This window comes from Patescibacteria group bacterium (genome assembly GCA_034659915.1).
Lineage (GTDB): Bacteria > Patescibacteriota > WWE3 > JAUXAW01 > JAYEID01 > JAYEID01.
Genome location: JAYEID010000002.1, coordinates 1 through 57,671 on the forward strand (window position 1 = coordinate 1; position 57,671 = coordinate 57,671).

Below are 57,671 nucleotides of genomic sequence, written 5' to 3' on the forward strand. Positions count from 1 at the left end.
ATACACAATACACAATACACAATACACAATACACAATACACAATACACAATATACAATATATAGTATATAGTATATAGTATATAGTATATAGTATATAATACATGGTATACAGTAAACAGTGCATTGTGTACTGTGCATTGTATGGTGGTTTATATTTATTTTTGAAGTGGTTTGATAGGTGTGATTTCTGTTTCTAGTTGTATTTTTGTTTCTAGTTGTTTTCTTGTTTTTAGTTGTATTATTTTTCTAGTTGTCTTGTTTTTCAGTACTTGGTTAAGTGGCTATTAGGGGGTCAAATAGGGAGTCAAAGGAGGTGAGTATTGATTAGAGTAAAAACAAAGTTACCAGAAAATCCTAATCCAGAGTACCCTTGGGTGAATAAGGAAATGGAGCAGTGGTTTAAGGATATGGAGAGCTTAGAAGGTTATGAGGAGATTTTGAAGTATTTTTCCGACTTGCTAACAGATAACGAACTGCGGATGTTGGCGCAAAGGTGGCATATTGCTCGGGAATTAATTTCTACTGAGGATTCTAATATAGAAATAGCAGAACGGGTTGAAGCATCTCCCAGTACAGTGGGAACAGTTGCAAAAAGGGTTTATTATGGTATGGGCGGCTTGTTGGGTCTTTTGGGGAAAGTTCTAGCTAGTGCAGAGGAGAAGAAAAGATTGAAAGAAATAAAAAAGGCAATGAAAAAAAAGAAGCGGGATGGTAGCTATAGTTACGCTAAGGGGTACTTTAGATAACTCGCGCTAGGAGTAAATGCCGGATTTCTTCTCTTTGAGGAAAGCACTCCAGCTTTCAACTAGTTCAATGAAAGCTAGAAAAGGCATGTCAACTAGTGCAGTGAAGAACACACTCACCACATTATACTCCTTCCACTTATCGGAAAGCCACTTACCAAATTTAGCTACAGGTAGTGATAGAGTATCAAAGATAAAGTTGAAAAAGTTGGTTTTTTCTTCGCCTACTTTTAGGTCATCTGCTCTCTGCCGAATTTCAATGCCAACAAAAGTAACAACAGCTACATTAATAGTATCTAATACAACAGAAGGAATAGGAACTTGTGCAAAGTAAAAGATAGCAACAATTGCTGATAAAGAAATACCCCAAACTAGGAAGTAGAAGAGGGTAATTAGGAAATTGGCAATGAAGCCGTGTTTGCGCGGCTTGTCAATTTGATAAATTCCCCACTTTCCTTCTTGATATATTGTTTTCTCTAGTCCCTCAATAACATTTTCTAAGTTTTCCTTTTCTGGTTTGCGTGCTGTTCCTACCAAGATAAACATAAGGGCAGTAGGAACTAAAAGGTCAATAGCTAGAGCCATGGGGCTAAATCTTCCGGCAAAAAGCCGCGCTAGAGGGACTTCTACGAGGAAAAGAGAGAAAATACCGCCCACAAAAATGGAAAGAGTTGAGTAGATAGCTATCCTGTTAAGTCGAGAACGCAAAGTTTCGCTTCGTTCGTTGAAAGCTGCTTTAGCAAGCGGTTTCCACTTTTTTGGGTTTTTAAGTTCCTCTTTTACATTTAGAGGTTCAACTTTTTGGTCTGACTTTTTCTCTTTCTTTTGCTGATGCTTTTCCAACATATCCAAAACGTCGCTAAGAATTAGGTAGAAGGTGTTATAACGTTCGCAATATTTGTAAAATTTTGGATAGAGGGGATGTTCTAAAAGCTTTTCAAACTCAGTTCGGGTGGCAGGTAGTTCTCTAGCAATCTCTTTTAGGCGGGTTTCATCTGTTGTTTTCCAATCAGAATATTTTTTTCTAAGTAGATGATAATGAATTAGAGGAGAGTCTAGGCGGAATAAAGCGCGGTGCACTGCAATATAAGTAAGAGTCCACTTTTCTCGATCCTGAATTCTAAGCTCAGGATCCAACCTTAGGCGCTTAGAAAGTTGGTTGGTCATGTAAGTTAGTAGCGCTTTTTGCTTTATTGGGGGTTCTAAAGCTTCTTCAATTTCACAAGCACCCATTTCCAAAACCCAATGGTAAAAATTAACTCTTTCTTTGGTATTTTGTCGAGGCTTTTCCGAATTTTCTAGAATAATAATATATTTTTTTATTATCTCTGCTAGGTCAGAAATTCTTTTCTTTGGTATTGTGTTATTGGGGAAATGTCCAGCACGGATTAATTCTATAAGAAGATCTTCAGCAATTTGGTGTGGATCTAACTTGGCGTTGAATCGGAAACCTAGTTCGGAAAGGAACCTTCTTTTTAAATTGCGTTCAATTGCTGTTCTCCGGATAAGATGCTCATCTTTCCAATCAATAATAATACGTAGCCTTTCGTAAAAAGCAGCAACTTTAGAAGCTATAGTATCCACATGGATAGTTTGGAGAGATTCCTCTTCCTTTTTTTCATCTAGCTTTTGCTGATACTCTTCTATAAATTGAAGAGTGTTTTGAGAAAAGCTCCTATCTTTCTGGTTATTTTTTGCCATAGTAGTGTAGATTATACAGCAAAAATTAAGGTTAGTCTAACCCAGATTAAAAATCCTGTAGTATTATAGACTTAAATTTGGCTGGAAAAAAGAAAAAAGCACCCCAATGGGATAGAGAAATCTATTCCCGCTTAGGGTGCTTGGTGATGTGCAGTTATAGTGCCAGCACAATCAGTGGTGCTAGTGCATAGATGCTGAGTGTGAGCACTGTGAAACCTGAGATTAATAGGAACTTTCCCAAGTTCCACGCTTTGCGCTGTTTCCAGAGCTCGGTGAGTATCCTTATGGTAAGTGCAAAGTAAGCCCCGGCTACTACTAGGTACGTTAGTCCTAGAGATAACCCTAAGGGAACAATGACTATTTCTGGATTTATTCCGAGTTCAAACATCGAGCCCCTCCTAGACTTCTACAGGCTTTAACCGAAGTGATGCTGGAACCATTCCTGTGATTTTTTGCAAGGTGCTTGGTTTTGGGTCAGTGTATAGAGTGGGCGAGGGACACGTGGCGGGTTTTTCCCATCCTTTTAGTAGAGAACTTCTCTTGCAGTTACGGTGGCTACAACTAGCATAATTACAAACATGCGCTGATTGCTAGCTAACAGACCGTAAATAATAGCTGCTAAGTTCTCCTTGGCTTCTTTGGTAGGTTTCTTTGCTTGGCTTGCCAAGCAAGGTAGATAGCTAAACCCGTAAGCATAATTATTAGTACAACTACTTCATACAGGGGTGAAAAACCGTAAGGGACTTTTGTAACGTCTTCCAAACTTTTGCCTGCGAGAAATCTAAGCTCCTTGTTGAGCATATGCTTGAAACTCCTTTCTAAAAAGCTACTGTTTCCAAGAGTTTTCTCACTTTTCGGAGTGATTTTCCCAACTCTTTTGGCTTTAACATAACTCTTGGTTCCCACAGAGTAGGCGGAATTTCAATAACCAAATCCCCTTCGAAACTCTCTAGGTAGCTAAGCATTCGCCACAGCTCTGTCTGATAGCCATCTAGGGTTCTTGTGAGTTCTTCTCTGCTCAAAGGTTGGATGTGTACTGCTTGGGAAATAGGGAACAGGGTTTCCCAAAATACTTCCCAAGGTTGAAGTGGGCTAGGTATCCCCTCTCGGTGCTCCCGCCGCATGTGTTTGGTGTCTAGAACATAGGGCTTATCTGTTTCCAGACAAGATGCAGCTGCAAGATTTAAGTTTCCCGGAGGCATATCCAGCTCGGGGTGAATTTCCGTCAAGTAATTCCAAGACTTGTAACTTGCACTGGGGATTTCGTGCTTGATTAGCACTGCTTCGGGGAATGTTAACAGAAATTCCGAAGTCCGCAGAGTTGAAATTCGCGGATGTGGGAAAAGCAGAATGTCTTGCCACATGCTGGGCGTTCCCGCGTTTCCTTCTTCTCCGCGGAGGTGACGCCAGAGCGTGGTTCCGTTCCAGGCAAGCTCTGCGTAGCGTACAGGAATTTCTGCTTTTTCTAGAGCTGCTGCCGTTACGCCTTTGAATGGCAATACTTGCCAGAAGCTCGCACCAATTTCCTTGGTCATGGCCGCTGCAATGGGTATGGCGAAGGATCTTGCCAAAAAATCCCACAGCGGAAAAGCGCACCAAGGCAATAAACTTCCCAACGAAATTCCAATCTTTTCCTGCACTTTCTACCTACTATTTTCTTTGTGCTGCTTTTTAACGTGCTTCTGGTCTCTCTAAATGTAATTTTTATTATACCAGAGAAGAACTACAAATTAAACCTTATAAAATCCGGATAACCGTTCCTCCTTTTTTTTTCTCCTCTAGTGATTTTTAGTGTGCAACATATAGCATATAATACATAATATGTAATATACAGTGTACAGTGTATAGTATACAGTATACAGTATACAGTATACAGTGCACTGTATATTGTACATTGGAGTTTGGGGTGTGCGTTGTTTTAGTGGTTTATGCTTTTATAATCTCATATAATCTCACGCTTCTGAGCGTAATTTCTCCTAATTTTAGCCGTAGGCTAAATTCTCTCTGCTATTTGTTATTTGTAATTTGGTATTTGTTGTTTATTATTTCTTATCTCTTGTGTATCCACTGTGTTTCCTTTCTCTTTTCTTCAATTTCACGGGTCTGCCCGTAATTTTTAATTTCATGCCTCTGGGCTAATTTCTCTCCGCAATCCGCTCTCCGCTTTTGTAATTTGATATTTGTCATTTGTAATTTATTATCTCTTATCTCCTATCCCTTATCCCATATTCACTATTTCTTATTCCATATCCCGTATCCAATATCTATTATTTCTTATTCACTTCCTAGTGTTGTGCTAAAATACGTCTGCAATGAAAGTAGCAATTGGCTACCCTCCTTTTGACAATCCCAAAGGTCGTGCGTTTTTGGCACAAAACAGGCAGTTTCAGTGGGGTACATCTCCTTGGACTGCTTACCCCGTTGTTCCCGCGTATGCCGCGTCTTTCCTGCAAGAGAAGGGTTATGAAGTATATTGGCTGGACGGGATTTGGGGTATGCAAACATACGCCGAATGGGAAAAAGATCTTTTGGAAATTAATCCCGATGTTTTGATGTTGGAGACCAAAACCCCGGTTATCAAACGCCATTGGGAGATTATTGATAGGTTGAAGGACATAACTTGCCCGCATTCCCTAGCCCCTGGGGCTGCGGCCAAAGAAGCCCCAGGGGCTTCTCCTGCGGGCAGTGGTCTAAGTATTGTTCTTGTTGGTGACCATGTGACTGCTTTGCCGGAGGAATCAATGCAAAACAGCAAGGTGGATTATATCCTTACCGGTGGGGATTACGACTTTTTGCTTCTTAATCTTTGCAATCATCTTTCTAAAGGGGAAGATCTTGAACCCGGAATTTGGTATAGAAAGCCCGCTGCAGGGAAAGCCCCAGGGGCTGGACCTGCCTTGCCGGCAGGCAGGTCTGCAGAAGCCCCTGGGGCTGAGGAATGCAGCGGATCATCTCCTTCGGCCGACTATTCCTCCACCGGCCATTTTGTCCTCAACCACGACCTTAACGAACTCCCTTTTATTGACCGCGACCTTACCCAGTGGGAGCTTTACGCCTACCAAAATTCCAACTACGCGCGCACTCCCGGAACTTATACCATGTTTGGCCGTGACTGTTGGTGGGGTAAGTGCACATTTTGCAGCTGGACGACTTTGTATCCCGGAGAGCACTTTAGGGTAATGAGTGTTGAAAGGGCTTTGGACGAGGTAGGCCACATCCTTGAAAATTACCCAGTTCGTGAAATTATGGATGATTCGGGTACTTTTCCAGTAGGCGAGTGGCTCACCGATTTTTGCCGCGGCATGATTGAGCGCGGGTATAATGAAAAAGTGCGGATTAGTTGTAATATGCGTTTTAATGCCGGATTGGACAAGGAGGATTACGAGCTGATGCGGGAGGCGGGTTTTCGCTTTTTGCTTTACGGTTTGGAATCTTACAACCAAGAAACTTTGGATAGAATTCAGAAAAACCTTAAAGTGGAGCAAATTGAGCCCCAACTCAAGTGGGCAAAAGAGGCGGGCTTAAACCCCCACCCTACGGCAATGGTTGGCTACCCTTGGGAAAGTAAAGAGGAGGCAAAGCGCACCCTGAACTTTGCCCGGGAAATGTTTAAAAAAGGCTATAGCGATACTTTGCAAGCAACCATTGTTACTCCCTACCCCGGTACACCGCTGTTCCGCGAGGCGGAGGAAAAAGGCTGGCTCAAAACTAAAGATTGGGATCGTTATGACATGCGCGAACCAATTTTAAAAACAGAAATGAGTGACGAAGAAATAAAAGGCTTGGTGCAAGGCTTGTATAAATCTGTACTTACGCCGAAATTTATTGCGCGCAAAGCATGGGAAGCTCTAACTGACTGGGAAACTTTTAAATACTACTTCCGCATGATGCGAAAGTTTTTTAGCAAACTGGTGGACTTCCGCTGAAACTAGGAAAATTCAAACGAAGTGAAGAGTTTTCCTTCAGTTGAAGCGGCCCCGTACCGTATCCCGACTTGTCGGGATTCTGGTTCGGGGTCAATGGGGAGTAGCGACGTTTACGCTGCACTCCACAATCCGCGGGAATCCAGTACAAATCAGCGAAAATCCGTAACAACTGCGGAATGCGGAAAGCTGTGTGCGGATAACCGAAACCACAATAGTTAACTAGTACAATTATGAACAACAGAAAGAAAATTTTAATAACCGGAGTGACCGGGTTTATTGGGACTAATTTGGTTAAAGAATTACTTTCCCGCGGGCATAAGGTTGTCGGTATAGACAATTTTTACGCTAGCTCGCGGGAGCGCTTGCAGCTTTTTGCGGATGAAGAAAATTTCCGCTTTCTGGAAGCGGATATCCGCAATCCGTTGGAAATAGAAGGGGAAATTGACCAAATTTATAACCTCGCCTGCCCAGCTTCCCCACCTGTTTACCAAAAAGAGCCCCTTTACACTCTAGAAACAAATATTATGGGGATGAAAAATGTGTTGGAACTGGCAGAGGAAAAGGGGGCAAAAGTTTTGCAAGCTAGCACATCCGAAGTTTACGGCGACCCAAAAAAACACCCGCAAAAAGAGACTTACTGGGGAAATGTAAACCCGGTGGGACCGCGCAGCTGTTATGATGAGGGCAAGCGGGCAGCAGAGACTTTTTGCCTTGAATATTTTAACCGCGGGGTGGATGTGCGCGTCGCGCGCATTTTTAATACTTACGGGCCGTATATGAGTCCGGACGACGGGCGAGTGGTAACCAATTTTATTACTCAGGCGTTAAATGATGAGGATTTAACAATTTACGGTGACGGGGAGCAAACGCGGAGCTTTTGTTTTGTAGATGATTTGGTGCGCGGTTTGGTTAAATTTATGAATTATGAGGGGGAGCTTTTTGGACCCTTGAATTTGGGTAATCCGGTGGAATACACCATTTTGGAACTGGCGGACAAGGTGCTTGCGCTCCTGCCGGAAAGCTCCAGTGAACTTACCTACGAACCTTTGCCGGAGGACGACCCGCAAAAACGCCGCCCGGATATCTCCCGCGCAAAACAAAAACTCTCCTGGCAGCCGGAGGTTGGGTTGGAGGAAGGTTTGAAAAAGACGCTTCAGTATATAAAATATAAATGTTCGGAATAGGTTGTACCCATACCTATAAGAAGACCAACTAATTTTTATCATGATTGCAGATCTTTTGAAGAAAAATTATTTTGATAAAGTTCTCAAATATGCTTTCTTAGTACTTCTTTCTTTTACTTCTCTTTATCCTTTCTTGTCAAAGTATCTTTTTGACTTTTCTCTCAGCAATCGTCTCAAAATATGTTTAATTGCAGTAACAAGTCTGCTCGGCATCGGCTTGTTTTGGAGAGATAGAAAGGAAATAGTAAAGAAAGTACATTCAGAAAAGGAACAAGAAAAAAGAGCAGAAGAAAAGAGAAAAGAAGAATTCAAAAACAAATATCCCAAAATAAATAATATTCCAATTGTTAAAAATATTTTTGGATGGATGTATAAAGAGGGTTGGGTTTTTTCTTTGGGGTTAGGTTTGATTATTTTAACAGGTTGCCTTGTTTACACTCACAATATCAATTATGAATTTAGGGAAGATGAGTACCAAGTTATTGGTTCTGCTGCAGGTTATTACTACACTTCAGAGTTTTATGTTTGGGACTGGCTAAAAGGGGCGCAAGGTAGTAGACATTACGACCGGGCGTGGCCCCATACATGGTTTGTTGCCCAGTCGTACAGAATTTTTGGTATTTCTGAATTTTCTTCGCGCATAGTTTCCGTTTTATTTGGGTTGATATTTTTAGTTAGTGTTTATTTTGTGACTAAATATTTTTGGGAGAGTAAAAAATTAGCTCTTCTTACTACAGTGTCATTTGTATTTTATTCGCGGTTTATAGATATTTTTAGATACACACGGATGTATGCCGTTTTAATTCCTATTTTCTTACTCCTGTTTTACTTTATTTATAGGAGTATTACCGAGAGCAGGAAAGTAAATATAAAATTAAAGCCCCTGGGAAGATTTATAGAAAACAATCTAGATTTTAATTGGAAGGCTTCGTTCCTTGCTTTGCTCTTTCTGATTCTAAATTATTTTATCCACATTAATTCACTCGTACTGTTACCAGTATTATTGTTGTTTATTATTTACTTAGCAATAGTGAAAAAAGAGCGCAAGTATATTTTTGTAGGTTTCTTGGGGCTTGTCATTACCTTTTCTGTATTTTTACTTTATTATTTCGGTTTTACGGAACGATTTTTGCATCATATTTCTTTTTTCGGAAGAAATAATCGTATTTACTTAAAATATCTAACCAGTTTCCCTTTTATTAAGGAAGCCGGAATTACACTTCTTTTAGTAGGATTAATATATCCCTTAATTTTTAGCAAGGAAAAAAGATCGAAGTTGGTATATTCCTATCTAACTGTATCTCTATCCTTAGTTTTCTTTATATGGATCGCTGATCGGTATTCCCATTTTTATTACATTTCTCACATTGTGCCAATCTCGATTATTCTGATTCTTTTTTCTTATTATCTCGTTATCAAACTCTTTGATTTAAAAGTAATAAAAATATTCTTGTATTGTCTTCCTGGTTTTTTAATCCTTTTTAATTTTTATAATAGTTTAGAAACTCTTTATGCTGATGAACACAGTTACGGACGGTTTCGCGAGGCGTATAGAGTGATTGTTGAAAATTACAACCCCGAGGAAGATGTTTTGTTTGGGCAATACCTTAGAACATATTATTTAAGAGAACTTGGGGATGATCTTACAGCTATAAGTATGCGCAACAAGCGTAAGTACGATTTTTTTGAGTTTTTGGAGGATCTAGGTAAATGTAAGTCTGGTTGGGTAACTTGGGAAACTAGGAAGGGTTATCACATTCAGGAGGATATTATAGATTATATTGAAGAAAACTTTGAGAAATATCACGGTCAGGGAGTGGATAATACTAATGTCGAAGTTTATTATTTTAATCAGGACATGGTTAAAGAGTTTAGGAGTATGGCTTCTTACAGTGGAAAAGAGCTAGTGGAAGAGGCGTCGGATACAAAAGGGGTTATTTACAATAATGACTATGATTTTGTCCAACCTGCTGAATACAATCAGCCAGGGTACTTGGAGTATGAGATTGACATACTGGAGCCTGTGGCCAATCTTAGTATATGGTGGAATGCTTTTGTTCTTTACGAGGGTAATTATATAAAACTGTGGTATTCTAACGATGCAAAAAATTACGAATTGCTAGAACGTCTTGAAGGGTCGAAGAAAGGTTTGCGGAGAAAAGGCTTTTTGGATATTCCTTGGGATGAGGAGTACCCAGCTCTTTACTTAAGGGTGGAGTTGTTTGCAAACCAAGAAACAAGTGCGGTTAAATTTGATTCTCGTATTACGGAGTTTAAGGTCTATTCTACCTTTTGAGTTAGCCCCGGTTTAACTACGGGTCAGAAGGTGATATTGAGCTATAGTAACTTTTTAACTTCTCTCCAATTCAAAAATACATAGGGAATGTAGGAGGCAGAGGTTGCAACAGCCGCACCTCCGGCCCCGTAGCTAGGAATTAACAGAAGATTAAGAGCTAAATTGAGAACAGCTGCTATGCTGAGGTTCGCTGCTCTCTTGTTTGCTAATCCTTGGTAGTCTAAAAGAGATGATAAAAATACCGAATAAGAACTTAGTAACATATAAGGTGTAAGTAAAATTAGGATGGTTGTTGATTTGCTGTAATCCGCTCCGAAAATCAAGGGAATGAAATACCAACCCAGCGTTAAAATTCCCAGTGTTATTACCCCAAATATAGCAGTATTGTATTTAAGTAATTTATAAAAAGTTTTTCTCAACTTTCTCCTGTTACTATTGTTTAATTTTGCAAATATAGGCATTGTGCCGGTGGCGATTGCCAAAGAAATATGCGGTAAGTTTGTAACAACTTGTTTGGCAACTGAAAACACCCCGACCTCCGTGTCTGTGCTAAGAAAACCCAACATTGTTGTGTCTAATTCTGTCATTACTATAAATCCTAAGTTGATGAGGAACAAGGGAAAACTATATTTCAAAATTTTCTTTTCAAATTTCTTTTTTGATGGTTGTCTCCGTTTGTAAAATTTAAGAAATAAAAGTACTAATCCAATTACAGAAGTTAGTAAAAAAGCGAGATTAAAAGAATAAATGACATTTAAAACATTAGCCGAATAAATAAATAGTAAAAATACAAAGAGAAGTTTTAAACCATATTCTAAAAAGTTGATCATAAAATGATATTTTAAACGGTGTAACCCTTGGAAAACACTTTTTAAATATTCTGTTAAGCCTTTAAGTATAAATAAAGGGGAAGCAAGTAAAAATAAAGTTTTCAAATCAGGACGATTTAGGAATACTGCAATTTGTTTGTGAGCAATAAAAAAAGAAACAGCAATTATAATACTAAACAAAAACCTAAGTTTTAAGGAGGCTTTCAATACATTCCCTAATAAATCTGTCTTATTAAATCGAGCAAGGAAAACCCTGATAGAAGGATTAATACCAAGATACGAAAATACTAATAGTATTGAAATTATGGAATAAAAATAAGACCAGGTTCCAAAAGCTTTTACTCCCAATCGGCGGGCAAGAAGTATATTTAAAGCAAAGTAAAATACAAACCCAACACCTTGGGCCATAAAACTCCAAATTGTCTCTTTAAACAGTTTTTTTTTTGAGAATAAATCTTTTTAATTTTTTTAACATTTCCAGTGTGATAAGTCTTTATTTAATAATTTCTCTAGATTTTCAATATCTTCTTGATAAAAATTTTTTAAATAATTTTCTGTTTGTGTATCGATCTTTTGATGTTTTCTTCTTTTAGTAATGAATTGCATAATAAATTTTTTGATTCCAATGTTTTTCAATAACCTTATTAGCCAAGAAAGATTGAGACTGATTAATAACTCAGAGAATATACCCATTAGTCTGGGTATACTTGTGGTTTTTACTGATTTAGAAGCATTTGTTCGTTTTTCCAACCCTTCCGGTTCAAAAGAGCCATCTACTTCTAAGAATTGATATACGTCTTTTATGGTTTTGTCGGGTTCATTTTTAATTTTCTTGAACAAGATTATATGCATTTGAGACTTATTAAAATATTTTAAATATCTCGTTAGTTGTTTATAATAAAGTCCTCTTTCTCTATATTCTTCTTCTACTCTTACAACTTTTTCAAAAGATCTTTCTTCGACTTTATAGTATTTATTGTATACTCGATACTGAGAATATGCCCTATTTATAGGATTTCTTAAGCATATTATTATTTTAATGTTGGGAAAGTGTTTATAAATATTTCTTGGGGCGTATTTATCAAATAAGTAGATTGTGGAAAATTCACCTTGTTTTTGATTTGTTTTACAATGAGCAAAACGTTTTCGATACCAATTAAATGATTTTTTGTAATTTTCATTCATTGAGTTATGAATATAGCTTCTTTTCTTATTAAAATAACAAATTTCCTTAGGTACTGAAATACAAATTTTTGGATGCTGATCTAGTTTTTCTGCTAACCAAGTTGTTCCAGACCTTTGAGCACCAATTCCTATGAAATTCAATTTTATTTTGTTATTTAATTTTGATTTCATTATTTTTTTATTCCTATTACTATGCACGAGGCATGTGCCAGATTTTTTATTTTATAAGATTTATTTTTAAAAATTAGTTTTGTTATGTTCAATTTATAAAGCAATTCTGATATTAAATCAATAAATTTTGTAGGAAAAGTTCCTTTAAAGCATAAAGCTCGAATATTTGTATATTTAATTTTAAAGTCAAAATCGACAAAGATTTGTTTCAGACTATATAAAGATAAAGGGAAATCATGAGTATAATCACATCCAAAAAAATCTTCCTTAAAATATCTTATGTCTGGAACTGCAATGAACAAAAGACCTTGGTTATTTAGATGCTCTTTACACTCTTCGATTAATTTTAAAGCCTGGTCTCTGTTTTCCATATGTTCAAAAACTTGGTCCATGAAAATGATGTCAAAGGTTCCCTTCAAATTTAAAGGTGGCACCATTTTATTATATACTTTGATGCCTTTTTCTTTTAACTTTTTACACATAAAATCATTACCTTCGATTGCGGTATAGTTTATATTTTGTTTAACGCATTCTTGGGCAAAATAACCCTTACCAGGTCCTATTTCTAATATTTTTAAATTTTCCTTATCTTTCTTTGCGAATTTTAGTATTAGTTCAAGATAAAATTTATTCTTGTTATTAACTAAAAATTTTCCGAATCTTGTTATTTTATCCCGTTGGTAATAATTATCGTAAAAGCTCATTTTAAATATTGTAAATAATCCTGAAAGAAATCACCATTCTTCAAAGAATTTAAACTTTCCTTCCCCATTTCACTAAAAATATTTTTGAAAAAATTATAATTTAATATTTTCTTGAACATAAATTTAATTAGAGCCTTTTTATCATTTGAATGATCAAAATAACTCCAGATTTCATTAAATGTTAATTTTTCATTCCATAAATAGGATAAATTTCTTTTATCAGTTCTGACGCGACTTAAATATAGCGGTTCTTGGATATTATAAAGTAATGGTTTTTTTTTGCATAAAATATATTTCATAAAATAGGTGTCAGTTTTGTATTTCACTTTAGTATTATATTTTAATCCTTGTTTATTTCTAAAAACCAAAGAGGGATGAGCAGCAAAAGTTCCTTGTTTTTTGATTTTTACATATTTAAATGTACTGTCCTTTTCGAAATATTTACATAAATTCGTACCGCAGCCAACAAACTTTTTGTTTTGGGATAGAAAATCCACTTGCTTGCTAATTTTTTGGGGATGATAAATATCATCGTGGTCAGTTATTGAAATGTATTTACCTTTTGCTTTATTTAGTAAAAAATTTAAGCCTCTGTAGGGTCCTAAATTTTTATCTCCCAAAAAGGTTTTAATATTACTGAATTTTTTTTCATATTCTTTTAGTATTTTCGAGGTTTTGTCTTGAGAATTATTATCTAAAATTAAAATTTCGGTATTACTATACTCCTGGTTAATTAAAGAATCAAACGTGGGTTTTATAAACTTTTCAGCATTATATGTGACATTTAAAATCGACACCAATGGTTGATTAATACTCTTATTCATAGATTTCTTTAACCTTAAATTTATTTAATTTTGGGTAGAATTTATTATTTTCAAAATTCACACTCAATAAAGCCGATTGTCTATTTTGTTTTAGCCGGTTATCCTGGGAATGAAATATAAAATCACCCAAAACATAAATATTGTTCTTTTCATATTTTGTTTTAACATAAACATGTGGATGATGGATAACAGTTAAATCAGCATTTAGTTGGTTTATTTTTTCTAAGTCTAATCCAAGCTGGGATTCATTTTCAGCTAGTTCTTTCCCCCCATGAATAATCAAAATAACTTTTTTATCTTTGTCTTTATACCTTTTTATCTTTTGAGATAGCTTATTATAAGTTTTATAATTTGCGCCAAAACCATTATTTGTTGCAGAATATAGATGAAAGGGGACACCAAGTTTTTTTACACCAACTAAATTTATATTTATAAAGACAATACTATTAACTTCAAAATCCTTACATTCCTGTAAATTACTCCCTACTCCGATGTAATCAATATTGTTATTTCCTAATACTTTTAAGGTGTTTTTAAATGCATTTTTACCATAATCTTTGATATGATTGTTAGCTAAGGTAACTAACGTATTTTTATTTAGTTTTAATAAAGGAATAATTTTTTCAGTTGAATATACGTATCTTTGCTTTTTATTAAATATTTTAGAACTTAAGGTATTTAGAGAAGTAATTAAAAAGTTTTGGAACTTATTTTCACGGAATTGTAAATTCTTTTGGTATTGTCTAGGATTAATAATCGGCCCTTCAAGGTTGTAAATAACTAAATCCTGTTGCTTTATTAAGTTTAAGTATTTAGGATCAACCTTTTCAACTGAAAAATTTTCTATATTCCGATTGGAAATGTCTCCAGTAATTAATATTTTCATTTAACTTTACTTATCGTATATAAATATTTCCCGCTTTTGGTTGGGGGAATTTTATCCACAAATTCCCACTTAATTTCAAACTCATTGCCCAAAAAATCAAATAATAATTTATCAATCTCCTTCATTTCTTCTTTGTTTTCTTTTCCAACAATTTTAATCAAAATTTTATTATAATTTTGCTGGATTAATTGAAACTGCTTTATCCAATCTCTAAAAAACAACTGCTGAACAATAAAATGTGTATGTTTCAAAGAACCGTCTCTTAACTTGAAAAAACCTAAAGTTCTCCCAACCACATTTCCAATCGTTAAGTAGCTTTTAGTTTTTCCTATGGAGTAACTTTCACCTAAGGCGGCAACATCTCCTATGTCATATCTAATAAGAGGCATAGAATAATTATCAAGCGATGTTAAGATAATCTTCTTTTCTTTTGACTTGCCTTTTAATTCAAGGAACTGTCTCCAAAAGCAAACATCTAGTTCTGACTTATTTTCAAAAGCAATCCAGCCAACTTCTCTTGAGCCGTACTGATTATAAACAGAACAACTAAAAGCTTTTTCTATCTTTTTTCTTGCTTTTTCATACAATGGCCCGATGGTAGTAACTATAATTTTGGGAGAGTACACAGAAATATTATTTTCTAATATATAGTCGGCAAATTCTTCCATTGCATCAACATAGGCCCAATATGCAGTTGGCTGAAAGCAATTGTGCAGTTCAATTAGTTCATCGAATTTCCCTTTATCCAAATCGTAGGTATTGAAAAATCTTCGATTATATAAGAAGTTTATTATTTTGTCTTTTAAGGTAAGTGTTCCTTCAATAATATCTCTATCCGATCCCCAGAATTTTATTTCTGGCTTCCCTATGTCTTTTCCAAATTTCTTAAATAGATAGATTTTTGTTGCCTTATTTATTTCGTCATAGGTTTTATCCTGAATAAACCTAACCGGCTCTCCGGTGCTGCCACCGGATGTATTCTCGTAAAATCCTCTTTGTTTATAATCTTTTGGGTAAAGATTTTTACCTTGGGTTCTAATGATCTCCTTTGTTAAGACCGGAATATTGTCAAAATTTTCTAAATGTACTTTACTGTTAACAACCACTTTAGCCTTAGGCAAGACTTTTTTATAGTAAGGAACATTTTTCCAGGCGTGGAGAAGCAGTTTTTTAAGTTCTTCTTTTTGGTATTTTTCTTTGCCCTTTTTAGAGAAATTAGCAACCCTCTCGAACTCTTTCAAATACTTGGGTATTTTACTGCCAGATAAATGTAGGAGTGTATAAATTGCAGGTTTGCGCCAGTTTATCATTTGTTCATTATCTGCTGGTAAAGTTGGTAGTAATCGTTAGTGATTTTTTCCCAGCTTAATTTTTCTGCTTTTTTCTTGCTTTCTCTGCCCATTTCCTCTAATTTCTCTTTATTGTCGTAAAGTGTTGAAAGAGCGTTGGCGATGTCTTTACTGCTTTTCTTTTTTACAATTATTCCATTGCTCGTATCAACCAGTTCGGCGGTGCCTCCGGTGTCAGTTGCAATTACGGGGAGCTGGCAAGCCATTGCTTCCAAGAGCGAGTTGCTCATTCCCTCGTTAAGGGAAGGCAAAACAAAAACATCCGCACGTTGATATTTTTCAGGGATGTCTTCGTGGGGGACAGAGCCAGAAAATTTTATACTAGAGTTAAGACCCCGTTCTTTTGCCATTATGAAAAGTTCGCTTTTTTTATTTCCGCTGCCTACTAGGATTAGCTCGGACTCTGGTACTTTTTTGTGGAATTTTGCGAAACCTTTGATTAAGTAAGAAATTCCCTTGCGGCTGGTTAGTCTGGAGGTGGAAAGGATTTTAAAAATACTATTATCTTTCTTTTTTTGTGCGGGGGCAAAAGTTTTGGTATCAATTCCGTTATAAATTACTTTTATTTCTTGTTTTGGTTTTGTTTTTAGGGCAAGTTTTTTTAGTCCTTCGGAGTTGGCAGTAACTGCGCTTGCTTTGCCCCAAATAATTTGGTCCAAATGGGGGAACACGTAGTTGTTTAAATTTTGGAACCGGTTGCTAAAGCCGGGGACGTCCATTCCCCGGAGGGCAACAATGTAAGGCTTACCCAAAAACATTGCCACAAAACCCGCCGGAATGCCGAACCAGGCGTGGGTAAGGTCGTAATTTTTATCTTTTTTAAGCTTTTTTGCAAAAGAGAAGCTGTTAGCAGCGTATCTTAGTAGGTCCTTGTGTTTTTGGTAATGTCCGTTTTTTGAGTTTTTGTTAATATCCAGGTGGTAGACAGTTATATTGCCGTTTAGGGTTTCCTCGTAGTAGCTGTCCGGGGAAGATGTAATTAGGTCAATTTCTAAATCTGGTCTTTTTGCAAATTCTTTTAGCAAACTTTGGCAGGCAGTTGCGGCACCACCACCCAGCGGAGGATATTCGTAGTTTAGCATTAAGATTTTCATAGTTTATGTTCCTTCTAAGTCTCATGTTATCATAATATTTAGATGATGCGTATTTTTAAACTTGAACTTGAAAAGCAGAATATTAGTGGATTTTTCCGTGAGTACGGGCTTTTGGTTTTGATTACTGCAGTGGCGACTGCATTGCGGTTTTATAGACTAGGTCGGTACGGGCTTTGGCTAGATGAGATTTTTAGCACTCTTCGAGCGGAGCAAGGTATTCGCTATGTGCTTTTTGAGAGATTTAAGCTAACTGATTTTTTTATATTTTTGGAGCTTTTCTTTGGTAATAGCGAGTTTATTATCCGGTTTTACTCGGCTCTTTTTGGAGTTCTTGGGGTGGTTGCTTTGTATCTTTGCTGTGAAAAGCTTTGGGGAAAACGGTTAGCTTTTCTTTCTTCTCTTTTGCTTACTTTTAACTATTTTCATATTTATTATTCGCAAGACGCGCGTTATTATGCGGTTGTTTTTTTCTTTTCTGTGCTTTCTATTTTTTTCCTCTTCAAATTGCTTTTGGAACGTGATTTTAAACATCTATTCTTTCTAATTGCAGTTTATTTTCTGGGTATAAAAACACACTCAACCTTTTATTTGCTTATTGCCTCTGAACTATTATTTTTGATTTCTGTGTTTTTGTACTGGGTGGTTAGAAATAAGCTTTCCTTCGGTTCGTGGGAATTTTTTGGGAATAATATAAAAACATTGTTTTTTAAATTTAAGGAATCCAACCCAGTTTTAAAGGTGGGGGTATTTGTTTTTGCTTTGGCTGGTGGGTATTTCCTTTTTAAAAATTTTTACAGTCCGGGTATTATATCTAGATTTGATTTTAGGTGGTTTCCTACAGATCCGGAGTTGATTCCTCTTCGGTTTAAGTTGCCCCCCCTTTTTTACTGGGAGCTTTTTGAAAGGTTCTCGGAAGTTAGTTTAATTTTTCGAAGATTTTTAGTGTTACTGTTCCTTATTGGTTTAGAGTACTCCTTCTCCCAAGAGCGTTATTATTTGGTATTTTTAGGATTTTTAATCTTTTCTATACCTGTTCTTATGATTTGGCTACTCAATCCACACCTAGCATTTAATTACCGGTATGTGATGTTTATGCTTCCGCTGTGGATAGTTTTTATTGCTCAAGGAATGATTGTTATTTCTGATCTTTTGTTTTTGTTGTTGGGTAGAGTTTCTAAGTTTTTTGAGGGAAAGGATTTGTTGGAGAATACTGCTGTTTTTTCTTTAGCTGTGTTTTTTTTCATTTATCCTTCTTATTCTCCGCTTTGCAATCGTTTTAGTGGGAGTCGTAGATATGCTTGGCGGGAAATTGCAGAGATACTGCATGAAAACTATAAAGAGGGGGATATTATTTATTCAAACCACTACGATTCTTTACAATCTGTTCCCTATTATTTGATGAAGCTAGAAGGGGAATCTATTGCTGGGCATCCAGTTATTCAGAGATCTGTACGGTTACAGAAATTTTCGGAAAAGGAGGTAGAAGTTGGGAGATACTGGTTTGTGTTTGATGGAGATTATCTAGCTGAGATTTTGGGTAACTTTGATGGCAAGGTTTGGGTTGCTTGGCACAGCGCTGATGTCCCTTCTATCCCGTTTCCAAAGGGACGTCAGTACCGGTTTTCAAAATTGGGAGGTACTTTAACTGAGTTTCGCATTGTACCTCCTGTAGTTTCTTATAGTGGTCGGGAACTTGTGGAAGAAGCACTTTATTCCCAAGGAATTATCTACAATGACGAGTATAATTTTGTTCAACCAGCGGCTTATGGCCAACCGGGGTATTTAGAATATGAGGTAGAAGTGTCAGCGGACTTAAGTAGGCTTAGAGTTTCTTGGAACGCTTTTGTTAAATACGAGGGTAATTATGCGAAGTTATGGTATTCTACCGATGCGGAGAATTATAAATTGATAGAGCATTTAGAAGGCTCAGATAAAGATTTAAGGAGCAAACAGTTTTTTGATATCCCTTGGGATGTTAGCGACAATACCTTGTATTTACGGGTTGAGTTGTTTACAAACCAAGAAACAAGCGTAGTTGAGTTTGATTCCCGGTTTATGGGTATTAGTGTTCATTCTGGTCTTTGATATTTATTTTATAAATTAGTGAGAGAATTCTTTTTATGAAATCGCCTTTTGTAAGTGTTGTAATTCCAACTCTTAACGCCGCTTCTGTTTTGGAGGAGTGTTTGGAAGCTATTTCCAAACAGGATTATCCCGAAGATAAGGTGGAGATTGTGGTGGCGGATGGAGGATCCACAGATGGTACAGTTGCGTTGGCAGAAAAGTACGGAGCGCGGGTAGTTGAAAATAAGTTAAAAACGGGGGAGGCAGGTAAAGCTGTGGGGGTTAAGGCGGCGCAGGGCGATTTGGTCGCGCTGATTGACTCTGATAATATTTTGCCGAGTAAGAATTGGTTTAGGAGAATGGTAGAGCCTTTTGAGGATCCAGAGATTGTGGGCAGTGAGCCTTGGAAATATACTTGGCGCACGGAAGACGGTTTTATTGACCGTTACTGCGCGCTAATGGGAATGAACGACCCGTTTTGTTATTTTACTGGTAATTACGATCGATTGAATGTGTTGAGTGGTAAGTGGACAGGGTTAGATTTGGAAGAGGAGGATAAAGGCAGGTGGCTCAAAGTAACTTTAAGTAAGAAGGGCATTCCTACAATTGGCGCTAATGGGACTATGCTTAGGAGAAGTTTTTTAGAAGAAGTAGGGGTTGGGGATTATCTTTTTGACATTGATCTTTTGGCTAGCGCGGTAGAGGACCGAGGAGAATTAAAATTTGCTAAGGTTAAAGTGGGGATAATTCATCTTTACTGCGGGAGTAATATTTCTAAATTTGTTCGTAAACAACGCCGGCGGGTACGGGACTTTTTGTACCATGAGAAAGTGGGAGATAGGGACTACCCTTGGCAAGAATACAACCGCGGAGGAATTATAAAGTTTGTTGCTAGTTGTGTTACTATACTTCCCCTTATTTATCAAACTGTTAAAGGATTTTTAAAGAAACCCGACTTTGCTTGGCTTTTCCACCCCTTGGCTTGTTGGGCAACGCTTTGGGTTTATGGGTGGGGTAGGGTTCGCGGGTTCTTTTCCGTTTCGGAGTTAAGTCGGGAAGGTTGGGGACAGTAACTTATTTTTTATCTTTCATAAATTTTTCCAAGAATGAAAAACAAACCTAAATTAATTTCTTTCATGAATGCTTATTCTCAGGGTAAAAGTGGGGGGGATATGGTCTTTATAGAAGTATCTAAGCGTTTAGAGGAATACGAAAAGATTGTTGTTACATCTTTTTTGGGTAAAAAACTTTGCCAGGATAATGGTTTGGAGGCTAATTTTTTATTGACAACGAAGGAACATCAGTTTGGTAATATTGTTTTTATTTATTTAAAGAGATTGATTTTTGCGTTACTTCTATTATTTAAGATTTCTGTGGGCAACGATGATGTTATATTGGCGACTTCGGACTTTTTTCCTGATGTGTTACCTGCTTTTATTTTGAAAAAGTTTAATTCTAATGCGCTTTGGCTTCAGCGTATATACCACTTGATACCAAGCTCGCGAAAATTACCCTACTGGTTTCAACGTATTAGTTTTTGGTTTATTAAGCGCTGGGCCGATTTGATTACTGTGGATAATACTCTTTTGGAAGAAGAATTAGTGGGTATGGGTTTTCCCCACGATAAAATCCGGGTTAGTTATCCGGGTATTAGGTTAGAATATCTTAAGGGTATTTCTTCAAAGGAAGTAAAAAAGTATACTGCTACATTTATGGCACGACTGCACCCTTCCAAGGGGGTTTTTGATTTACCGCAAATTTGGAAAATGGTTTGTGAGGAGCTTCCGCAGGCTAAATTGGGAATAATTGGTAAGGGAGATGAAGAAACAGTTCGTGAGCTTAGAAACGTTACTAAGGAGATGGGTTTAGAGGATAACATTGATTTGTTGGGCTTTTTACCTGACGACGAGGCTTTTTCTACTATAAAGGCAAGTAAGGTTTTTGTTTTTCCTAGTAGAGAGGAAGGTTTTGGTATTGCGCCTCTTGAAGCTCAAGCTCTAGGAACGCCTGTTGTTGCTTGGGATTTACCCGTTTTTTCAGAAGTGTTTCCTCAGGGTATGGTTTGTGTCAGCCAAAGTTCTTCCAACAGAAAATTCGCAATGTCCGTGATAAACGTTCTTAGTGACAATAATTTACACGAAGAACTTTCACGTGAGGTGGAAAAAAACGCAGAGCGTTTTTCATGGGAAGAAACAGCACGTCGTGAGAAGTTATTATTGGAATCCTTACAGCAAAAATGAAACAGCTTAAATTTAGTATCGCAATACCAACATATAATGGGTCCGAATGGATAGTCGAAACTTTGGAAAGCATTCTTTCTCAGGGTTTTCAAAATTATGAAATTGTTATTTCTGATGATTGCTCCACCGATGATACCTTAGATGTAATTAAAAGTTTCGATGAGCCCCGTATTAAGATTTTTCAGAATAAGGAGAATTTGGGATACGGGAAAAATTTAAAGACGTTGAAGAACAGGATTTCCGGGGATGTGCTGTTCCTAATGGGGCAGGATGACCTTCTTTTAAAAGGGGCCTTAGAGAAAACACACAGTGCTTTTTTTCTTGAGGATAATATTGGTGTTGTTACTCGTCCTTATTATTGGTTTGATGACGACCCGGGAACACCCGTCCGAGCTGTGCGCCCTTATAGCAAGGAACTTGATTCTGTTATGTCTGTACAGGATGGCAGGGAAGAAGTTCAGAAGATCTTTGAATCTGTAGGGCAACTTTCAGGGCTTGCTTATAGGGTAGAATATATGGAGCGAAATTTTCACGAGCATTGTTTTCCCTCTCATATCTATCCTTTTGCAGAAATAACAAAGAGACACAAGGTTGCTTTTCTTAAGGATTATACAGTTGCTGTTAGGATAGCTTCTAGCCAAACACGTTTTAAATCTAGTATTTATGATATTTCTCCGACAAAAACATGGGTTAAAATGTTTGAAACTGTTTATGCCGGGAATGAATATGAGAATGTTCGTGATTGGGGTATAGAGCAAGTAGCAACTAATTTTGTTGGACTTGTGCAATTGAAGAACTACAGTACATTTAAGAATTTAATACGCGAGATTGCATTTCTTGTTAAAATACGCCCACAAAATTTGCTTAACTTTAAGTTCTGGTTTTTTAGTTTGGGGGTTATTGTTATGCCTCGTTCTTTTTTAATTCCTATGGTAGATATGTATAAAAACACTATTAACTCCTGTACACTTACCGATATTGAGATCAATTTATGACCAATTTATTTAATAAGTTACACAGTTCCAAACTATTGGCTAGTATTTTTTCTACGCTTAATTCCTGTCTAAAGCGTGAGTTGAAGAAGTGCTCCACAGTTTTGGATATTGGTTGTGGCCCATCATCCCCTTTACAGCACTGCGAAAGTATTGAATATAGTGTTGGGGTAGAGCCGTATAAACCATATCTACAAAAAACCAAAGAAAAGAATATTCATAATGATTATTATGATAAAAAGATTGAAAGTTTGAATTTTGAAAAAAATCAGTTTGATGCTGTGATAATGTTAGAAGTAATTGAGCATCTACCCAAAGATGCAGGATTTGAACTTTTAAAACGGTCTGAAAAATGGGCAAAGAAGAAAATTATTATTTCTACGCCCAATGGTTTTTTGGAACAGGGCGAAAGTGATGAAAACCCATTGCAAAGACATCGTTCGGGTTGGGGAGTTGAGGAACTGCATTCTTTTGGTTTAGCAGGTTTGAAGCTGCTTCGATGTGAAAATCAGGATGATAGTATGGTAGAGGGAAATTTGTTGTCTTCAATACGCTGGCAACCGAAGCCATTTTGGTTTGGTGTGGCAACATTATCCCAGGCACTAACTTATTATTTGCCGAATTTTGCATTTGAACTTTTTGGCGTTAAGGAATTATGAAAACAAAAGAAATTAAGTAATGAAAAAAACGTTGTTTGTTTTTATTTTTTACGGACTGATAACTCTTTTTTTTCTAAGAGGGGTTTTGTTTTTTCCGGGACAACCTGCTGGCGGGGATTGGGGGTTTCCATTTACTCCGGCACAAGTAAGTCGTTATTTCGAAAGTAATCTTTATACCTGGACAGATACACAGCTTTTTGGGAGCCAGCAATACTTTCTTAATGGATTACCCTTTCGATTTTTGACTTTGGTAGTGACTAGTTTGGGTATAACATGTGATATATATGCCAAGATTCTTCTAATCGTAGCGTTTGTTTTTCCTGCATTGTCAATGTATGCCCTTTGCAACTTTCTTGGTTGTGATAGGAAAGAAAGTTTTCTGGGCGGGCTTTTTTATATTACTTTTCCCTTCGTTTTTAACTATATAGCAATGGGATGGTTATTTGTTTTGTTCTCTATGGGTATATTGCCTTTGGCTGTTGTTTTTTTTATTAAATCAGTTGAAGATAAAAACATTTTTTACGCTATCTTGACAGGAGTTTTGTATTTTCTGGCAATGATCCAATCCCAAACCCTCATTTGGTATCCTTTAGTTTTTCTTTCTTTGAGTATATTTTTTGTGGGAGAAAGAGAAAGAATTTTTTCTTACGTCAAATCATTTTTAGTTGTTCTTTTGGTCTTTTCTGCTCTCAACACGTACCTTTGGTTACCGTTATTTTTGGGTGAGGGAAGCGGTGTTGTTTCTACAAAACTTGCGTTATCGCCAGGCAGCTTGGGAACATGGGCTAGATTGAGTTATCCAAATGTTTTAAGAGCTTGGGGTAGCTTATTTAATTATCAATATGAGTCTAGCTATCCAGTAGTTTTGACACCTTTTTCTTTTTTTATTCCCGTTTTAGCGTATTCTTCACTATTTTTAGTTTTTGGCAAAAAGAAAAAAATCGTGTTGTCTTTTGCCGCGTTGTCGTTTATACCCTTATTTCTGCTTATATTAGGCCCAGATATCATTGTAAAGCTACCCTTTTCCGATATCATCCGTGATGCTGGAAGATTTTCAGTTCTTTCCTCTTTCTCCTATGTTGTTATGGCAATTTTAACTTTGCGGGTTCTGTTTAAACAGGCTAAGGGCCATTCTAATATATTTAAAATTGGGTTGATTATTGTTCTTGCTATTAATACGTATCCATTTTGGTCAGGTGCTCTTTATGGAGAACAAGAGCATCAATATGATATTAGGTTGCGGGGTTATGAGTTTCCTCTAGGATACACTTCTCTAGAAGAAAGTTTAAAGAACAAAAGGGGGGACATTAAAGTTTTGTATCTCCCAATTGGGGGCAGTTTAAACATTGTTGACGATAAAAGGTTTTACGGTCCCTTTAAGGAAATACAGGATATTTTTGCAGCCCTTTCGCCCAAACCGGGAGTTATTACTATTAATGACAGAGACTTAGGTGCTGCCTCAAAATTGATTTTTCATATGAGAACGGTGCTTAAGAGCCAGCATTTTAATACCTTTGATAGTTTACTTCCTTTGATGAATGTGCGCTATATTGCAGTTAGAGAAAATGTAAAGCATTCGCCAGGCCTTCCGGGAAAAGGACAGACTATTTTATTGAGTGAAAAGACTGATTTAAATATGGAGAACCGGTGGAGCAGAATTTCGCTATTGAAAAATGAAAGATTTATTCCTCATTTTTATGTACCTAGAACAGAAAATTACGTGGTAGGTGAAGTTTCAATCTTGTCAGATGTTTTGGATATTTTAGAATCTCCGTTACGCACTTCAATGTATATTGTTCCTTTGGAAACAATGCAAGAGGGTTTGAGTACTCCTATTTTAAAGAAAAAAAGAACAAATGTTCTAACTCGGGCAGATAGTGTTTTGGTTGAGGCTTCTTTATTTTATTTTGATAGTTTTGATGAGGTATTGGAATGGGGTGATGGCTGGGTGTGGCCGGAAGTGAGTGTGGATCCGGATAGTTGGAAATATCCTGCGGTGAAAATTAAAGAACGTTGGGTGGAGTTCCGGGCTGGGGATTCTCTGGCGGAGGCGGATGTTTTGATTTGGCATGCGAGTAAGAAGATAGCGGAGATTGAAAAGTTCAATCCAGCGAAGGCTAAAGCCGAAAAATTGCTGGAGAATTATTTGGAGAAGGCTGGGAGGTCTGTTGATGTGCTCAAGAGTGTTCCGGAGGAAGAAAGAGACGAGGATTATTGGGGGATGGTGAATAAAGTTCTGGCGTACACTGATAAAGCTGAAGAGAAGATCGCTGAGAACACTGATGGGAAATCGGAGGAGATTAGGAAATTAAGGGATGATTTTAGGGGTTGGGTGGAGGAGGAAGGTGACTTTTGGTGTCCGGAGGAGAAGTATTGTTATGAGGTGGGTGTGCCTGAGGGCGGTCTATATACGCTGTATATAGACAAGAACACCCTTCGATCAGACTCAGGGCAGGCAGATGACACAGATAAGGGGCAGATCGAACAGATAGATGGGGAGGCAAAGAACACGGATAATACGGATAGAGGACAGATTGAACGGATCAATGCTGAAGTTGTTAATCTAGAACCAGTAACGGAGGAAATTGATGGAGGGCCTGTCCCCCATAGCTTTAGCGACGGGGGATGGGTGAGTTATGGGGAGTATGAGTTTGAGGAAAGTGAAGGGCAGAAAATTGTTCTGGATCTGCCGGAGATGCCTAATTTGGTTGGAACTGATTTACGAGATGTATCGTTTTCCGGCTTTTTAAGTATGCGGGATAGGTTCTTGCGCGACGAGATTCAAGATTGGCAAGCCGGTGAGAATTATAAACTTTCTTTTGATTATACGACTTTAGGCGGGGGTATTGGCGTGGCGGTTTTTGAAGAAACTTTTGATTGGGAGAAGCTTGCCGAAAGTGGGGCAGGTTACGAAGAGGTAAAGGATGATCCGGAATTTTTTGAAATGAATACTATTTTTAGAAAAGAATTACAAAGTCCTTCTCTGTATTTTGAAGAAGAGGGGTACCTTGACAGTTGGGAAAGTTTTGAGACGGAACTTGAACCAAGTTCTTATACCCGCGGGGCAACGCTTCTTATTTATGCTGTTCCTGATGAAGATGGGTTTACTGAGGCTGGCGCTCGGGATGTTTCGGTGCAGAGAATTTTGGAGCCCAAACTGGTTCTTAGGAAAGACGCGGAGAACGCGGATATAGATACGGAGAACGCGGACGCGGACACCGATAACGCGGATAAGGAGCTGATAACGCGGGATATTCCGAACATAAAATTTATAAGGGTTAATCCGACGAAATACAAGATTCAAGTTAGTGGGGCGACGGAGGCTTATCCGTTGGTGTTTAGTGAGAGTTTTCATGATGGATGGAAGGTTTACGCGGATAATACTGACGGGGAAACGGATAACGCGGAAAGAGACGAAGGAAAAATAGGGAATAGTGAAGAAGATAAGGGATATGGAATAGGGAATAATATAACAAGAACTTTTTGGAGCGTATTGGGAAGAGGTTTAGCTTGGATTACTGATTTGTTTTTGGATAACGGGGATTATGGAGAGGAGGTTGCCAGTTATTTTGACGGGGAAATTCGTGAGGGTACGCATAGGAATACTTTTATGGAACCGGCAACTTTTGAAACTTGGGGTAAGAAGCCTATTGAAGCAGAACATATTAAAGTGAATGGCTATGCCAACTCTTGGTACATTGATCCAACACGGATTTGCGCGGATGCAGATATATGTACGGAGAACGCGGATGGGAGTTATGATATGGAGTTGGTGGTGGAGTTTTTCCCCCAGCGTCTTTTTTACCTAGGATTACTGATAAGTAGCTTAACGCTGGTTGGTTGTGTTAGCTATTTGGGATTTGCAGTAATTAAGGGCAAAAAAGACGTGAGAAATTCATAAACTATTATGTTCTACGTTTATGTATTGCTGAGTGAAAAAGATGGTAAACGTTATATTGGTTATACCGAGGATTTGAGAAAGCGCGTTAAGGAACATAATTCAGGTAAAGTTAAATCAACCAGACATCGAAGACCTTTACACTTGATTTATTATGAGGCTTGTCTAAATAAGAAAGATGCGAAGGCGAGAGAAAAGTATTTGAAAGGTGCGTGGGGATATAAATTTTTGGACAAACGCCTTAAGAATTTCTATGAAAGTTTATGAATTTCGGGGGCAAGTATCCCCGAATTTTGGGACAAAATTCTTGGGGTGGCCCCAGAGGCTCTTTTATCTTGGACTTTTAATTAGTAGTGTAACTTTGCTGGGTTGCTTGAGTTATCTAGGTTATGCTCTCGTAACTAACGCTAATAAACGCGAATGACTGCGCGAATTCACGCGAAATCTATAAGCAGTATTAGTTCTCCTTTTTTTCATAGAAACCGGATAGTTCGTAGAGTTTATCTAAGACAGGGAGGGAGGTGTTGATGATTTTTTGCACATCTTCCCGTTTTAGAACTGGGTAGTAATCCAAAGGCTTACAAATAGTAAGAATTTCGTGAACTGCCTCGTAAAGCTCGTTGGAAAGGTAGCCCTTTTCGTGCAGATGCTTGGCAACATCTTCTGCCGGTTGGTCGTGAATTTTTTCTTTGTCTTTTAACCACCGTTCTTGAATTTCATAAAGCCTTTTCTTTATTTGCTGACGAATTTTTCCAGTAGTAAGGCAGGGGTTGGTGTCATCCGTTGAATTCTTTATTTTTTCTTGCACTTGGTTTTTTACGTTTTCATTTTCCACACCGTCTTTTTGGCGCAAATTGCGTACAGCCTGGCGCGCCCGCTCCAAATCTCTTTCGAAAGAAAAGAAATAGGCAATGTTCCCTTTCTTAATAGAAGGAAGAATAAGCATAATAAAAAGAATTGCTAAAAACCAGGCGGAATGGCGATCCACATTAACTAGGTTAGGAAAAAAGGTATGGAGAATAAGGATAAGGAGGACAAGTAGAGTGTAAAGCAATGCTGGTGTAATCTTGCGAAAAATATTCTTAACAATCTCCACAATTACAAGTTAGCGCAGGATTTGTAGTATGTCAACTGTTGGACGATTGTCCTTCAGTTCTTGACAAAATTCCATTTTTATTCCACAATTACTACCAAATGATTAGTATTTCTGGAATAAAATACCAAGAAAAACTGGAAAAATTGCCGTATTTTAATAAAAAGACGGCGGGGATGCTTATTGGCAAAAGCGGCAAGAATTTGGATAAGAAAATACAAGCCCTTTTGGATAAGGGTTACCTTGTTTCGTTAAAAAAGGGCCTCTATGTCACTTCGACGTTTGCAGAAAAGGAGAGCAGTAAATCTCGGTATTTGGAATATTTGGCCAATGTTTTGCGCTACCCTTCTTATGTTTCCTTGGAATATATTTTAGCGAAAAACGGGTTGATTCCGGAAGCTGTTTATTCAATTACCTCCATAACTCTTAAAACCACGCGCACTTACAAAAACGAGTTAGCCAGTTTTATCTACCGCAACATTAAGGAGCCTCTTTTCTGCGGTTATAATACAAAGCGTTATTTGGATAACAAGGTTAAAATAGCTGTGCCTGCCAAAGCACTTTTTGATTTTTTGTACCTTAAAAGCGGCTTAACGGACAATTTAGAATATCAACTTTTGGAGAAACTTCGTATTAATTGGGAGCAGTTGGTTAGGCAAGATGTGGAAGAGTTCCGTGCGTTCGTTAAAAAAGCGGATTCTTCAAAGATGGAGAGTATTCTTGAAGTTTTAGAAAAGGAGGTATTTTAATGCTTGTTAACAGTCTGGCTCGCACTGTAAATGAAAATCAAGATGAACCAAAAATATTTCTCCGCAATCTTTTAAAGGAGGTATTGCAGGGGTATACATTAAATTTTATTTATACCTCTAATTACCAAGATGACTTTCTTTTTACGGGAGGGACTTGCCTGCGTTTTTGTTTTGGTTTGAACAGGCTTTCGGAAGATTTGGATTTGGATATAAAAAACGAAGATGATTTTGAACTTGATAAATTCTTAGTAGATTTGGGAGATTATTACCAGAAAGATTTGCAGTTCAAAGATTTGGAAATAAAGACAGCGGGTAACGAAAGGCAGGTCTACCTTAAATTCCCTGTGCTGCGGGAGCTTGGTCTTGCAGAAGATGACAGTGAAAGCAATATTCTCTTTTTGCGATTGGATATTAACCCGTTACCTTCTTTGGTTTTTAGCGAGGATGTTTCTATGTATTCCAGTGCAGACTTTAGTTTTGTGATCAGGAGATATTCTTTGGAGGACATCTTTGCTTCCAAATTGGCGGCTATCCTCACACGCGAGTTTGAAAAGGGCGGGGGTTCGGCTACTTTCAAAGGAAGAGATTATTATGATTTAATTTGGTTTTTGCAAAAAGACGTCGAACCTAACTACGAAAGGATAGAAGACCTTACGGAGTTTGACTCGCGAGAAGTTATTTTAAAGAATCTCGATGAAAAAGTGCAAGCCGTTAGTGAGCGTGCTTTGGAAGCGGATCTTTTGCCTCTTTTTGATAACCCGGATTTTGTAAAGGATTTTTCTCGTCAATTTAAAGAGCTTTATTCGGAGCTCCGCCCCCGTTTAGCTTAATTTTTTTTGTTATTTTCTATTCCTTATTTTCTATTTCCCATTTCCTATTGATTATGCTATAGTTACGGTAATGAAGCGATTGCTGGCGGTGACATTTTTGGGGCTCTTTTTTGCTGGGGATGTGTATGCCGGGGAGATTTTGGAGGAGGCGGCGCGGGTTTCCGGGGAATTTGGCCGTAAAGATATTAAGCTGGCGGAAGAAGCCCAGGCGGGGGGGATTTATAAACTTCCGTCCATTTCAGTAAAAAATACAGGAACCAACGAAGAACGGTTCCAGGTTGACATTGTCTTTTTGGGTAGTGAGGGAGAAGGCTCTGGTGTTTCCTGGCTTAATGTGGAACCTTGGCGAATCACGCTTGACGCGGGAGAGGAAGCGGATGTAAAGCTGGGGCTAAAAGTTCCTGCCGGGGCGCGGGCAGGGGAATATAATTATCACTTAGAACTTAGGCGGGTATTGGAAGACGGCAAGGCGCACCCCAATCCGATGGATACTGCCGATATTCGGTTTAATGTGGAGGAGGGAAGTTTTTTTTCTGCAGTGAAGAGGAGGGTATCTTCTTACTTTAGTGCTAACCCAACGATGAGTCTTGTGGTTGCAGGGATTTTAATAGTTATTGCCATTAGTTTTCTTTGGTAAGACGGTGTGGAAGATACTGGATAAGAAATAAGAAATAGGGAATAATGGATAATGAATAGGAAATAAGAGATAAGGAATAATAAATAAGGGATATAGGGAATAAGAAATAGGGGATAGGGAATACTAAATACTAGATACCAAATACTAAATACCAAATACTGAATACGATTTAATGGTGAAATTTATAAAAATCATAAAGACAAAGATCAGAAGTTTGTTTGCGTTAATTAAGGGTAAGTTGGGGCCGTTTCGTTACTATCTTTTGGCATTTACAGCCCTCGGGATTTTTGTGGATACCTTCTTTTTTGACTTTACCTCTGATTTGGTTATTTTGTTTTTTATTTTTCTTTGGATTATGGCAAGCTGGCTTTTTTCTTTTGAAGGGAGGGTTTCGGTGGGGGTTGGCCTTGGGTTCTTGGTGCTTTGCCCCTTTCTTTTAATTTTTAAGGCGGATTTTATTGCAGAAAAGGCAGCTGTTTGGGCGTATATGTTTCTTTTGGTGGGTGTTGTACATGAAATCATTGAGTTTAGGGAGGAAAGAACGCAGGAAGCAAATACTAAATAGTAAATAGTAAATAATAAATAAGAAATAATGAATAAAAAATAGGGAATAATGGATAAGGAATAAGAAGATACGTTGTTCCATTGTTCTAGGGCTCGATTGCTAGATACAAACGTTAATGAACGCGAATACTACAAACACGAATCTACGCGAATCAAAAGCGAATAAACGCGAATGTAGATTATTGGTGTACTAGTTAGCTGGGTATGAAAAGAAACCTAAGCTCCCGTCATTCTGGAACGGAGGTTGTCAAGGCGGAGTGATAGAATCTCGGCCCAAAGGGCCGGACGGGAGCGGATAAAAGGAAGACTCTATCAGGCTCGGGGGACCGAGCCTTCCAGAGTGACTGCCTTTTTGTACAAGTTACTAGTTACGAGTTGCCAGTTACTAAATACTACATACTAAATATTAAATATTAAATATTAAATAGGGATATCAAGTAATGGGTTGCTAACTATTAACTACCAAAAAAACCAATGACCTCGCAATTCAAAAAAACACTCCTTTTTATTATTATTTTTTCCTCGATTTTCCTTTTTTACTTTTCTCCGCTTGTGTTTAATGTATTTGGTTCAAGAACTTTGGGTTATTGGGGCGACAAGTTGGGGTTAATTGCCCGCTTGAGGGAAGGGCGCATCGGCTTTTTGAATCAACCTGCGTTACGCTTGATGATTGGAATTCTTCGATCGGGTTTTTCTCCTTTTGGAGTTTATAATTTTTTGGTTCTTTTGAGTTTTCCTTTGACCTGCTTTTTTTCTTACCGGTTTTTCTGTAAAGTTCTGGGCAACGGAAAGACCCTTGAAAACAATAAGACCCGTCCTTCAGGAAAGGACGGGTCTTTCTATCTCTGTGGGGATGGGGGTTTCCTCTCTTTTCTCTCCTTTGTGCTAGCATTGATTTTTACTTTTTCCCCTTATCATATTTATAAAAGTTATAACCACGTTGACCTTGCGCAGATTTGGGTTTTTCCTCTTTTCTTTTCTGCGCTTTTGGATTTTGATTATGCAATTAGAAAACGTTTTTTGAGCAGTCATCCTGATCCCGACTTATCGGGAGAAGGATCTACTGCGAGGGACCTATACAGCAGGGGATTCTTCACCCCCGACAGGTCGGGGGTTCAGAATGACGAGGGAAATATTGTGCAAGCTACTTTGAGGCTTTCTGTTGTGATGGCGGGGACGACGTTGATTTCTAATTATTATGGATACTTTACCTTGCTGATAATTGCGATATATTTCACTATTGAACTTTTACGAAATATTGAGAAATATGTGCATAGATTTGAGTTATCAGCTACTGATTTACGCAGATTGATAACGGATTTACGCCGATTGTTGAAAACGAACGCTAATCAACGCGAATTGAAAACGAATATACGCGAATTGAAGAAGGATTTTCGCGGATGGATAGCTGATTTACGCCGATCAGAGGATTCACGTGGATTAATAGCTGATTCACACAGATCGGAAAACGAAATGCCGAATGCGGATGGCGGAATGCGGATGGCGGAACGCGGTTTACAAATTACCAGTTACCTGTTACTAGTTGCAAGTTACGTTCTTTTCACCGTTCCTTTTTTGCTGCCCTATATACGCGGGATTTATTTTGGGGATACTGGTGGTGATGAAGTTGTAGCTCGGGTGGCAACTGGTGTTTCTCGGCGAGATGTGACGGATTTTGTGGCTTTTTCCGCGCGGCCGTGGTATTACATTGTTCCCTCTATTGACCACCCTATTTTTGGCAACTTTGCTCAAGGTGTACACGACTGGTTTGAAAGCACGGGATACTTCCTTTTTGATGATTTTTTTTGGGAAGAACATTCGGCGGTCTATTTAGGAATAGTTAATTTAATTTTGACAGGTTACGCTATATATAAGTTATTCTGGGCAAAAAGAACCGCCGAATGCGGGGTAGAAAATAATGAATATGGAATAAGGAAAGAGGAGGAAATGGTAGATGATAAATTGCAAATTTCGAACAATGAAAAAAATGGCAGGGGTACTAGTTACGATCCGCCAGCTGGCGGAACGAATTACATTTCTCTCTTTTTCTGGCTTGGGGTTGGTCTGTTCATTCTTTCCATGCCGCCGTTTATTTCGTTGGGTTTTGCAAAAATTTATTTACCTTCTTATCTTTTGATGAAGGTCTTTCCGATGTTTAGGACAATTTCTCGCTTGGGGCTTCCTTTGCTTCTTTGCGTTTTGGTTCTTACCGGCTACGGTTTACAGTTGTTGAAGGAGCGATTTTCTCTTTCTCGTACTAGTTACTTGTTACTAGTTACCAGTTATTGTTTCCTAGCGCTCTTCGAATTCTACTTCCCGCCGGTGATTAAAAAGGTTCCTCCCGGAGGGTGGCGAATTGATTTCGATATTATTTCCGAAAATCCAGAGGTGCGTGAGGTGAATATTATTGAAGAGTAACGAAGCGGGGAGCGGAGTGCGGAAAAGTTATTGTGCTAATATACATAACAATGCGTGATTCACAGAAAGTTTTTTTATTACTTTGTTTTTTTACAGCGCTACGGATAGCTCTTTTTGATGTAAATGCTTGTGAGTGGGGAGATTCATATCGAGTTCTTGCTAGCGCAAAAAGAATTTCCGAGCTTTCCTTTCCTTTAGAAAATTTTCAATTACCTTTCTTCTCTGCTTTTATTGCTCCTTTCCTTTTCATTTTTAAGCCTTTGGTTGCTGGAAGATTGGTTGCCGCCTTGGCTAGTTTTGTGGTTTTAATTCTTTCCTACGAGGTTTCCAAAAAAATATTTCCTGAGCGCGATTTTCACATTTGGGTACCTGTTATTTTAGCCCTATCTCCAGTTTTCTTTTATTGGTCGCTACGGATAACCTCTATCACCATTTTTACTGCGCTTGTGCTTTTAGCTTTTTACCTTTTTTATGATTGGCGGGTGGATCTAGTTCCCCGTTTAATTAAGGAAGATCCTCCCCTTCTTAACTATATTTTTATTGGGCTTGTTATTGGCTTGGCTTGTCTTACCCGGAGAGAAGGAATTTTGCTTTTACCCGGTTTTCTTTTTTATTTTCTTAGACAAAAAAGATGGGTAGAAACAATTCTTTTTATTTTTGCTTGGGCAGTTGTGGTTTTGCCTTTATTTTTTGGTGGTAGTTTTGTTTTTGCAAATTTTTCTCCTAACACTTTTCTCGCTGACTTATTTTCTTATCAAGTTGTAACTTGGAATTGGGTTTGGTTTTTTTCCCTTTCTTATCTTTTCTTGTTTATATTTCCGCCCTTTTTTGTGTTTGTTTTTAAAGGTGTGTTTTCTTTTTTGGAAACTACGCGAGATATGTTGGTGCACTTCCCTCTTTTTGCTTTTATTCTCTTGTTAGAAATTTTGGTTCTCTTGCTTTGGACTTTTTCTGTTCCCTTAGTTTTGATTCCTTTAATGCCGTTGATTTTACCCTTCTTTTTGGAAGGTGTGGAGAAAATTTTTGCAAAACAGGATGGAGTTGTATTTAGAACTTGTATTCTTGTGCCTTGGTTTTTTGTTAGTTTGGGTTTGTTTGTGCTGTATATTGTCGGACAGTATTATGTGCGTTCCTATTTTCTTGTTCTTTCTCGCGGGGGATTGGTACTTGCTTTGGCTTTTTCTGCCTTAGCTTTAATTGCCCTTTTTATTCAAAATGCTGAGAAAGGGCGTAAACTTTTCTTTGCTTCTTTAGTTGCTGCTTTATCTGTTTCTTCCTTCGTCGTGATTGGAAATCAACGCAAGGTCTATGCTACTGTAGCAAGTTTGGCAAAGAAAGCTCAGAGTTTGGAAGGTAGGGTTGCCTACTCAGATGAAACTGGTGTTTCTTGGTGGTATTTGGATATCCAAAGCGATAAGGGTGTTTATTATGAGCAAGATATGAATTATGAAGAGGATGAACAATGGCAGTGGTTGAAGGAGAACAATATTCATTATCTTTTGTGGACCACAGAGTTTAATCGGGGTAGTGTTTTAGATATTGTGAATGCAGATAATTATAAAGATAGATTTGAACTTAAATTCCAGCGCGAACAAGAGATTGCAGATGCTATTGATACCTTTTTAATTAGACAAGGTGTTTTGCCGGAGAGGGAGTATCCGGAGTTGGAGAGTAGAATATATGAAGTAAAATCGGATTTACGCTGATCTGCCTCATCGGCAGACAAGTTGATAGCTGATTCTCGCCAATATTATGGATCTTTCTGTAGTGGTACCTGTTTATAATGAAAAAGAAACTATTGAGGAAGTTATTAGTAGGGTCCAAGCATTACCTTTGGAGAAAGAGATAATCTTGGTTGATGATAATTCTACCGATGGTTCAACTGAGATTTTAAAAAAGTATCAGGAGGAGAGAAACATTAAGGTGGTGTTTTTTTCTGAAAATAGGGGAAAGGGTATAGCTCTTAGGGAGGGGTTTGAACACGTTTCTGGTTTGTATACTGTGGTGCAAGATGGTGATTTGGAATATGATCCCCGGGATCTAGTAAAGATGTATGAATTTGCCAGGGAGAAAAATGCAGATGTGGTTTATGGAAACCGGTTTTGGGAAGAAGGAAAACCAGAAGGAATGGCTTGGGGAAATTATATTTTTAATTTAGTACTGGCTAAGCTGGCTACTGTTTTGTATGGTCGAAAAATTAATGACGCTGCTACCTGTTATAAAATGTTTAGGACGGAGTTTTTAAAAAGCTTGTCTTTGGAGTGTAGGGGCTTTGAGTTTTGTTCCGAAGTTACTGCCAAGTCCCGATTGCGCGGAAAAAGGATTTATGAAGTGCCTATTTCCTATACACCGCGAACTGTCTGCGAGGGAAAGAAAATCCGCCCGTGGCATGCTCTTGATTTTTTCTGGGCATTGTTGAAATATAGGTTATGAGGTTAGCGAATTGGTATGGCTAATTTACGCGAGTTTAATAGCGCGAATTAATGCGAATAATCAGTAGTAGGAAGTAGCTAGCAACTAACACCTAGTAATTAGAGACTTGGCTTGCCGGTAGGTACTGACAGTAGTGTGTTTTTATTAAGTCAGTTTACTTTATCAATTATAAAAAACTGCATGAGATAGTGAACAATAGCCGAAAGACACTTTTATTAACAGGATTTATTTTTTTAATTTTTTTCATTCCTCGTGTTATTTCCCTAGGTCAAAGTATGGTTTCGGATGGGGGGGCGCGTTTCTGGCAGCCGCGGTCTCGTGAGTTTAGGCAGGCGGTGTTGGAAGGTGATTGGGAATCAACCTATCGCAAATACCACCCGGGGGTAACTGTTATGTGGCTTTCTGGTTTTTCTGAGCATCTGTTTGAGAAAGCAGCTGAGTTTAAGCTGGGACGTAATTTACGAAACGAACCTCGCTACGAACCTTATCGCCAAATTGCTTTGAAGCTGCCTTTGGTGTTTGTAATTTCAGCAGTGGCAGCTTTTTGTTTTTATTTGCTTAGAAGCGTAGTTGATACTGGATTTGCGTTTTTAGCTTTACTCTTTCTTTGTTTGGAACCCTTTTTCCTAGGTATTAGTAGATATGTGCATGTTTCTGCTTTGGTTGGAATATTGCCTTTTGCAGTTTTAGTAGCAGCTTATCTTTATCTAAAAAAGGGGGAGTGGGTTTATCTTATTTTAGCCGGGGCATTTTTTGGCTTATCTGTGATGACTAAAATTGTTGGTGTGGTGGCGGGGGTTTCAGTTTTTGTTCTCTTTTTAATTTTGCGTAAATTTTGGGAACATTTTAAAAATAAAGATTTTTGGAAGCAGTATATTTTGGAGATGCTAGTTTTTGGTGGTATTGCACTTCTGGTTTTCTTTTTGTGTTTTCCTGCTGTGTGGATGGATGTAATTGGTGTGTGTCGGCGAATAATAAATGAGGGTGCTATGGGAGTTGCGTTTAGAGGTATTCGCCCGGATATGATTGTTGATTCAGATTTTACTTATTATTTGGAGATTTTTATTTTCCGTTCAACTCCTGTGGCTGTTTTCTTTTTCTTTTTGTCCTTCTATTATCTTTTGAGTGCTAAAGAAAGTGAGGAAAAGAGATTTTCGCTAGCTGCGTTGATTTTTTATGCAGTGACCTGGTTTGCTCTTTCTTATCCTTCAAAGTTAAAAGATCGGTATTTGGTTGATCTTTATCCATATACTTCTGTTTTATCTGCATACGGGGTATGGGAACTTACCAAGAATTGCGGCAAAAAATTAAAAGTTGTTCTTGGTTGTGTTGCTGTGTTGTTTTATGGTTCTATTTTTGTGCGTTATCATCCTGAGTATTCTTTTTATTATAATGATGCTCTTGGCGGTGCTGCTGGGCGCGAGGAACTGGGGCTTTCAGTTAAGAACCGAGGCGAGTATTATGCTCAAGTTGCTACTTATTTAAATAGCTCGGCTCCGGAGCCCGAGATTTGTAATAAAAATGCAGTTGTTCTTGATCGGGAAAGAATACCAAGCTTTAAAAACCATTTTATGGGTAAAACATTTTCTGATCCTTCTAATATGCCTGATGGTTATCACGCCCACTATTTTGTGACTGATGCTAGATATATTTCTCAAGTGCCGGAGACTTGCTCTTTAATTAAAGAGTTTGGTCCCCGCTTTTATCCTCGGCATACTGCATTGTATGTATATGATTGCGGTAAGTCTATAGACAATACTTATGATACTTCAAATTGATAAACTTAAATCTGGGTTGGACCAAAAACGATTGCTAATTTTGTTAGTTTTTTTAATTTTCTTTGTTCCCCGGATTGTTTCTTTGGGCTGGGATCTTACTAATATTGATGCGCACCATTGGCGGCCAAGAATGTGGAATTTTTGGGAGGGTTTGGAAAGTGGTAACTTTGGAAAAACTTATCAAAAGTATCATCCCGGTGTTACCTTAATGTGGATTTCTGGTAGTTCTGAACGAGTTTTTGATCATCTAAGTGAATTCTTATTGGGTTACAATACTCGTAATCTTCCAAAATGGTATCCTTACCGACATTTTGCAGCTAAAGCTCCTTTAGTAATAGTTATCTCTATTTTAGGTGCCTATTGCTATTTTGTGTTAAAGAAAGCTACAACTAGCACATATGCACTTATATTTTCTATTCTTCTTTCACTTGAACCGTTTTTTCTTGGTGTTAGCCGTTATTTGCATCTTTCTGCGCTAACTTCAATGTTTATGTTTAGTTCCTTTATAACATTGTATCTTTACACTTTAGAGAAGAAGCGGTGGCAGTTTGTGCTATCCGCAGTTTTTTTGGGATTGGCAGTATTGACTAAAGTTAATGGGGTGATAGTGGCTTTTACTAATGCGCTACTTTTAGTTTCTTCTTGTTTTGATTCTCTTGATGATCTGGGCGATTTTTCCAGGTGGAAAAAGTTTTTTGTTCGGGGTTTTGGTTATGCTGCTATTTCTGTTTTTGTATTTTTTGCTCTTTGGCCCGCAATGTGGGTAGAGCCGCTTGGTGTTGTTAGAAAGATGCTGGATAAGGGTATTGGAGATACTGCTTTTGATAGTGATGGCGCGGTTATGCTTGTCCCTACCCGCTATTTGTTTTACTTTGAAACGTTTTTCTTGCGTTCCTCACCAATTACTGCTTTGTTGTTTGTTCTTTCTCTGCCTTTAGCATTATTTTCTGATTCAGATTTAAAAAACATAAAAAAGCTGTTGCTTTTCTCCCTTTCTTTCCTTTTCTTTAGCTGGTTGTTTTTGTCTATTCCTGATAAGGTAAAGGACCGCTATTTAATTTCTATGTACCCCGCGTTTTTTGTTTATATTAGTTTTGCTTTGTATGAAATATTGCAACTAGTTCCCAAGCGTGCTGCGGTTTTAATTTTATTTTTCTTGGGGTCTTATTATGGCTTGACTATTTATAGGTATCACCCACAATATTCTTTTTACTGGAATGATGCTATTGGTGGTCAGCACGGGTTAAAGGCTCTGGGCTTGCCAACAATTCGAAGGGGGGAGTATTTTTATCAAGCTGCTTTTTATATAAATAAACTAAGTGATGAGCCGCGAGATAAAAATACTGTTATTTTTAACTTTGGTATGGAGCCTTGTTTTAAATTTGCTTTTTATGGCAAGACTTTTACAAGTTGGGGTTTTATGCCTGATGGATATCATGCCCATTATATTGTAACCAGTCCTGAGTATTTGGATAAAGTTCCGTCTTTTTGTGAGTTTAAGAAGACGTTTGGTGTGCGTTCTCCCAATCCTTATCCAGCTGTTAGAGTTTTTGAATGCGGGAAGAAGATAGATAACACTTTCGAAGAGGAAGATACCTAACTAGCCTCTGTTTTTCTTCAAAAAATTTTACCGGCGAGTTTAAGAATATGTCTTTATTTTAAAGATATGTATAGGCTGGATTTATAGCGAGGGATGTCTTATAATATTAGTTACTGTCTTTGGCAAGGTTACTTGTTCAATTAGGAGGTGGGAAATGGGTACGCCGGTTGAGACCATTGGGGATTTTACCGGGCTTGTAGCGACGCCCGAGTGGAGATGGGAGATGGGGTTGTCGGAGGGCGCAGCGCTCCTTATTATCCGTGTTGTGGGTATACTTCAACGTGCGCCTTTGGATCGCTTTGGGGATAGTGTCGCTTTGAGTGCGGCACTTCCCGATATTAGGAGCGCTGTAGAGGATTTTAAGGACCGGAGCTCGGAGGGAGATCTGCTTATGGAAAAGGTACTTTCCGCAAGTGGTGATCCGGGGGAAGAAGCTCTGGATTTTTTGGATACTTTGGAGGTGAAGAGCGCGTACTGCTAGTTCCGGTAGGGTAGGAGGAAAGGTGTTTGTTGTCTATTTCGAGAAGGTTAAATTAGGAACCGGAAGGACCGGCTCACTAACAGATGGAGGGAGATTCGATGAGTGCTGTAGAGGAGAGGTTCGACGTCTGTGCTGCGCTTGGGGAAAAGCAAAGGATGTTTGACCCTAACGTAGGAGAATGGTTTGAGTTTTTGGTAACTGACCCGCTTATTATATGTGCACCTGCGCAGTTTTGGTATGTGCAGAGGGTCTTTCCACACTGGTTGGCAGATCTCGAGGTAGCTGGTTTGCGCGTTTTGGGGTGGGAAATACCCGAACCTGGAGCTTATCTAACCGAATCGCGCCAGTTTAAACCAAGAGGTCTTTACGGGGCACGGACAGAGGTCAACTTTTCAGTTAAGTTGGCAACGCAAGGTGCAATTCGTGACATGGGCGTGGAAGACGATAATGTGGTGACAGGGGTTGTGAGCCTTGTTCGCAAGAAGTTCGCACTTTTTGTGCTAGAAAAGTACCCACTACCTTTCGATCCATTGAATCCTCTTTACGAAGCGGAGTCAAGAGTAAGTCTTTTTGGTGGGCTCCCGCGTGCTTCAGTAGAGGAGCTGGAATTGTGTAGGTTCAAGGAGTTTCTAGATGAGGAAGGCGCTGCGTTGCTTTCCTTTGAGACTAGAAAGTACAATTATTCGTCGAGTGTGATGCTCTTTGAGGGAGCTTTTACTTGGCACCATCCTTTTTCCGAGCTAGCTATTATGGGAGTTCGGAGGCGTGCGGGGGAATGGTTGGGAAGAAAGTCGCGACTTAAGCATCCGATCCGGGAGTTCCATTTGGATTTTGAGTCACCAAGGTAGAGCTGAGTAGCGAAGAATATATTGCCGGAGTTTTGGACGTTCGCGTCCCGGGCTCCGGCCTTTTTTTGCGATATGAAAGGACGATATGAAAGGACGGGTCTTGCGAGCTACTGTTTTTATAGGAAAAAGTCAATCTAGCATTAAATATTTCAGATTGAGTTTTTCTGGTTCGGTTATTGGGGCTTCTGTGAATTTCTTGTATTCTACGTTTTTTGGTTCTGGGAGTTGGTCCAGTGTAGGATTGGTATTGATTAGGTTGTTGGGTTCATTGCCAATGTAAATGTGATAGCTGGACCACGGGTAATCTTCTGGGTTTCTAACTATGCCGGATTGACACGGGTTAAGATGAATATATCTGGAGAGGTTTAGTAAATCTGCATCGTCTGCTACCTCGCGTGCTTTAAATCTTCCTTGAAAAAGGGACCCGACACGCTCATATTTTTGATTGAAGTACATTACATAAGTGGTGCCAATTGTTCTCATAAAGTTACTTATGCTTTTTTCTTGGTCTAGTTGTTTGAGGATAAAGTGGAAGTGGTTGGGCATAAGTGTGTAAGCAATTAGACTAACTTTTTCTCTAAATTTGCCCAAGTTGGAAAGTCCCATCCTTGCGGAAAGGACGGGACTTTCCTTTCCCTTTTCTCTTAATATTAAATAGTATCGGAGTATGTTTGTGAAGTTTTTATAATCGGCGTAATCTACAAAAATTGTACGCTTTTCAACTCCGCGGTTGTAAATGTGGTAGTAGCCACCTTTGTGGAAAATAGTTTTTCGATAAGGCATAAGATTAAGGCTCGCAAGACCCGTCCTTGCAAACGTCCTTGCAAAATACTATTCGCAGAGCGTTTTGCCGTTTGGGTATGTACTTTCTTTCCCGTAGATTTTGGTTATTGGGTGGTTAGCGATGAAGTATGTTTTTAGTTCTATGTAGCTATCCAGAGTTTTGTCTAGACTTTCGTAGTACCAGCTGATAGGAGCCTCGACTATAATTATATTATCTGCGTCTTTTTCAAAAACGTTTTCTTGGTCTGCAATTGGTTCTTTTCCAAGGTAAAAAGCGGGAATGCGAGCCTTCTCGTTGGTACTGTAGCTCCCTGTTAAACAACCGTTTTTGTAAAGCTTTGCTATCTTTTCCCAACCACGTCTGTGTGGGAAACCAAAGATTCCTTGGACTTTGTTGGCAAGATTTTTGTCAATACTAATCATTTCTCGACCAAAAACTTTTTTACTTCCCCACATATATTCGGGTCTTTTTTCGACGAAGATTTTGTGGTTGTAGGTTAGCGTTGTAGTAGTAATATAGATACCGACTAATACTGTAATAAGTTGGACTGCCCGCCCAATTCCCCAGAACCAGGTTCTGGGACCGGTCTTAGAACCTGATTCTTTTCCTTGGCCAGCTCTAGACTTTGCGTTGAGAAGGGAAAAGGTTTTCGCAATCGTATAACCTGAAAGGATAAACAAGGGGATAAAGATAATATAAACATGGGTGCGGGGAGTTTTGTTGAAGAACAAGTAAAAACAAGAAGAAGCTAGAAACCAGGCAAAAAGGCTGGCTTTGATTTTATCAATTTTTGGGGTAAAGAAAAGAACGCCAAGGGTAATTAGGGTTAAAGTGTAAAACATTAAAGTGGATCCGCGCGGTTTGATCCATTGGGTAGAAAACCAGAAGGTGAAAATTAAGGTAACAGGTAATAGGTAATAGGTGATAGGGATTAGTTTGCGGAAGGCGGAGAGCGGTGTGCGGAAAGCGGATGTATTTTTGAGAAGAGGGAATTGAGAATTGCGAATGATGAAATATAGAGAAAGGCAAGAAAGAATTACCAACGCAAAAATCATCTCTTTCGGCATATAGAATTTCATAAGAATTTTGCTATAAAGGGTGCGGGGCATGAAACCACTCCCTAGGACTCTTCTTTGCAAATAGTTTGAGGTTTCTCCGGCGGTGGAGTTTAGAAAAAAGGGAACGTAGAAACTTGCTGTTAGAATTAGAAAAGGTGTGAAGAAGGCTAGGGCTTTCTTTTTCCAAAATCCAAGCTTTATAGAATTGCAGTCATTCTGAGGTCTCCCGGGCTGCTGGGAGGCCGAAGAATCCTCTGCTGTATGCTGCGTGCTTTGTTGTAGGTGGTCTTTAGTCGCGGGGGATTCTTCGTCGTTTGGAGACTCACTCCTCAGAATGACACGGGATATTAGATCTTTTCCGAAATAGAAGCAAATAAAGGCAAGGAAGGTTAGCGCGTCGTAGTGGGCGAGTACTGCAATTCCGAAGAGTAATCCGGCTAAACAAAAGTAGCCGCATTCCCCAGCCCCTGGGGCTGCAGTCAAAGAAGCCCCAGGGGCTTCTCCTGCGGCGGCCGGGGAATCGCCCGGCTTTGATTTTATATTTGCAATTCCAAACAACGATCCTGCTAGTGGAAGCTGCCCAATTCCCCAGAACCAGGTTCTGGGACCGGTCTTAGAACCTGGTTCTTTTCCTTGGCCAGCCTTTTTGTTCTCAACAGCAAGGAGAAATAAGATAATTAAACCAAGTAACAACTGCACAAAGGCTTGGTATTGGGTAATCCTTGAAAAAGCAATGAACAGACCGTTAGTTCCTGCTAGTGCTGCACTAAGTATGCCTGCCCAATTGTTTTTTGTGAGCTTTCGTGTAACTTCGAAAAGTACATAGACAAAGGCAATACCAGCAAGGGCGTAAGGCAGGCGAATTATCCATTCTTCCCAGGTACCTGTTAAGTTATATGTCAACCAATTGATAACAAATTGTAAAGGGCCTTTATCGCGGCTCAGGAGGTATTGAATAAAGCTGCCCTGAAAGTAACGGAAGTCTAGAGTAAGAATTTCGTCACCTTGGTATTCCGCGTATCCTAAATCCTGCAACCGAACCCAGGCGGAGTAGGCGAGCGTGATGATAAGTGTTATCTTTTGTGTTAGTTTTAGTTTTTTCATTTTCTATTTCGAGTTAATTAAAAATCTCTTTTCCCTTTTCGAGCGATTCTTGGAGCGAGAAATCACAGTAAGAGAATTTATTCCTATTTTGACTTAATGAGACTTTCCGCTTTGTTGGGATTCGTTCGAAATGGTCCATAGGGTTACTTACCTTTTCGAAGGAGTCCCGACTGAGGAATCACAATATAAGAAGATCCCTATTTTGATTTCTCCCCAGGCCTCGAAAAGGGAATTGTAGATTCAAGGTTCTTTCCAAGTTGTCTTAATTGTTTCATTCAGATGTTCTATTTGTTTTTTTCTTTCTTCTGACATATTGTCGATTAGATCTTCCTTCTTCTTTTGGCTATAGTCTTTGATTTGCCTTTCTCGTTTCAGGGCCTCTCTTTTAGTATCACACATTTCAAAATAAACTAATTTCAACGGTCTTCTTGTTTTGGTATAACTAGGGCCAAGGCCATTGTGGTGCTTCCAGAATCTTAACTTTAGATCGTTGGTCATCCCAGTATAATATCGTGCAGTTCTAAGTTTAAGTATGTAAATGAAAAACATTTTATTTCTTCCTTTTCGAGCGATTCTTGGAGCGAGAAATCACAATAAAAGGATTTATTCCTATTTTGATTTCTCAGAGTATTTCGAAATGGGTGATAGGTTTATTTCCCTTTTCGAGTGATTCTTAGAGCGAGAAATCACAAAAGAAAGATTTTTCCTATTTTGATTTCTCGGCAGACCTCGAAATGGATCTGTTGCCCTGAAAAGTTTCTAGATAAGTTTCTGCAACAGCTTCCCACCTATAACCCTTCGCCATTTCTTTCGCATTTTCTGCTAAGTTTCTGCGTAATTCTGCATTCTTTTCTAATCTTATCATCTCTTCCGCGAGTTCCTCGGCGTTTTTAGTTTCGAAGAGAAGTGCGGTTTTTCCATCTTCAAGTATTTCGGCGAGGCCCCCAGTCTTAGAGGCAATTATTGGTTTACCTGCTGCTGCTAACTCTAAGGCAACAATGCCGAAGGGTTCTCTGTACGAGGGGATAATTGTAAAGTTTGCGTTTTGTATGTATTGAAGCAGTTCGATCCCTGATTTGAATCCCACAAAGCTGATTTTTTCCTCTAGGTTTTTTACTTTTACTAATTTTTCTAATTCTTTGCGGCTGGTACCGTCGCCGACAATAACTAAATTACTGTTCAACTCGTCTTCTACTTTTGCGTAGGCTTTGATTAAGGTATCCACACCTTTTTTTGGTACTAGACGGCCGAGGTAAAGAATGTAGGGGGAAAGACTCGCCAATTTTTGAGGGTCGGCTAACTTCTCAACCGCCGCACCTGCCTGCCGGCAAGGCAGGTTCCCTAGCCTCTGGGGCTGCGGAAAAGAAGCCCCAGGGGCTTCTCCTGCGGCGGCGCAGGCACCTACTTGGGCTAAGGGGCAGCCGGTGCAGGATGATTTTGTGGGTGATAAGTCCCGTCCTTTTTGTAAGGACGGGACTTTACTTTTTAAAAGGTCTCCGATTTGGAAAAATTTTTGGTCAACACCGTTAGCAATTATTTCAATTTTCTTCTCGGCTTGGGGAAAGTTATTGGTAAGGTCTTCTTTTATGTATTCGGAGTTAACAATAATTTTTCTTGCGCGGTTAATTAGTTTTTTTAGGAAGAACCGGTACCACAGCTTTTTTCCAAAAACTTGTAGATCATTGCCGTGGATGTTGAGGATTAGAGGTGCAGGGTTGGGTGAGAATAGGTCGCCGCATTCCTCAGCCCCAGGGGCTGGGTCCGCAGAAGCCCCTGGGGCTTCTCCTGCGGCTAACGCTAACCAGACATAGACCGAGGAATCGTCCGGAAAGTGGTAGTTGACAATGTCCGGGTTATATTTAGAAACAAGTCGAACGAGATTGGTTAGACCGGTTAGGAAACGAAAGGGGAACGCAAGGAAACCCAGAAGTGATCGCGGTAAGTTTAACCAGACTCGTTGAACATCTATGCCGTCCACTTGAGCTTTTTTCTCTTTTGCCTTACCCATTTGGGAAGCAATAACTAATACTTCATGACCCTTTGCTTTAAATTCTTTTGCCAGATTTAAAACAACATTTTCGACCCCTCCAGTAAAAGGAAAAAATCTGGAAGAAATTAAAAGTATTTTCATTAGGGTAAGAATAGCATATTTGGTTGGTAGTTCTAGTTGTGCTTTAATAGAGGTGTGAAGATAAAGAAGCTCTGGCGTGAAATTTCTATTTTTCTTTTCTCTGTTTTTTTGCGCTTGCCAAAGCTTGGCACGGGAATTTTCAACGCAGATGCTTTTCGTTGGAAAGCGCGTTCCTATAATTTTTGTAGTGGTTTGTTTGGTTTAGACTTTGCACAAACTGTCCAGTCTTCGCATCCTGGGGTTACGCTGATGTGGATTGGAACTGTGGGGATAAAAGTGTACAACGCATTTAACAGTTTATTTCGCGGTTCTTTACCTAGCGGAGATCAGCAAGTATTTGAATTGCACTTTGTGCAGAAGTTTTTTGTTGTGTTGGTATTTGCCGCTCTTTTTAGTTTTGCTTTTTACCTTTTGCGGAGATTGACAAACACTACCATTGCTTTTTTTGCTGTGCTGCTTTTAACTTTTGAACCTCATTTTTTGGCTCACACTAGGATTTTTCATCTTGATGGGCTACTTTCCATGTTTATGTTTGTTTCTGTGTTGGCACTCCTGTGCTATTTCGAGTTTTCGGGGAATCAAAATAGGGAGGTCAGCGGCGGTGATGAAGGCCAGCCAATTCCTCAACTCCGGAGGTTAAATCGAACTGCCGCATTCCCAAGCCCCAGGGGCTTCTGCGGACCTAGCCCCTGGGGCTTTCCATGCAGCGGTTTTCCCTTGCTAGTGTGTTTGATGCTTTCCGCGGTGTTTGCTGGCCTGGCTTTGCTTACTAAAAGCACCGCCTTATTTCTTATTCCTTTTGTGGGTCTGTTTGTGTTATTGGAATTATTTTTAAAAAGGGTTCGTCCAGCCGCCTCTCTAATCTCCGAGGTTAAATCCGCAGAAACCTTGGAGGTTTTCCCGGCGGCCTCTTTGTGGAAGGAATATTTTTTGTCATTTGGGATTTGGATTTTGGTGCTTGCGGCAACTTTCACTGCTTTTTGGCCGGTAATGTGGGTGCAGCCTCTAAAAACTCTTCAACTTTATTATTCTGGTATTACTTTGGAAGGATTTGGCGGGCACGGAAACTACTTTTTTGGTCAACGGACTACAGATCCTGGACCCTTGTTTTATTTAATGAGCTTGTGGATTCGGTTGTCACCGTGGCTTTTGGTTCTGGTTGTTTATGAGGTTTTTTCTTGTACTGCAAAAACTCTAAGGTCTTTATGTCAAAAAGAAAAGTTGGGAGTTGTTTTAAAAAAGAAGGGTTTGACAGTGGCTTTTTCTCTTTTTGTCATTCTTTTTTACATTTTTATATCTGTTCCTTCCAAAAAGCTAGAAAGATATTCTTTGCCTTTGTACCCAGCCTTGGCTGTATTGGGTGGCGTTGGCCTGTATAATGCCAAGAAAATCTTGGTTGTTTGGCTGAAAAGGTTTGAACTCGGATTTTCAAATCTCAAACAGGTTTTGATTTCTAGATTTAATGTAGTAGTGGCATTGTTGCTTTTTGTAGCCTTTATGGGTTCTACTCGAGGGTTGTTTCCGGATTATTTAGCTTACCGCTCGCCTTTGGCTGAGGGTTTGGAAGGTACTGTGGGTATAATACAGCCTGATTGGGTGTTTGGCGCTTCTCGAGTAGGTGAATTTTTTAATAGCTTGGAATTGGAAAAAACTCCTGTTGTTTATACTTTTAATCCTGGGCAGTTTCGACTATTTTTGCCTGGATATGTACGAGATACGCAAGATGTGGAAGGGCTGAGCACCGCAGACTTTATTATTCTTCCTGTTTGGTCGGAGCGTAATTTGGAAATAGATCCTGAGCTTTTTGATCTTGTTGAGGTGATAGAGGTTAACAACACTCCTGTATATAATATTTACCAGGCGCGCTGAGTACTTTTGGGGTGTAGCTACGAATAATAAGAATTTATTAAAATGGATTTAAAATTATTTATTAGGAAAAATTTCTGGTTAATTTTGGTTTTGATTGCTGTTGGACTGCATTTGGCAGTGGCGCTCCGGTTAGCTTTTTTTTGGTACAACAATTACAATATTGGAAAGTTTGATTTGGGTAATGCTGCCCAGGTTGTTTATAACACACTTCAAGGTGACTTTTTTGTGTATACAAATGAATTTGGTGCGCAGATCAGCCGACTTTCAAACCACGCTGATTTTATCCTTCTCCTTTTTGTTCCTTTTTTTACTATTTTTAAGACTCCTTTGGTATTGGTTGTTGCTCAGTGCCTTGCTTTATCAATAAGTGGGGTGGTTATTTATCTGCTTGCGCAGGAGTTTAATTTTTCCGAATTTGCTTCTTTTCTTTTTGCCGCTGCTTACTTGTTTAATGCAGATGTTGGTTATTTAGCTTTGGATGCTTTTCACGGTATAACTTTTGCTATTCCTTTTGTGCTGCTTAGTTTTTACTTCTTGGACAAGTACTCTAAGAGCCTGAAAAAGCGAGATTTAATTTGGTTTTTGCTCATGGCTTTTTTGGTGCTTATTTCTAAGGAGCAGACATCGCTTTTTATTGCTCTCTTGGGTTTGTACGCAGTATTTGTAAAGAAGCAAGCTAAATTGGGGTGGGGTTTATTTTCTGTGGGAGTGCTTTGGTTTGTTGGATACTTTTTTGTTGTTTCTCCTGCTTTTGGTGAGGCGCGGATTCAAAGTGCAGAAGTGTATATGCAACAGTTGGGGTTGGGAGCAGAATTGGGGGTAGATTTGCGGGAGAACCCTTTTATTTCTCGTTATGCGCACTTGGGGGATAGTTTGATTGATCTTGTTACTTTTCCTATTAGAAAGCCTTTTTTATTTCTTTCTGCAGCTTTTGATTGGAAGTATTTAAAAAGAATTTTGCTTCCTTGGGGATTTTTGCCGCTATTTGCTCCCGGTGCGCTTATTTTGGCTGTTCCCCAGTATTTGATAAATGTTCTCTCGCAGGGCGCTTTTATGACCCACCGCCACTATGGTGTTTTACATTATATTTCTTTAATCATTCCAATTGTAGCTTATGCTGCTGTTCTAGGTGCAGATAGAGTGAAAAAGTTATTACGGAAAGGTAGTTATAAGTTAGAATATTTGCCAGCTTTGGCAGTTTTTGTTTTTTCAGTTTTTGTGGCATGGAATGCAGAAAATCCTGTTGTGGTTAACCCAGTGGTAATTGGTAGAAGCGATGTCTTGCTAGTGGTTAGGAAATGGGCAGAAGAGCAAGAATTGGAAAGGCTTGCTGCTCTGTTGGGTGGCACGAGTTCTGGTGACGGGGATCGGGAGTCTTCTGCGGCAAGTGATAAAGAACCTGTGACAGATAGCGGTGATCGGGATGAAGTTGGAGCTACTGAAGAACCTGCAAAGCAAGTATTAAAGCCGCGAAAAGCTACTAGTGTGTATATTCTAAACCCCCGTCATAGTGGTGGGTACGATTTGGTTTTTGAATATTTAAAGGATAAATCAGGATCCATAAGTGGGCCAAATTCTCTTGGGGCAAAGCTGGTATTTAGAGATAATTATAATTTTTTTCCTTTACGCTGGCGGGATTCCAAATACGCGGTTGTGGATCTTAGCGGTCCTCCTAAGTTTTCGGGAAGTAGTGAAAAAAGTATTTCTCAACTTTTGCGTAAACTGCTTTGGGATTTAGAGGAAAGCGATTCTTTTGGGGTTGGTCTTTCCGGAAATGGTTTGGTTGTATTTGAAAATGGTTTGTCAGCTAGTCTTTATCAAGAGCTTGAACCACGGGTAGAGGAGGATTATGGTTGGTTAAGTCGCGATATTGTTGTTCGTAATTTTTCTGCTCCGGAGGAAGTTATGAAGGGCGAGGAGTTTAGTTTTGAGCTAGGATGGAGATGTTCTTTTGCAGATGAAACCAAGCCTTGTGGAAACTCTTTAGGATCTATGCCCTTTGTGGCTTTGGTTCCCAACGGAGAAAAATTTACTAGTTTTTACGATGCTGTGTACGGAATTTTCTTGCCACTTGGCAGGGATGTGCACTTATCTCGCTTTGAGCAAACATTAGAAATTCCGCAAAATGTTTCTCCGGGGATTTATAAAATTTGTCTTGGTTGGTATGAACTTATTCCCACAGAAATGTCAGGAAATGTTAAGCTGAAGGACGCCGTAGAGTTAGGGCAGGTAATTGTGAAATAAGGATTTATTTTATTTTTTTCAAATGTTTTGTATATAGAGATGACTAAATTAGTTAAATGGCAATTTTTTAGTATGATTTCGCGCTTTGCAGCCATGGGCATTGGTATTCTGCAAAGCATTTTTGTTGTCCGTTATCTTTCCACAGCAGAGTACGGGTTGGTTGGTTTGGTTACCTCGTTGGGAAGTGTGGTTGGAATTCTTTTGCACTTGGGCTTGGTTTCGGGAACAATTAGGGAAATTGCTGCGAATGAGGACGTGCGCGAAAAATTCCAGATCTTTGTTACATCTTTTTTTATCCGGTTAAGTGTGGCTGTTTTGCTTTCTCTTGTTCTTTTCTTTTCTGCTCCCTTGGTTGCTCGGAAGTTTTACTCTCATCCAGAGATTGCTTTTCCAATTAGGATTTTTGCAGTAACACTTTTTGTTCAGTCTGTTCAGGGTATTTTTGATGCAGTGCTTTCAGGTTTTAAGAGATTTAAGCAATTGTTTGTTTTTCAAGTAGCAATTGCTTTAGTCAGCTTGGCTTTATATATTCCTTTAATTTTAAAATTTGGGTTTTACGGTTACTTTTGGGCAATGTTGGGTCTAGCCATAATTCATTCTTTTGCTCTTTTTGTTTTGGCAATTGATTGTTTCAGTAAACAGTTTGGTTATTTAGCGTTTCCTCTGAAACAGTTTCCTGCTTTGGTTCAAAAACTGTTTCGTAATTTAGGATGGAATCGGCTTATTGTTTATGGAAAACGGATCTTTTCTGTAGGTTTTTCTATTTATATTGTTAAAATTTTATTTACTCTTTGGGAAAAATTCGGGCCGTTGGCGTTAGGTAGAGTAGTTAGCGCTTCGGACTTGGGTATATTTAATTTTGGTTTGTTTTTTGCAACCAAACTTATGACTGCGTCCGATGCGGTAACTGCAGTTAATCTTCCTGTTTTTTCAGAAAGTTTTGGGGATGGGCTGGAGAAGTTTAGGCAAGAATTTGATTCTAATTTTAAGAAGATTTTTGCTTTTATTACATTTTCTGCTGCTACTGCTGTTTTTTGGTCTCCTGAGCTTTTTTACATAGTAGTAGGAAGTAAATATAATGCTACTTTGCCTCTTGTTCCTTGGTTAGTTGTTGCTTTTTGGTGTTATTCTTTTGTCAATATTATTAATTCTAGTATATTAATTCCAGCTAAGATGACTCGAGACATGATTGTTTCTTATTTAATTCTATTGGTGGGAACTGCAGTATCGTTTTTTGTTTTACCAGACGGTCTTTATGCAATGGCATATGCGATGTTTCTGGGAAGCGATTTAGCACTACTTTGGCAAGCTTTTGCTCTTTTGCGCTATCCCGGAATTAGCATTTTTAGGCGGGAGACTGTTGTGCTAATGATTATTTCTATACCTCTTTTTGCTTTGTATCTTGTTTTTTCTAGTTTGGTTTTTAAAGCTTTGTTCTTTATCGTGATTTTTCTTGCGTTTGCTTATTTTGTGGACAGGTTTGGGATATTAAAATTTAGTAGAGTTTGCGAGCTTATAAATAAGCGACTTTAGCTGGTTCTTGCCTATTTTACAGTTGGAGGTGCGCTTAGTTTATGTTATTCTTGTTTTGATGATTTCTGTAATAATACTTATTTATAACCCCCTTCGCTAAAACTGCCTGCCGGTAAGGCAGGGCTATGGGGACATGTTCCGAGAGGAGTTAAATTTTTAATATGTTGTCAGTAGTTATACCAATTTATAATGAAGAGAAAAGTCTCGGGAAGCTTTATGACCGTTTAACTAAGACTTTATCAAAGATAGATGAGGAGTACGAAATTATTGCTGTAAATGACGGTTCTAGCGACGATTCTTTGCGAGTTCTAAAAAAGCTTCATAAGCAGGACTCCCGCTTTAAGGTAGTTGATTTTCGCCGAAATTTTGGGCAGACTGCTGCGTTGGCTGCAGGTTTTGATTATGCGCAGGGCGACGTGGTTGTTTCTATTGATGCAGATTTAGAAAATGATCCAAATGATGTTCCAAAGCTTTTGGATAAGCTTGATGAGGGTTATGATATTGTTTCTGGTTGGCGGCAAAACCGGTGGGTTGGAGGGTTACTTCAAAAGATTGTCCGCCGTGTTCCTTCTGAGATAGCTAATTTTCTGGTCCGAAGAGTAACAGGACTTGAACTTCATGATACAGGGTGTACTCTCAAAGCTTATCGGGCGGAAGTTTTGGAGCATGTTGAGCTTTACGGGGAAATGCATCGGTTTGTTCCTGCAATTGCAACTCGTTACGGAGCTAAAATTGCCGAGGTCCCGGTAAACTACCAGCCGCGAGAGTTTGGTTCTTCTAAATATGGGTTTTCACGTACAGTACGTGTTCTTTTGGATTTGGTTCTTCTTAAGTTTCTTTTGGGTTATGGTACAAGACCAATTCAGTTTTTTGGACTGCTAGGTGTTGTGCTTGGAGGTTTGGGATTTGTTTTTTCGTTATATTTGACGTACGTGAAATTTGGGTTGAATCAATCAATTGGACAGAGACCCCTTCTTCTGCTAGCTGTGCTGTTGATGGTTTTGGGTGTGCAGTTTGTAACCATGGGTCTTTTGGGTGAGATAGTGATGCGGACTTATTTTGAGTCGCAAAACAAGAAAATTTATGCGGTGAGGGAGTTTTTGGATTAGTCGTATTAGTCCTATCGGACCTATCTTCCAATGAAGAAAACAATTATAAAAGTAATAGTTAGTGTTGGGCTTTTTTTTCTGCTCTCTCGTTTGGTAGATTTTGGTGAGCTTTGGCAAACAATTGCTACTGCAAATCTTGCTTTTTTCCTTCTCGGTGCGGCTGTTGTTGCTTTCAACTACTTTATTGGTGCTGTCCGTTGGAGTGTACTTCTTGAAGAGGACTCTCCTTCTTTTTTAACTCTTCTTAAGTTTTATTATCTAGGGGGATTTTTTAATAATTTTATGCCTTCTAGTGTAGGAGGGGATGCGTATAAGATGTACCGCTTGGGTAAGGAGCTTGGAGACGGTGTTCAGGGCATAGCGGCTACTTTTATGGATAGATTTGTGGGTCTTTTCGCACTTTTTTGCCTTTCTTCTTTTGGATTAATTAGTTTTTTGGGAATTAGAGGTTTGGGCGTTTTTCTTGCTTTTTTAGTTTTGGCTGCGATTGGTTTGTGGTTTTTGAAGTTTGCTTCTCCTTGGCATCCGAAAATCGCCGAGTTTCAAGGACTTATTTATGCTTATCAAAATAAGTATAGAGTTCTTTTGAAAGCTTTTTTGCTTTCTTTTGGGGTTCAGCTTTGTTCTGTAGGAGCGCAACTTTTAGCTTTTCGTGCTTTAGATCTTTACCCTCCTTTGGGCAAGGCATTTTTTGTATTGCCGCTTATTAATTTTATTGCCTTTCTTCCTATTTCTTTTAATGGTTTGGGAGTTCAGGATATTTTATTTTCGCGCGCCTTTCCTTTGCTAGGAGTTGCTGGTGAAAGCGCTGTGGCTGCTTCCCTTGTTTATCACGCAATGAGGTTTGTGATCTCCTTGGTAGGAGGTTTAATTTATGCGCTAGAAGCTTTTGGAAATGGCACCCCACCTCCAAAAGAAGTTGAGGAATCTGTTTCAACCTCCTCTCGAGTTTAATTGGGTTAATTTTTTGTAGCTTATGCTTAAGAAAATAAAAATAGACAGACTTCTTTTAGTCATTTTTGTTCTTGCTCTTATTCTTCGTCTTTTCGGTATCTGGCACGGTTGGCCGTTTATTTATAATATAGATGAACCAGCTTTGGTTCGGAGTGCTATTGGGATTCGTTTTAATCCTAATCCTGGACATTTTGACTGGCCTCATTTGCATTTTTATCTTTCTTTTGGTGTTTTAGCTTTTTTTTACCTAGTTCGCGGTTTTTTTCAGATTGTGGGTTTGCAACTTCTTTTGATGCAGATAATCCCGTTCTTTTGGAAAGACCCCGCAATCTATTACTTGATTGTGCGTGTTTTTAATGCGCTTCTTGGTGCGCTGACTATTGTTCCTGTGTATCTTACAGGGAGGGTTTTGTTTGTAGGGGAGGAGGTTGTCGCAGGAGAAGCCCCTGGGGCTTCTGCAGACCCAGCCCCTGGGGCTGAGGAATGCGGCGGGGGAGATTTGGCGGGCCGTCAATCCAGCTCTCGCAAGGACGGGTCTTTCCTAGGCCGTTGGTTCGGTGATTTTAGTAATATAGCTTCTTTGCTTTCTGCTTTGGCGTTTGCGGTCTTTCCACTCCATGTAAGAGATTCTCACTTGGCAACAGTTGATGTTCCTATGGTGTTTTGGCTTGCTTGGTCCATGTATTTTGCGGCGAAAGTTTTAAAAAGTTCTGCTTGGCGCAATTATATTTTTGCTGGAATATTTGCAGGGTTGGCTGCTTCAACTAAGTATAACGGTGTCTTTATTTTGTTAGTTATTGTTTTGGCACACTGTTTGCAAATTTGGTTAAAAAGCCAGGGAGAAGAAACAAAGTTTGTTGCGACTTTTTTCTCAAAGAAGCTTTTGAAAGTTTTTGTTTCTGGGCTCTCTGCTCTACTTGTTTTCTTTCTTGGTACTCCTTACATTCTTTTTGATTTTAAAACCTTTTGGTCTTATGAGTATGGGCGGGGTTTTCTTTGGTTGTTAGAAGAAACTGGTAGTGTTTCCAGCTGGGCGGAGTATTTTGCCAATTTTAAATATTTAAGTTCTTTACCTAAGGATCTTTCTTGGACCCTTTATTTAATAGTCCTTTTTTCAATTGGTGAGTTTTTATGTTTACTACTTAAAAAGATTATTAAGATAGAATTTAAATTACCTGTCAGAATGAATGTTTGCAAGGACGGGTCTTGCCAAAGTGCTTTTTCATGGCAATTAGCGAGACTTGCTTTTTTGCTCTTCTTTCCTGTTTTTTATTGTTTATTTGTTATGCGGGGGAAGAAGTTTAATCCTCACTATTTCTTAGCGGTATACCCGTTTCTTGCATTGGTAGTGGGAAGATTTACAGCAAAAATCGGTCGTTTTGCTAGTTATTTATGGAATTCGGCAGAAGTACCAAGCACCAGATCACAAAATCTAAATAAATCTCAAGTTTCAAAACGACAGATCAAAAATAGGGGCGGCGAAGGTGGGACATTTGGGATTTCCGCGCGTAGCGTACTCTTTGCACTTATCTTGTTTGTTTTTGTAGTTCCTTTGTATCGCTCTTTTTACACTGGGTTGGTATATTCACGTGTAGATACGAGAACGCAAGCTAGTCAATGGGTAGGTGAAAATGTTTCGCTGGGATCTAGGGTTGCAATTGTAGGAACAGAAACTATTGAATTAACTGTAGAAGGTGTAAAGTATAAGACATACAAAAAGCTTAGTATTTTGGATAAGTTTGGGCAATACGATTTTGTGCTTGTTACTAATGAAAAACAAGATTATATGCTGGAAAAAATGGCTGATAATGGTTTTGAATTAGTTCAGGAGTATAGTAACGAAAAACCAACTCGCCGCGGTCCTTATGTTTGGATTTTTAAAAATATACAAGAGTGACCCCAAGTAAGTGCTCCACGTTTGTTTGAAGTTTGAGGAGGTGATTATCTTTGGTAAAATAGGATATATATGGATTTAAAAGACATCTTTTTTTCTAGAGCGTTTTTTGTTTTTGTAATTTCTTTTTCTATATTTTTCTTTTCCTGGTTTTTTGTTTGTAAAACGGGTATTAACGATACCGCTATTCAAAGTCACGATACATTGCCAGCATTATTTATACCTGCTTCGGTCAGTGTAGAGGGAAACCTCGATTTGGATGAGTACTTTGAGATGCTCATTTCTGAGCATCCTCATCCAGACGGGGAAAGTATTCCCTTTTATTTAAGAGTAGTTGATGGTCATTTTTATTCCGCTTTTCCTGTTATTACAGGATTACTTGCTATTCCTGTTTATTTTGTTCCTCTCCAACTAGGGTTACCAGTTACTTTTGAAACTGTAGCATTGCTTGGCCACATTTCCGCCTCTTTTATTGTTGCGCTATCTGCAGTGTTTATATATTTGATCTTTCGGCGGATGGCGGTAAGCGGAAGGCGACCTGTGATTCTTGCGTTGGTTTACGCATTAGGCACGTGCTCTTTTGCTCTTACTTCCCAGGGCTTGTGGCAGCATACTGCTAGTCAGCTTATGCTTTCTTTGGCTTTGTACTTCCTTGTTTTGGGATTTGATTCTCCAAATAAAGCACCCTGGTCGGGACTTTTTTTAAGCTTGGCAACTCTTGCTCGTCCAACAGGAGCTGTGGCAGTTTTGTTGCTGTCTTTGTATTTTCTACTTCGTTACAGTTGGGTTAATTTTTTAAAATATGTTTCTCTTGGTCTTTTTCCTGTTGCTGTTTTTTTGGCTGTCCCTGGTATGCATAAAGGTGTTTTTGCTGGTTATGCTTCTCAAGTTGGTTCCAATTGGACAGCACCCTTTCCACAGGGGTTTTTAGGAGTTTGGTTTTCTCCAAGCAAAGGCGTGCTAATCTATTCGCCCGTTTTTCTGTTTTCGTTTGTGAGTGTATGGATTTTAGTCGCTGATGAGTTAGCTGATAAAAATCCTAAATCCGAAACTCTAAATCCTAAACAAATACAAAATTCAAATGACAAAAATTCAAAACGTTTTGAAAATTTGAATTTAGGTAATTCGGATTTGTTTAGGATTTCGGATTTCGTGCTTCGAATTTGCCGACGTATAGAAGCGCGGGGGAAACTTGTTTTATTTTACTTTGTGTTTCTGTGCGTGTTTGTCCATTCCTTTGTCGTCGGCAAGTGGTACCATTGGTATGGTGGTTGGGCTTTTGGATATCGGATGATGAGTGATATGATTCCTTTTCTTGCCTTTTTGTGGGTACCTTTTGTTAAATCTGAGTATTGGAATAAGTTAAAATATTGGTTTTACTTGGCAGCTGTATGGTCAGTGGGAATTCAGCTTGCAGGGATAGCTTTTTTTGATGGTGTTTGGCACAACTTGTTTGATGAGGGGCCTGATCAGCAGGCTTGGCTTTGGTCAGTCAAGAACAGCGAGATGCTTTATTACGTGCGACGGCTAATTGCAAAACTGCAAGGAAAGCCAACCAGTTTGGTAAGATAAGTTTTATGAAGTTCAAATTTCAAAATCCAAATATCAAATGAATGACAGATGTCAAAATTCAAAGAAGAGCTATTATGATCTTGAGGAGAGAACAGCTAAATTTGGAGAAGCTATTATTGATTTTGCTAGAAAGATTAAAGTGGAACAATAAATAGAGTGTTGGTTAGTCATGTGGTTAGAGCAGGAACGAGCATTGGGGCAAATTATATGGAGGCTGATGGTGCAGAGTCAAAAAAAGATTTCAAGCATAAAATAGCTTTGTGTAAGAAGGAAGCAAAGGAAACAAAGCATTGACTGAGAATGATTTCAAAAGCAGCGCCACGCTACTCTAAGCAATGTAAAGTTCTTTGGCAGGAGGCACAGGAATTAACTTTGATATTTTCAGCTATTTTGCTAGGTAAGAAGAAAAAGTAAGGGTTTTCTGTTTTGTAATTTGGGTTTTGACATTGAATTGACATTTGAGCTTTTTAATTTGAAATTTTTCCAATGAAAATTATTTTTCTTTCTAACCAACTCTTCGACTACCCTTTAAAGACCAACAAATGGCACGTGGCTACCCGGGTGGCTGAGCGGGGGCATCGAGTTCTTTTTATTGATCCTCCAATTCGTTTTCGCAAAGTAATAAAACAAATTTTCCAAGGGCGTTGGGGTTTGGGAAGGTTACTTTCAGGGTTTTACGCTCCGGTCGGCAATTCCCCAAAGCCAGGTTCTGGGACTGGTCTTAGAACCTGGCTTTTGTCCTTGCCGATCGCTACTTTAAAAGTCTTTACCCCTCTGACCTCTGTGCCTTCCGAATCACCAAACCTTACTCGTTTCAACGTTAACCGAATGAAAAGGAGGGTTCCGGAATTTTTTGATGGCGAAGCTATCCTTTGGGTTTATAATCCAGCAATGATTGAGTATATTGAGAAGATACCACACAAGTTATTGGTCTATGATTGTGTGGATGATTATCCTTCTATGGCTAATTACCAGCGGCTGGGGCTTTCTGATGAGATTGCGAAGAAGGAGGAGCAGATTGCGAGCCGTGCTGACCTTATTTTTGCAACAACTAAAAATTTGGCGGAGAAGCTCCGGCAGCGGAATGACAACGTTTATTACGTGGGAAATGCGGGAGACTATGCACGCTTTGCCCCTGCGGCTAAAGCGGAAATTATAACCCGCCAGCCCGCTTCACCGAATCGAGGCGAGCCGGCGGACAAATTTCAAATTTCAAATGAAGGAGAAGAAAGAAGAACCGG

The 57,671-nt window shown here is 38.8% G+C and carries 46 protein-coding genes (1 of these 46 running past the window's edge); 31 read left to right on the forward strand and 15 right to left on the reverse strand.

All coding sequences use genetic code 11. The features are described from left to right. Positions 1–321: 321 nt before the first annotated feature. On the forward strand, positions 322–747 hold the full coding sequence (locus U9M98_00130; GenBank protein ID MEA2020123.1) for a YerC/YecD family TrpR-related protein: 426 nt from the start codon (positions 322–324) through the stop codon (positions 745–747). A gap of 6 nt (positions 748–753) precedes the next feature. On the opposite strand, the gene U9M98_00135 is transcribed toward U9M98_00130, so the two are convergent. The 3 genes from U9M98_00135 to U9M98_00145 all read right to left on the reverse strand — a co-directional run bounded on the left by U9M98_00135 (position 754) and on the right by U9M98_00145 (position 4,085). Then, entirely contained in the window at positions 754–2,445 is a 1,692-nt protein-coding gene (locus tag U9M98_00135; protein MEA2020124.1) for a hypothetical protein, read from the reverse strand. A gap of 523 nt (positions 2,446–2,968) precedes the next feature. Continuing rightward, positions 2,969–3,112 carry a hypothetical protein gene (locus U9M98_00140; GenBank protein MEA2020125.1) on the reverse strand — a complete coding sequence of 48 codons (144 nt, stop codon included), beginning with the start codon at positions 3,110–3,112 and terminating at the stop codon, positions 2,969–2,971. 151 nt (positions 3,113–3,263) lie between these two features. Continuing rightward, positions 3,264–4,085, reverse strand: a complete 822-nt coding sequence (locus U9M98_00145; protein ID MEA2020126.1) for a hypothetical protein — start codon at positions 4,083–4,085, stop codon at positions 3,264–3,266. Positions 4,086–4,757: 672 nt separating this feature from the next. Between U9M98_00145 and U9M98_00150 the strand changes: the two genes are divergently transcribed. The 3 genes from U9M98_00150 to U9M98_00160 all read left to right on the forward strand — a co-directional run bounded on the left by U9M98_00150 (position 4,758) and on the right by U9M98_00160 (position 9,851). Further along, positions 4,758–6,371 carry a radical SAM protein gene (locus U9M98_00150; GenBank protein ID MEA2020127.1) on the forward strand — a complete coding sequence of 538 codons (1,614 nt, stop codon included), beginning with the start codon at positions 4,758–4,760 and terminating at the stop codon, positions 6,369–6,371. A 230-nt stretch (positions 6,372–6,601) separates the two neighbouring features. Then, positions 6,602–7,555: a UDP-glucuronic acid decarboxylase family protein gene (locus U9M98_00155; GenBank protein ID MEA2020128.1), complete on the forward strand. Its 954-nt coding sequence runs from the start codon at positions 6,602–6,604 to the stop codon at positions 7,553–7,555. 40 nt (positions 7,556–7,595) lie between these two features. Continuing rightward, a complete protein-coding gene (locus U9M98_00160) occupies positions 7,596–9,851 on the forward strand; it encodes a glycosyltransferase family 39 protein (GenBank protein MEA2020129.1) in 2,256 nt (751 codons plus the stop codon). 41 nt (positions 9,852–9,892) lie between these two features. Here the strand turns inward: U9M98_00160 and U9M98_00165 are convergent, their stop codons facing one another. From U9M98_00165 to U9M98_00195, 7 genes are all read right to left on the reverse strand, one after another. Next, positions 9,893–11,116 (reverse strand): flippase, encoded by a 1,224-nt coding sequence (locus U9M98_00165; GenBank protein MEA2020130.1) that lies wholly within the window; start codon positions 11,114–11,116, stop codon positions 9,893–9,895. A gap of 33 nt (positions 11,117–11,149) precedes the next feature. Beyond that, positions 11,150–12,037, reverse strand: a complete 888-nt coding sequence (locus U9M98_00170) for a sulfotransferase (GenBank protein MEA2020131.1) — start codon at positions 12,035–12,037, stop codon at positions 11,150–11,152. Beyond that, the gene (locus tag U9M98_00175; GenBank protein ID MEA2020132.1) at positions 12,037–12,741 is read right to left on the reverse strand and encodes a class I SAM-dependent methyltransferase; all 705 of its coding nucleotides are present in this window, start codon (positions 12,739–12,741) and stop codon (positions 12,037–12,039) included. Before U9M98_00175 ends, U9M98_00170 begins: the two co-directional genes overlap by 1 nt. Then, the gene (locus U9M98_00180) at positions 12,738–13,565 is read right to left on the reverse strand and encodes a glycosyltransferase family A protein (protein ID MEA2020133.1); all 828 of its coding nucleotides are present in this window, start codon (positions 13,563–13,565) and stop codon (positions 12,738–12,740) included. Before U9M98_00180 ends, U9M98_00175 begins: the two co-directional genes overlap by 4 nt. Continuing rightward, positions 13,558–14,451, reverse strand: a complete 894-nt coding sequence (locus U9M98_00185) for a CapA family protein (protein ID MEA2020134.1) — start codon at positions 14,449–14,451, stop codon at positions 13,558–13,560. Before U9M98_00185 ends, U9M98_00180 begins: the two co-directional genes overlap by 8 nt. Further along, on the reverse strand, positions 14,448–15,572 hold the full coding sequence (locus U9M98_00190) for a hypothetical protein (GenBank protein ID MEA2020135.1): 1,125 nt from the start codon (positions 15,570–15,572) through the stop codon (positions 14,448–14,450). The genes U9M98_00185 and U9M98_00190 overlap by 4 nt, the downstream gene beginning before the upstream one ends. A gap of 185 nt (positions 15,573–15,757) precedes the next feature. After that, positions 15,758–16,894: a glycosyltransferase family 4 protein gene (locus tag U9M98_00195; protein MEA2020136.1), complete on the reverse strand. Its 1,137-nt coding sequence runs from the start codon at positions 16,892–16,894 to the stop codon at positions 15,758–15,760. A 42-nt stretch (positions 16,895–16,936) separates the two neighbouring features. Between U9M98_00195 and U9M98_00200 the strand changes: the two genes are divergently transcribed. From U9M98_00200 to U9M98_00230, 7 genes are read left to right on the forward strand one after another with little or no spacing between them, the layout of a single operon-like run. Then, positions 16,937–18,979 (forward strand): glycosyltransferase family 39 protein, encoded by a 2,043-nt coding sequence (locus U9M98_00200; protein MEA2020137.1) that lies wholly within the window; start codon positions 16,937–16,939, stop codon positions 18,977–18,979. 35 nt (positions 18,980–19,014) lie between these two features. Further along, positions 19,015–20,031 (forward strand): glycosyltransferase family 2 protein, encoded by a 1,017-nt coding sequence (locus U9M98_00205; protein MEA2020138.1) that lies wholly within the window; start codon positions 19,015–19,017, stop codon positions 20,029–20,031. 33 nt (positions 20,032–20,064) lie between these two features. Continuing rightward, complete coding sequence (locus U9M98_00210) at positions 20,065–21,198, forward strand: glycosyltransferase (GenBank protein MEA2020139.1); 1,134 nt, start codon at positions 20,065–20,067, stop codon at positions 21,196–21,198. Continuing rightward, on the forward strand, positions 21,195–22,193 hold the full coding sequence (locus U9M98_00215) for a glycosyltransferase (GenBank protein MEA2020140.1): 999 nt from the start codon (positions 21,195–21,197) through the stop codon (positions 22,191–22,193). The genes U9M98_00210 and U9M98_00215 overlap by 4 nt, the downstream gene beginning before the upstream one ends. Continuing rightward, positions 22,190–22,849, forward strand: a complete 660-nt coding sequence (locus U9M98_00220; protein MEA2020141.1) for a class I SAM-dependent methyltransferase — start codon at positions 22,190–22,192, stop codon at positions 22,847–22,849. The genes U9M98_00215 and U9M98_00220 overlap by 4 nt, the downstream gene beginning before the upstream one ends. 19 nt (positions 22,850–22,868) lie before the next feature. After that, positions 22,869–26,750 carry a hypothetical protein gene (locus tag U9M98_00225; GenBank protein MEA2020142.1) on the forward strand — a complete coding sequence of 1,294 codons (3,882 nt, stop codon included), beginning with the start codon at positions 22,869–22,871 and terminating at the stop codon, positions 26,748–26,750. 6 nt (positions 26,751–26,756) lie between these two features. Then, entirely contained in the window at positions 26,757–27,014 is a 258-nt protein-coding gene (locus tag U9M98_00230) for a GIY-YIG nuclease family protein (protein MEA2020143.1), read from the forward strand. A gap of 190 nt (positions 27,015–27,204) precedes the next feature. Here the strand turns inward: U9M98_00230 and U9M98_00235 are convergent, their stop codons facing one another. Further along, entirely contained in the window at positions 27,205–27,843 is a 639-nt protein-coding gene (locus tag U9M98_00235; GenBank protein ID MEA2020144.1) for a hypothetical protein, read from the reverse strand. Positions 27,844–27,941: 98 nt separating this feature from the next. On the opposite strand from U9M98_00235, the gene U9M98_00240 reads away from it, so the two are divergent. From U9M98_00240 to U9M98_00290, 11 genes are all read left to right on the forward strand, one after another. Continuing rightward, complete coding sequence (locus U9M98_00240; protein MEA2020145.1) at positions 27,942–28,589, forward strand: hypothetical protein; 648 nt, start codon at positions 27,942–27,944, stop codon at positions 28,587–28,589. Beyond that, positions 28,589–29,419, forward strand: a complete 831-nt coding sequence (locus U9M98_00245) for a nucleotidyl transferase AbiEii/AbiGii toxin family protein (protein ID MEA2020146.1) — start codon at positions 28,589–28,591, stop codon at positions 29,417–29,419. Before U9M98_00240 ends, U9M98_00245 begins: the two co-directional genes overlap by 1 nt. Before the next feature lie 70 nt (positions 29,420–29,489). Further along, the gene (locus tag U9M98_00250) at positions 29,490–30,056 is read left to right on the forward strand and encodes a hypothetical protein (GenBank protein ID MEA2020147.1); all 567 of its coding nucleotides are present in this window, start codon (positions 29,490–29,492) and stop codon (positions 30,054–30,056) included. A 172-nt stretch (positions 30,057–30,228) separates the two neighbouring features. Further along, positions 30,229–30,621, forward strand: coding sequence for a hypothetical protein (locus U9M98_00255; GenBank protein MEA2020148.1), 393 nt, complete (start codon positions 30,229–30,231; stop codon positions 30,619–30,621). 473 nt (positions 30,622–31,094) lie between these two features. Continuing rightward, positions 31,095–33,038: a hypothetical protein gene (locus tag U9M98_00260; GenBank protein ID MEA2020149.1), complete on the forward strand. Its 1,944-nt coding sequence runs from the start codon at positions 31,095–31,097 to the stop codon at positions 33,036–33,038. 50 nt (positions 33,039–33,088) lie between these two features. After that, positions 33,089–34,744 carry a glycosyltransferase family 39 protein gene (locus U9M98_00265; protein MEA2020150.1) on the forward strand — a complete coding sequence of 552 codons (1,656 nt, stop codon included), beginning with the start codon at positions 33,089–33,091 and terminating at the stop codon, positions 34,742–34,744. A 46-nt stretch (positions 34,745–34,790) separates the two neighbouring features. Continuing rightward, positions 34,791–35,471 carry a glycosyltransferase family 2 protein gene (locus U9M98_00270; GenBank protein MEA2020151.1) on the forward strand — a complete coding sequence of 227 codons (681 nt, stop codon included), beginning with the start codon at positions 34,791–34,793 and terminating at the stop codon, positions 35,469–35,471. A 188-nt stretch (positions 35,472–35,659) separates the two neighbouring features. After that, positions 35,660–37,249, forward strand: a complete 1,590-nt coding sequence (locus tag U9M98_00275) for a glycosyltransferase family 39 protein (GenBank protein MEA2020152.1) — start codon at positions 35,660–35,662, stop codon at positions 37,247–37,249. After that, positions 37,233–38,849 carry a glycosyltransferase family 39 protein gene (locus U9M98_00280; GenBank protein ID MEA2020153.1) on the forward strand — a complete coding sequence of 539 codons (1,617 nt, stop codon included), beginning with the start codon at positions 37,233–37,235 and terminating at the stop codon, positions 38,847–38,849. The genes U9M98_00275 and U9M98_00280 overlap by 17 nt, the downstream gene beginning before the upstream one ends. Positions 38,850–39,003: 154 nt before the next feature. Then, on the forward strand, positions 39,004–39,330 hold the full coding sequence (locus tag U9M98_00285) for a hypothetical protein (GenBank protein MEA2020154.1): 327 nt from the start codon (positions 39,004–39,006) through the stop codon (positions 39,328–39,330). Positions 39,331–39,413: 83 nt separating this feature from the next. After that, complete coding sequence (locus U9M98_00290) at positions 39,414–40,178, forward strand: hypothetical protein (protein MEA2020155.1); 765 nt, start codon at positions 39,414–39,416, stop codon at positions 40,176–40,178. Positions 40,179–40,307: 129 nt separating this feature from the next. Here the strand turns inward: U9M98_00290 and U9M98_00295 are convergent, their stop codons facing one another. The 4 genes from U9M98_00295 to U9M98_00310 all read right to left on the reverse strand — a co-directional run bounded on the left by U9M98_00295 (position 40,308) and on the right by U9M98_00310 (position 45,255). Next, positions 40,308–40,961, reverse strand: a complete 654-nt coding sequence (locus U9M98_00295) for a transposase (protein ID MEA2020156.1) — start codon at positions 40,959–40,961, stop codon at positions 40,308–40,310. 48 nt (positions 40,962–41,009) lie between these two features. After that, positions 41,010–43,124 (reverse strand): glycosyltransferase family 39 protein, encoded by a 2,115-nt coding sequence (locus tag U9M98_00300; GenBank protein ID MEA2020157.1) that lies wholly within the window; start codon positions 43,122–43,124, stop codon positions 41,010–41,012. A 240-nt stretch (positions 43,125–43,364) separates the two neighbouring features. Next, a complete protein-coding gene (locus U9M98_00305) occupies positions 43,365–43,673 on the reverse strand; it encodes a GIY-YIG nuclease family protein (GenBank protein ID MEA2020158.1) in 309 nt (102 codons plus the stop codon). 157 nt (positions 43,674–43,830) lie between these two features. After that, entirely contained in the window at positions 43,831–45,255 is a 1,425-nt protein-coding gene (locus U9M98_00310; GenBank protein MEA2020159.1) for a glycosyltransferase family 4 protein, read from the reverse strand. A gap of 54 nt (positions 45,256–45,309) precedes the next feature. Here U9M98_00310 and U9M98_00315 point away from each other — a divergent pair, with 54 nt between their 5' ends. From U9M98_00315 to U9M98_00355, 9 genes are all read left to right on the forward strand, one after another. After that, positions 45,310–47,124 (forward strand): hypothetical protein, encoded by a 1,815-nt coding sequence (locus U9M98_00315; GenBank protein ID MEA2020160.1) that lies wholly within the window; start codon positions 45,310–45,312, stop codon positions 47,122–47,124. 42 nt (positions 47,125–47,166) lie between these two features. Beyond that, the gene (locus tag U9M98_00320) at positions 47,167–49,368 is read left to right on the forward strand and encodes a DUF2079 domain-containing protein (GenBank protein MEA2020161.1); all 2,202 of its coding nucleotides are present in this window, start codon (positions 47,167–47,169) and stop codon (positions 49,366–49,368) included. A 39-nt stretch (positions 49,369–49,407) separates the two neighbouring features. Beyond that, positions 49,408–50,901 (forward strand): oligosaccharide flippase family protein, encoded by a 1,494-nt coding sequence (locus U9M98_00325; protein ID MEA2020162.1) that lies wholly within the window; start codon positions 49,408–49,410, stop codon positions 50,899–50,901. A 161-nt stretch (positions 50,902–51,062) separates the two neighbouring features. Further along, positions 51,063–52,010 carry a glycosyltransferase family 2 protein gene (locus U9M98_00330; GenBank protein MEA2020163.1) on the forward strand — a complete coding sequence of 316 codons (948 nt, stop codon included), beginning with the start codon at positions 51,063–51,065 and terminating at the stop codon, positions 52,008–52,010. A gap of 30 nt (positions 52,011–52,040) precedes the next feature. Then, the gene (locus tag U9M98_00335; protein ID MEA2020164.1) at positions 52,041–52,964 is read left to right on the forward strand and encodes a lysylphosphatidylglycerol synthase transmembrane domain-containing protein; all 924 of its coding nucleotides are present in this window, start codon (positions 52,041–52,043) and stop codon (positions 52,962–52,964) included. A gap of 22 nt (positions 52,965–52,986) precedes the next feature. Further along, entirely contained in the window at positions 52,987–54,861 is a 1,875-nt protein-coding gene (locus U9M98_00340) for a glycosyltransferase family 39 protein (protein MEA2020165.1), read from the forward strand. A 69-nt stretch (positions 54,862–54,930) separates the two neighbouring features. After that, entirely contained in the window at positions 54,931–56,430 is a 1,500-nt protein-coding gene (locus tag U9M98_00345) for a hypothetical protein (protein ID MEA2020166.1), read from the forward strand. Positions 56,431–56,637: 207 nt separating this feature from the next. Then, the gene (locus U9M98_00350) at positions 56,638–56,724 is read left to right on the forward strand and encodes a hypothetical protein (protein MEA2020167.1); all 87 of its coding nucleotides are present in this window, start codon (positions 56,638–56,640) and stop codon (positions 56,722–56,724) included. 192 nt (positions 56,725–56,916) lie between these two features. Continuing rightward, positions 56,917–57,671, forward strand: the 5' portion of a protein-coding gene (locus tag U9M98_00355; GenBank protein MEA2020168.1) for a glycosyltransferase. It continues 595 nt past the right edge of the window; 755 of the gene's 1,350 nt are visible here — the first part of the coding sequence; the start codon lies at positions 56,917–56,919; its stop codon lies beyond the right edge, outside the window.

Coding starts and splice junctions, on each gene's coding strand:
- U9M98_00135 (MEA2020124.1), bottom strand. CDS start 2,445: ATGGCAAAAAATAACCAGAAAGATAGGAGCTTTTCTCAAAACACTCTT.
- U9M98_00150 (MEA2020127.1), top strand. CDS start 4,758: ATGAAAGTAGCAATTGGCTACCCTCCTTTTGACAATCCCAAAGGTCGT.
- U9M98_00155 (MEA2020128.1), top strand. CDS start 6,602: ATGAACAACAGAAAGAAAATTTTAATAACCGGAGTGACCGGGTTTATT.
- U9M98_00160 (MEA2020129.1), top strand. CDS start 7,596: ATGATTGCAGATCTTTTGAAGAAAAATTATTTTGATAAAGTTCTCAAA.
- U9M98_00170 (MEA2020131.1), bottom strand. CDS start 12,037: ATGAAATCAAAATTAAATAACAAAATAAAATTGAATTTCATAGGAATT.
- U9M98_00175 (MEA2020132.1), bottom strand. CDS start 12,741: ATGAGCTTTTACGATAATTATTACCAACGGGATAAAATAACAAGATTC.
- U9M98_00180 (MEA2020133.1), bottom strand. CDS start 13,565: ATGAATAAGAGTATTAATCAACCATTGGTGTCGATTTTAAATGTCACA.
- U9M98_00185 (MEA2020134.1), bottom strand. CDS start 14,451: ATGAAAATATTAATTACTGGAGACATTTCCAATCGGAATATAGAAAAT.
- U9M98_00195 (MEA2020136.1), bottom strand. CDS start 16,894: ATGAAAATCTTAATGCTAAACTACGAATATCCTCCGCTGGGTGGTGGT.
- U9M98_00200 (MEA2020137.1), top strand. CDS start 16,937: ATGATGCGTATTTTTAAACTTGAACTTGAAAAGCAGAATATTAGTGGA.
- U9M98_00205 (MEA2020138.1), top strand. CDS start 19,015: ATGAAATCGCCTTTTGTAAGTGTTGTAATTCCAACTCTTAACGCCGCT.
- U9M98_00210 (MEA2020139.1), top strand. CDS start 20,065: ATGAAAAACAAACCTAAATTAATTTCTTTCATGAATGCTTATTCTCAG.
- U9M98_00215 (MEA2020140.1), top strand. CDS start 21,195: ATGAAACAGCTTAAATTTAGTATCGCAATACCAACATATAATGGGTCC.
- U9M98_00220 (MEA2020141.1), top strand. CDS start 22,190: ATGACCAATTTATTTAATAAGTTACACAGTTCCAAACTATTGGCTAGT.
- U9M98_00225 (MEA2020142.1), top strand. CDS start 22,869: ATGAAAAAAACGTTGTTTGTTTTTATTTTTTACGGACTGATAACTCTT.
- U9M98_00230 (MEA2020143.1), top strand. CDS start 26,757: ATGTTCTACGTTTATGTATTGCTGAGTGAAAAAGATGGTAAACGTTAT.
- U9M98_00240 (MEA2020145.1), top strand. CDS start 27,942: ATGATTAGTATTTCTGGAATAAAATACCAAGAAAAACTGGAAAAATTG.
- U9M98_00245 (MEA2020146.1), top strand. CDS start 28,589: ATGCTTGTTAACAGTCTGGCTCGCACTGTAAATGAAAATCAAGATGAA.
- U9M98_00250 (MEA2020147.1), top strand. CDS start 29,490: ATGAAGCGATTGCTGGCGGTGACATTTTTGGGGCTCTTTTTTGCTGGG.
- U9M98_00255 (MEA2020148.1), top strand. CDS start 30,229: ATGGTGAAATTTATAAAAATCATAAAGACAAAGATCAGAAGTTTGTTT.
- U9M98_00260 (MEA2020149.1), top strand. CDS start 31,095: ATGACCTCGCAATTCAAAAAAACACTCCTTTTTATTATTATTTTTTCC.
- U9M98_00265 (MEA2020150.1), top strand. CDS start 33,089: ATGCGTGATTCACAGAAAGTTTTTTTATTACTTTGTTTTTTTACAGCG.
- U9M98_00270 (MEA2020151.1), top strand. CDS start 34,791: ATGGATCTTTCTGTAGTGGTACCTGTTTATAATGAAAAAGAAACTATT.
- U9M98_00280 (MEA2020153.1), top strand. CDS start 37,233: ATGATACTTCAAATTGATAAACTTAAATCTGGGTTGGACCAAAAACGA.
- U9M98_00285 (MEA2020154.1), top strand. CDS start 39,004: ATGGGTACGCCGGTTGAGACCATTGGGGATTTTACCGGGCTTGTAGCG.
- U9M98_00290 (MEA2020155.1), top strand. CDS start 39,414: ATGGAGGGAGATTCGATGAGTGCTGTAGAGGAGAGGTTCGACGTCTGT.
- U9M98_00295 (MEA2020156.1), bottom strand. CDS start 40,961: ATGCCTTATCGAAAAACTATTTTCCACAAAGGTGGCTACTACCACATT.
- U9M98_00300 (MEA2020157.1), bottom strand. CDS start 43,124: ATGAAAAAACTAAAACTAACACAAAAGATAACACTTATCATCACGCTC.
- U9M98_00305 (MEA2020158.1), bottom strand. CDS start 43,673: ATGTTTTTCATTTACATACTTAAACTTAGAACTGCACGATATTATACT.
- U9M98_00310 (MEA2020159.1), bottom strand. CDS start 45,255: ATGAAAATACTTTTAATTTCTTCCAGATTTTTTCCTTTTACTGGAGGG.
- U9M98_00320 (MEA2020161.1), top strand. CDS start 47,167: ATGGATTTAAAATTATTTATTAGGAAAAATTTCTGGTTAATTTTGGTT.
- U9M98_00325 (MEA2020162.1), top strand. CDS start 49,408: ATGACTAAATTAGTTAAATGGCAATTTTTTAGTATGATTTCGCGCTTT.
- U9M98_00330 (MEA2020163.1), top strand. CDS start 51,063: ATGTTGTCAGTAGTTATACCAATTTATAATGAAGAGAAAAGTCTCGGG.
- U9M98_00335 (MEA2020164.1), top strand. CDS start 52,041: ATGAAGAAAACAATTATAAAAGTAATAGTTAGTGTTGGGCTTTTTTTT.
- U9M98_00340 (MEA2020165.1), top strand. CDS start 52,987: ATGCTTAAGAAAATAAAAATAGACAGACTTCTTTTAGTCATTTTTGTT.
- U9M98_00345 (MEA2020166.1), top strand. CDS start 54,931: ATGGATTTAAAAGACATCTTTTTTTCTAGAGCGTTTTTTGTTTTTGTA.
- U9M98_00350 (MEA2020167.1), top strand. CDS start 56,638: ATGGAGGCTGATGGTGCAGAGTCAAAAAAAGATTTCAAGCATAAAATA.